At 62.1% G+C, this 53949-nt stretch carries 61 protein-coding genes and 1 pseudogene (1 of these 62 only partly in view); 26 read left to right on the top strand and 36 right to left on the bottom strand.

Annotated features, from left to right (window positions below; genetic code table 11):
- The 6 genes from ACOZKU_RS24690 to ACOZKU_RS24665 form a co-directional block, all read right to left on the bottom strand.
- Positions 1 to 300, bottom strand: partial view of a phage terminase large subunit family protein gene (locus tag ACOZKU_RS24690; protein WP_421581121.1) — the 5' end (the start) only. It extends 1734 nt beyond the left edge of the window; only the first 300 of its 2034 coding nucleotides appear in the window; the start codon lies at positions 298 to 300; the stop codon falls past the left edge of the window.
- Complete coding sequence (locus ACOZKU_RS24685; protein ID WP_421581120.1) at positions 297 to 917, bottom strand: hypothetical protein; 621 nt, start codon at positions 915 to 917, stop codon at positions 297 to 299. Before ACOZKU_RS24685 ends, ACOZKU_RS24690 begins: the two co-directional genes overlap by 4 nt.
- Before the next feature lie 141 nt (positions 918 to 1058).
- Complete coding sequence (locus tag ACOZKU_RS24680) at positions 1059 to 1811, bottom strand: hypothetical protein (RefSeq protein ID WP_421581191.1); 753 nt, start codon at positions 1809 to 1811, stop codon at positions 1059 to 1061.
- 127 nt (positions 1812 to 1938) lie between these two features.
- Positions 1939 to 2727 (bottom strand): hypothetical protein, encoded by a 789-nt coding sequence (locus tag ACOZKU_RS24675; protein WP_421581119.1) that lies wholly within the window; start codon positions 2725 to 2727, stop codon positions 1939 to 1941.
- A 397-nt stretch (positions 2728 to 3124) separates the two neighbouring features.
- Positions 3125 to 4810, bottom strand: coding sequence for a DNA primase family protein (locus tag ACOZKU_RS24670; protein ID WP_421581118.1), 1686 nt, complete (start codon positions 4808 to 4810; stop codon positions 3125 to 3127).
- A gap of 99 nt (positions 4811 to 4909) precedes the next feature.
- The gene (locus tag ACOZKU_RS24665; RefSeq protein ID WP_421581190.1) at positions 4910 to 5989 is read right to left on the bottom strand and encodes a DUF7146 domain-containing protein; all 1080 of its coding nucleotides are present in this window, start codon (positions 5987 to 5989) and stop codon (positions 4910 to 4912) included.
- Between ACOZKU_RS24665 and ACOZKU_RS24660 the strand changes: the two genes are divergently transcribed.
- Positions 5891 to 6169, top strand: coding sequence for a hypothetical protein (locus ACOZKU_RS24660; RefSeq protein WP_421581196.1), 279 nt, complete (start codon positions 5891 to 5893; stop codon positions 6167 to 6169). The genes ACOZKU_RS24665 and ACOZKU_RS24660 overlap by 99 nt on opposite strands.
- On the opposite strand, the gene ACOZKU_RS24655 is transcribed toward ACOZKU_RS24660, so the two are convergent.
- From ACOZKU_RS24655 to ACOZKU_RS24620, 8 genes are all read right to left on the bottom strand, one after another.
- The gene (locus ACOZKU_RS24655; protein WP_421581117.1) at positions 6124 to 6450 is read right to left on the bottom strand and encodes a hypothetical protein; all 327 of its coding nucleotides are present in this window, start codon (positions 6448 to 6450) and stop codon (positions 6124 to 6126) included. The genes ACOZKU_RS24660 and ACOZKU_RS24655 overlap by 46 nt on opposite strands.
- Positions 6447 to 6926 (bottom strand): hypothetical protein, encoded by a 480-nt coding sequence (locus tag ACOZKU_RS24650; RefSeq protein ID WP_421581116.1) that lies wholly within the window; start codon positions 6924 to 6926, stop codon positions 6447 to 6449. Before ACOZKU_RS24650 ends, ACOZKU_RS24655 begins: the two co-directional genes overlap by 4 nt.
- A gap of 3 nt (positions 6927 to 6929) precedes the next feature.
- Positions 6930 to 7295 carry a hypothetical protein gene (locus tag ACOZKU_RS24645; RefSeq protein ID WP_421581115.1) on the bottom strand — a complete coding sequence of 122 codons (366 nt, stop codon included), beginning with the start codon at positions 7293 to 7295 and terminating at the stop codon, positions 6930 to 6932.
- Positions 7288 to 8310, bottom strand: coding sequence for a DNA-methyltransferase (locus ACOZKU_RS24640; protein ID WP_421581114.1), 1023 nt, complete (start codon positions 8308 to 8310; stop codon positions 7288 to 7290). The genes ACOZKU_RS24645 and ACOZKU_RS24640 overlap by 8 nt, the downstream gene beginning before the upstream one ends.
- Positions 8307 to 9701, bottom strand: coding sequence for a helicase (locus ACOZKU_RS24635; RefSeq protein ID WP_421581113.1), 1395 nt, complete (start codon positions 9699 to 9701; stop codon positions 8307 to 8309). The genes ACOZKU_RS24640 and ACOZKU_RS24635 overlap by 4 nt, the downstream gene beginning before the upstream one ends.
- Positions 9698 to 10051 carry a winged helix-turn-helix domain-containing protein gene (locus ACOZKU_RS24630; protein ID WP_421581112.1) on the bottom strand — a complete coding sequence of 118 codons (354 nt, stop codon included), beginning with the start codon at positions 10049 to 10051 and terminating at the stop codon, positions 9698 to 9700. Before ACOZKU_RS24630 ends, ACOZKU_RS24635 begins: the two co-directional genes overlap by 4 nt.
- Complete coding sequence (locus ACOZKU_RS24625) at positions 10048 to 10515, bottom strand: phage regulatory CII family protein (protein WP_421581111.1); 468 nt, start codon at positions 10513 to 10515, stop codon at positions 10048 to 10050. The genes ACOZKU_RS24630 and ACOZKU_RS24625 overlap by 4 nt, the downstream gene beginning before the upstream one ends.
- 117 nt (positions 10516 to 10632) lie before the next feature.
- Positions 10633 to 10887, bottom strand: coding sequence for a hypothetical protein (locus ACOZKU_RS24620; RefSeq protein ID WP_421581110.1), 255 nt, complete (start codon positions 10885 to 10887; stop codon positions 10633 to 10635).
- Between the two features lie 9 nt (positions 10888 to 10896).
- On the opposite strand from ACOZKU_RS24620, the gene ACOZKU_RS24615 reads away from it, so the two are divergent.
- The 9 genes and pseudogenes from ACOZKU_RS24615 to ACOZKU_RS24575 all read left to right on the top strand — a co-directional run bounded on the left by ACOZKU_RS24615 (position 10897) and on the right by ACOZKU_RS24575 (position 15991).
- Entirely contained in the window at positions 10897 to 11646 is a 750-nt protein-coding gene (locus ACOZKU_RS24615; RefSeq protein ID WP_421581109.1) for an XRE family transcriptional regulator, read from the top strand.
- Between the two features lie 478 nt (positions 11647 to 12124).
- Positions 12125 to 12364 (top strand): hypothetical protein, encoded by a 240-nt coding sequence (locus tag ACOZKU_RS24610; protein ID WP_421581108.1) that lies wholly within the window; start codon positions 12125 to 12127, stop codon positions 12362 to 12364.
- A gap of 7 nt (positions 12365 to 12371) precedes the next feature.
- Positions 12372 to 12533: a hypothetical protein gene (locus ACOZKU_RS24605; RefSeq protein WP_421581107.1), complete on the top strand. Its 162-nt coding sequence runs from the start codon at positions 12372 to 12374 to the stop codon at positions 12531 to 12533.
- Positions 12533 to 13210, top strand: a complete 678-nt coding sequence (locus ACOZKU_RS24600; protein WP_421581106.1) for a hypothetical protein — start codon at positions 12533 to 12535, stop codon at positions 13208 to 13210. Before ACOZKU_RS24605 ends, ACOZKU_RS24600 begins: the two co-directional genes overlap by 1 nt.
- On the top strand, positions 13210 to 13698 hold the full coding sequence (locus ACOZKU_RS24595; protein WP_421581105.1) for a single-stranded DNA-binding protein: 489 nt from the start codon (positions 13210 to 13212) through the stop codon (positions 13696 to 13698). Before ACOZKU_RS24600 ends, ACOZKU_RS24595 begins: the two co-directional genes overlap by 1 nt.
- A 181-nt stretch (positions 13699 to 13879) precedes the next feature.
- A pseudogene (locus tag ACOZKU_RS24590) lies at positions 13880 to 14131 on the top strand (DUF2312 domain-containing protein); the annotation flags it as partial.
- Positions 14132 to 14134: 3 nt separating this feature from the next.
- Positions 14135 to 14500, top strand: a complete 366-nt coding sequence (locus ACOZKU_RS24585; RefSeq protein WP_421581104.1) for a hypothetical protein — start codon at positions 14135 to 14137, stop codon at positions 14498 to 14500.
- A complete protein-coding gene (gene dnaN, locus ACOZKU_RS24580) occupies positions 14487 to 15635 on the top strand; it encodes a DNA polymerase III subunit beta (protein WP_421581103.1) in 1149 nt (382 codons plus the stop codon). Before ACOZKU_RS24585 ends, dnaN begins: the two co-directional genes overlap by 14 nt.
- The gene (locus ACOZKU_RS24575) at positions 15632 to 15991 is read left to right on the top strand and encodes an HNH endonuclease signature motif containing protein (protein WP_421581102.1); all 360 of its coding nucleotides are present in this window, start codon (positions 15632 to 15634) and stop codon (positions 15989 to 15991) included. Before dnaN ends, ACOZKU_RS24575 begins: the two co-directional genes overlap by 4 nt.
- Before the next feature lie 2 nt (positions 15992 to 15993).
- Here ACOZKU_RS24575 and ACOZKU_RS24570 read toward each other — a convergent pair whose 3' ends face one another.
- Positions 15994 to 16368 carry a response regulator gene (locus ACOZKU_RS24570; RefSeq protein WP_421581101.1) on the bottom strand — a complete coding sequence of 125 codons (375 nt, stop codon included), beginning with the start codon at positions 16366 to 16368 and terminating at the stop codon, positions 15994 to 15996.
- A 184-nt stretch (positions 16369 to 16552) separates the two neighbouring features.
- Between ACOZKU_RS24570 and ACOZKU_RS24565 the strand changes: the two genes are divergently transcribed.
- Positions 16553 to 16978: a hypothetical protein gene (locus tag ACOZKU_RS24565; protein ID WP_421581100.1), complete on the top strand. Its 426-nt coding sequence runs from the start codon at positions 16553 to 16555 to the stop codon at positions 16976 to 16978.
- A 17-nt stretch (positions 16979 to 16995) separates the two neighbouring features.
- On the opposite strand, the gene ACOZKU_RS24560 is transcribed toward ACOZKU_RS24565, so the two are convergent.
- Positions 16996 to 17559 (bottom strand): hypothetical protein, encoded by a 564-nt coding sequence (locus ACOZKU_RS24560; protein ID WP_421581099.1) that lies wholly within the window; start codon positions 17557 to 17559, stop codon positions 16996 to 16998.
- Between the two features lie 505 nt (positions 17560 to 18064).
- Between ACOZKU_RS24560 and ACOZKU_RS24555 the strand changes: the two genes are divergently transcribed.
- On the top strand, positions 18065 to 19186 hold the full coding sequence (locus ACOZKU_RS24555) for a tyrosine-type recombinase/integrase (protein WP_421581098.1): 1122 nt from the start codon (positions 18065 to 18067) through the stop codon (positions 19184 to 19186).
- Between the two features lie 137 nt (positions 19187 to 19323).
- Here the strand turns inward: ACOZKU_RS24555 and ACOZKU_RS24550 are convergent, their stop codons facing one another.
- The 5 genes from ACOZKU_RS24550 to ACOZKU_RS24530 all read right to left on the bottom strand — a co-directional run bounded on the left by ACOZKU_RS24550 (position 19324) and on the right by ACOZKU_RS24530 (position 25115).
- On the bottom strand, positions 19324 to 20445 hold the full coding sequence (locus ACOZKU_RS24550; RefSeq protein ID WP_421581097.1) for a glycosyltransferase: 1122 nt from the start codon (positions 20443 to 20445) through the stop codon (positions 19324 to 19326).
- Between the two features lie 37 nt (positions 20446 to 20482).
- Entirely contained in the window at positions 20483 to 21718 is a 1236-nt protein-coding gene (locus ACOZKU_RS24545; RefSeq protein ID WP_421581096.1) for an O-antigen ligase family protein, read from the bottom strand.
- Positions 21715 to 23289, bottom strand: coding sequence for an undecaprenyl-phosphate glucose phosphotransferase (locus tag ACOZKU_RS24540; protein ID WP_421581095.1), 1575 nt, complete (start codon positions 23287 to 23289; stop codon positions 21715 to 21717). The genes ACOZKU_RS24545 and ACOZKU_RS24540 overlap by 4 nt, the downstream gene beginning before the upstream one ends.
- A 79-nt stretch (positions 23290 to 23368) precedes the next feature.
- The gene (locus ACOZKU_RS24535; protein WP_421581094.1) at positions 23369 to 24535 is read right to left on the bottom strand and encodes a glycosyltransferase family 4 protein; all 1167 of its coding nucleotides are present in this window, start codon (positions 24533 to 24535) and stop codon (positions 23369 to 23371) included.
- A 4-nt stretch (positions 24536 to 24539) separates the two neighbouring features.
- Positions 24540 to 25115: a polysaccharide biosynthesis/export family protein gene (locus ACOZKU_RS24530; protein ID WP_314088134.1), complete on the bottom strand. Its 576-nt coding sequence runs from the start codon at positions 25113 to 25115 to the stop codon at positions 24540 to 24542.
- A gap of 212 nt (positions 25116 to 25327) precedes the next feature.
- Between ACOZKU_RS24530 and ACOZKU_RS24525 the strand changes: the two genes are divergently transcribed.
- Positions 25328 to 27580: an exopolysaccharide transport family protein gene (locus ACOZKU_RS24525; RefSeq protein WP_421581093.1), complete on the top strand. Its 2253-nt coding sequence runs from the start codon at positions 25328 to 25330 to the stop codon at positions 27578 to 27580.
- On the opposite strand, the gene ACOZKU_RS24520 is transcribed toward ACOZKU_RS24525, so the two are convergent.
- From ACOZKU_RS24520 to ACOZKU_RS24510, 3 genes are all read right to left on the bottom strand, one after another.
- Positions 27577 to 28839, bottom strand: coding sequence for a GNAT family N-acetyltransferase (locus tag ACOZKU_RS24520; protein ID WP_421581092.1), 1263 nt, complete (start codon positions 28837 to 28839; stop codon positions 27577 to 27579). The genes ACOZKU_RS24525 and ACOZKU_RS24520 overlap by 4 nt on opposite strands.
- A 189-nt stretch (positions 28840 to 29028) precedes the next feature.
- The gene (locus ACOZKU_RS24515) at positions 29029 to 29772 is read right to left on the bottom strand and encodes a metallophosphoesterase family protein (RefSeq protein WP_421581091.1); all 744 of its coding nucleotides are present in this window, start codon (positions 29770 to 29772) and stop codon (positions 29029 to 29031) included.
- Between the two features lie 5 nt (positions 29773 to 29777).
- Positions 29778 to 29996 (bottom strand): DUF2842 domain-containing protein, encoded by a 219-nt coding sequence (locus ACOZKU_RS24510; RefSeq protein WP_117369591.1) that lies wholly within the window; start codon positions 29994 to 29996, stop codon positions 29778 to 29780.
- Positions 29997 to 30211: 215 nt separating this feature from the next.
- Between ACOZKU_RS24510 and ACOZKU_RS24505 the strand changes: the two genes are divergently transcribed.
- A complete protein-coding gene (locus ACOZKU_RS24505; RefSeq protein ID WP_421581090.1) occupies positions 30212 to 31291 on the top strand; it encodes a COX15/CtaA family protein in 1080 nt (359 codons plus the stop codon).
- Between the two features lie 3 nt (positions 31292 to 31294).
- Here ACOZKU_RS24505 and ACOZKU_RS24500 read toward each other — a convergent pair whose 3' ends face one another.
- From ACOZKU_RS24500 to ACOZKU_RS24475, 6 genes are all read right to left on the bottom strand, one after another.
- Positions 31295 to 32137: an aminoglycoside phosphotransferase family protein gene (locus ACOZKU_RS24500; RefSeq protein ID WP_421581089.1), complete on the bottom strand. Its 843-nt coding sequence runs from the start codon at positions 32135 to 32137 to the stop codon at positions 31295 to 31297.
- Positions 32134 to 33066, bottom strand: a complete 933-nt coding sequence (gene argC, locus ACOZKU_RS24495) for an N-acetyl-gamma-glutamyl-phosphate reductase (protein WP_421581088.1) — start codon at positions 33064 to 33066, stop codon at positions 32134 to 32136. Before argC ends, ACOZKU_RS24500 begins: the two co-directional genes overlap by 4 nt.
- 71 nt (positions 33067 to 33137) lie before the next feature.
- Entirely contained in the window at positions 33138 to 34091 is a 954-nt protein-coding gene (gene speB / locus ACOZKU_RS24490) for an agmatinase (RefSeq protein WP_421581087.1), read from the bottom strand.
- Between the two features lie 155 nt (positions 34092 to 34246).
- Positions 34247 to 34723 carry a 30S ribosomal protein S9 gene (gene rpsI / locus ACOZKU_RS24485; RefSeq protein WP_314088160.1) on the bottom strand — a complete coding sequence of 159 codons (477 nt, stop codon included), beginning with the start codon at positions 34721 to 34723 and terminating at the stop codon, positions 34247 to 34249.
- A 1-nt stretch (position 34724) separates the two neighbouring features.
- Positions 34725 to 35189, bottom strand: coding sequence for a 50S ribosomal protein L13 (rplM, locus tag ACOZKU_RS24480; protein WP_117369603.1), 465 nt, complete (start codon positions 35187 to 35189; stop codon positions 34725 to 34727).
- A gap of 228 nt (positions 35190 to 35417) precedes the next feature.
- On the bottom strand, positions 35418 to 35849 hold the full coding sequence (locus ACOZKU_RS24475; protein ID WP_421581086.1) for a PaaI family thioesterase: 432 nt from the start codon (positions 35847 to 35849) through the stop codon (positions 35418 to 35420).
- A gap of 146 nt (positions 35850 to 35995) precedes the next feature.
- Here ACOZKU_RS24475 and ACOZKU_RS24470 point away from each other — a divergent pair, with 146 nt between their 5' ends.
- Entirely contained in the window at positions 35996 to 36814 is an 819-nt protein-coding gene (locus tag ACOZKU_RS24470) for an enoyl-CoA hydratase (protein ID WP_421581085.1), read from the top strand.
- Here ACOZKU_RS24470 and ACOZKU_RS24465 read toward each other — a convergent pair whose 3' ends face one another.
- From ACOZKU_RS24465 to ACOZKU_RS24455, 3 genes are read right to left on the bottom strand one after another with little or no spacing between them, the layout of a single operon-like run.
- Positions 36815 to 37084, bottom strand: coding sequence for a Txe/YoeB family addiction module toxin (locus ACOZKU_RS24465; protein ID WP_421581084.1), 270 nt, complete (start codon positions 37082 to 37084; stop codon positions 36815 to 36817).
- Complete coding sequence (locus tag ACOZKU_RS24460) at positions 37081 to 37347, bottom strand: type II toxin-antitoxin system Phd/YefM family antitoxin (protein ID WP_421581083.1); 267 nt, start codon at positions 37345 to 37347, stop codon at positions 37081 to 37083. Before ACOZKU_RS24460 ends, ACOZKU_RS24465 begins: the two co-directional genes overlap by 4 nt.
- A gap of 57 nt (positions 37348 to 37404) precedes the next feature.
- Entirely contained in the window at positions 37405 to 38241 is an 837-nt protein-coding gene (locus ACOZKU_RS24455; protein ID WP_421581082.1) for an EamA family transporter, read from the bottom strand.
- 252 nt (positions 38242 to 38493) lie between these two features.
- Between ACOZKU_RS24455 and ACOZKU_RS24450 the strand changes: the two genes are divergently transcribed.
- From ACOZKU_RS24450 to ACOZKU_RS24435, 4 genes are all read left to right on the top strand, one after another.
- Positions 38494 to 38931, top strand: a complete 438-nt coding sequence (locus tag ACOZKU_RS24450) for a CoA-binding protein (RefSeq protein ID WP_421581081.1) — start codon at positions 38494 to 38496, stop codon at positions 38929 to 38931.
- A 66-nt stretch (positions 38932 to 38997) separates the two neighbouring features.
- Positions 38998 to 39426, top strand: a complete 429-nt coding sequence (locus ACOZKU_RS24445; protein ID WP_421581080.1) for a CoA-binding protein — start codon at positions 38998 to 39000, stop codon at positions 39424 to 39426.
- 116 nt (positions 39427 to 39542) lie between these two features.
- A complete protein-coding gene (locus ACOZKU_RS24440; RefSeq protein ID WP_421581079.1) occupies positions 39543 to 40826 on the top strand; it encodes an O-acetylhomoserine aminocarboxypropyltransferase in 1284 nt (427 codons plus the stop codon).
- Positions 40827 to 40891: 65 nt separating this feature from the next.
- Positions 40892 to 41236: a cupin domain-containing protein gene (locus ACOZKU_RS24435; RefSeq protein ID WP_421581078.1), complete on the top strand. Its 345-nt coding sequence runs from the start codon at positions 40892 to 40894 to the stop codon at positions 41234 to 41236.
- On the opposite strand, the gene ACOZKU_RS24430 is transcribed toward ACOZKU_RS24435, so the two are convergent.
- Positions 41233 to 41697, bottom strand: coding sequence for a MarR family winged helix-turn-helix transcriptional regulator (locus ACOZKU_RS24430; protein ID WP_421581077.1), 465 nt, complete (start codon positions 41695 to 41697; stop codon positions 41233 to 41235). The genes ACOZKU_RS24435 and ACOZKU_RS24430 overlap by 4 nt on opposite strands.
- A gap of 106 nt (positions 41698 to 41803) precedes the next feature.
- Here ACOZKU_RS24430 and ACOZKU_RS24425 point away from each other — a divergent pair, with 106 nt between their 5' ends.
- The gene (locus ACOZKU_RS24425; protein ID WP_421581075.1) at positions 41804 to 42601 is read left to right on the top strand and encodes an SDR family NAD(P)-dependent oxidoreductase; all 798 of its coding nucleotides are present in this window, start codon (positions 41804 to 41806) and stop codon (positions 42599 to 42601) included.
- A gap of 3 nt (positions 42602 to 42604) precedes the next feature.
- On the opposite strand, the gene ACOZKU_RS24420 is transcribed toward ACOZKU_RS24425, so the two are convergent.
- Together ACOZKU_RS24420 and ggt are read right to left on the bottom strand one after the other, a co-directional pair.
- On the bottom strand, positions 42605 to 43855 hold the full coding sequence (locus ACOZKU_RS24420; RefSeq protein WP_421581073.1) for a cytochrome P450: 1251 nt from the start codon (positions 43853 to 43855) through the stop codon (positions 42605 to 42607).
- Between the two features lie 67 nt (positions 43856 to 43922).
- A complete protein-coding gene (ggt, locus tag ACOZKU_RS24415; RefSeq protein ID WP_421581071.1) occupies positions 43923 to 45674 on the bottom strand; it encodes a gamma-glutamyltransferase in 1752 nt (583 codons plus the stop codon).
- 275 nt (positions 45675 to 45949) lie between these two features.
- Here ggt and ACOZKU_RS24410 point away from each other — a divergent pair, with 275 nt between their 5' ends.
- The 6 genes from ACOZKU_RS24410 to ACOZKU_RS24385 all read left to right on the top strand — a co-directional run.
- Positions 45950 to 46582 (top strand): ATP-dependent Clp protease proteolytic subunit, encoded by a 633-nt coding sequence (locus ACOZKU_RS24410; protein WP_313522456.1) that lies wholly within the window; start codon positions 45950 to 45952, stop codon positions 46580 to 46582.
- Between the two features lie 25 nt (positions 46583 to 46607).
- Positions 46608 to 46973, top strand: coding sequence for an MmcQ/YjbR family DNA-binding protein (locus ACOZKU_RS24405; RefSeq protein WP_421581069.1), 366 nt, complete (start codon positions 46608 to 46610; stop codon positions 46971 to 46973).
- A gap of 266 nt (positions 46974 to 47239) precedes the next feature.
- Positions 47240 to 48517, top strand: coding sequence for an ATP-dependent Clp protease ATP-binding subunit ClpX (gene clpX, locus ACOZKU_RS24400; protein WP_117369633.1), 1278 nt, complete (start codon positions 47240 to 47242; stop codon positions 48515 to 48517).
- A 420-nt stretch (positions 48518 to 48937) separates the two neighbouring features.
- On the top strand, positions 48938 to 51364 hold the full coding sequence (gene lon / locus ACOZKU_RS24395; protein ID WP_314088198.1) for an endopeptidase La: 2427 nt from the start codon (positions 48938 to 48940) through the stop codon (positions 51362 to 51364).
- Between the two features lie 206 nt (positions 51365 to 51570).
- Entirely contained in the window at positions 51571 to 51846 is a 276-nt protein-coding gene (hupB, locus tag ACOZKU_RS24390) for a DNA-binding protein HupB (protein ID WP_023516583.1), read from the top strand.
- Positions 51847 to 52132: 286 nt separating this feature from the next.
- Positions 52133 to 53949: esterase-like activity of phytase family protein (locus ACOZKU_RS24385; protein ID WP_421581067.1), on the top strand; the 1817-nt coding region annotated here is incomplete at its 3' end.

Genomic DNA, 53949 nt, shown 5'->3' with positions numbered 1-53949 from the left:
GTCGCCAGGCGCCATGTCGAGCGAGCCGAGCGTGAAGATGTTGGCGCAGATAGTGCCGCCGATCTGCGCCGATTTGGCGAGGCTCACCACGCCGCATGGATCATCCGGCGAGAGCGCCCGCAGGATCTCCGAAAAGAATGGCACCAGGGCTTCATTGTATGGCCCTGGATGGTCGGTGATGCGCTCCGAAAACTCGATGTTGTCGACCGCCCACCGGAGATAGTCGACCGGCGGGGGCGGCTGCGTGATCATCGCCAGGACCTCGAACGCCATGCGTTCAGGGTTGAAGAGTGCGGTCACCCGTTGTCCTCATCGATATGGGCCGGAAGTGCCGCCGCCATGTCCGCGAACTGACGGGCCTGCTTTTCCCGGGTGTCGCGGAACGCCTTCTGCAGGGTCAACACCGCGTCACGGTGCGTGACGCCATGGTTGGCAGCGATCGCTTTCGCCATTTCCTGGATCGCAACCTCCATCACCTTGAAGGCTTCCACGACAGCCTTGGTCTGCGATGCGCGGGCATCCTCGGTCAGCACGTACCGCCCGACCGCCAGCGCTTCCTCGCGCTCCATGCGCGCCGTCGTGAGACGCTGCTGTTTCAGGCGCTCCGCGGCGACCGCGTCGACGACAGGATCGACGAAGGGCGTCGTCTCGCTCCGTCCTTCCGTCGCCGTCCCCTCGCTCGGTGCAAGGGTGCGTTTCCCGGCGGCGCCGTTCGCGCCGAAACGCTGGGACGGATCCAGCGTCTTGCCGAGCTGCGATCGTGCGCGCTCGACATTGATCCGCGCCGAGCGGCCTTCACCGACCAGCGCGTCGCCGAAGATCTTGCCGTCGGCGATGTATTGCGAGATGCGGCCGGGGCTGACGCCGATGATGGCCGCAAAGTCACCCTTGCTGGCGGTCTCGATCGCATTCTGCATTTTAGGTCCGACTTTAGGTCGGGGCCTGAGTTTAGGCTCCGAATTTAGGCTTCAAAAAATGCCACAGACTGCCGACCCCAAGCGGTGCCAAATACCCGCGGGGCGGGTTTTCGCGGGAAGGACCCGCCAAAAGGGGAGGGCCTACCGCGCGGTGGCCACCGCCCTCTGGAAGGCGAGGGCGAAGTTCTCTTCGAAGGTCGCACTGACGTGCCGCTCGACCACGTCCTTGAGCCGGAGGCGGATGCGATAGGGCTTCGCAGTGACGAAGAGGATCACCGGGAAGATGTCATGGGTGCCAGGGTGGCGTTGATAGACCCCCGGGAACAGATGACCGCCGCGCTTCGGGACGAAGAAGCGGGCGTTCTTATATTTGCTGTTGCGCTTCAGGCTCGCATCCGTACGAACACGTGTGGCCCCGGCCCCTCGATAGTCGATCAGAAGATCGGCCATGACTTGGTTGAGAAACCCCTGCGTCATGTTGCCATAGCGGTCGAGCTTCGTGCGCTGCGCAGGGACAGCCACCTCCCGGCGCTGCATGTGGCCACGCTGGATCAGCTGTTGCTCGAAAGCCTTGTGCCTGCGGATGCCGCCCTCGATCTGCGGACCGAGGAATGCGGTAGCCGGCAGGGCACCTTTCGTGCGATCCCCCGTGACCACGACGGCGGCCTGCATCTTTTGCCGGGTTGCCCGATCAAAGACCACGCCGCGCTTCGCATAGGGCGTCGGCCGATCAAAGACCTTTTCCATCTCCTTCTGTACCGCAAGGCGTCCGCTTTTAGCGGTCTCGTTCAGCGCGAGCATCAGTGCATAGGGCATCTGGCGCCGCTCGATCGCGGTCATATCCCGCGTGAACGAACGAAGGTCGACGGTGACCGAAGCTGCGAGCATGGCCATTCCCGACATGCGAAACCCGCCTAGCGTTTCCGCTGGCGGGTTCGAAACCTGATTTAACGTGCTGACTATGTGTCAACTTCCAGACGCACACAAGGAATATTTTCGAGACACCATTATGAGAAAACAATCAGATACTTAGTGTGTTTTTTCCCGCCATTTCCTGCCTGCGCCATGGGTGTCTGTCCGGGTGGAATTCCTGGAGCGTGTGGGATGTAAGCCTATCCTGCAGCGATTCATGCAGGATCTGGAGCGCGGATTGCCACAGTTGCCAGTCCAGCCTTGAAAGGATCGCGCCGCGCACCGGGCTTTCAAGCTTGTACTTCCGGTATGCTCCCTTCTTTGGCCGATGTCGCTTTGCATCATAGCCATTGTCCTCGACTATGTATCGAGCGCCCGTGCGATCGCGTACGGTGCGCATAACGAACCAAATGTCCTTGCCGTTCGATGACCGCATGACCTGCGACCGCGGCTCATCGGCTTGCCAGCAAGGCCCACGGCCGAGTTTGGCCGCGCTCATCACGAGGTTGACGACATGGCTTCCAGACAGCCTGTCGCTGCGATTGCGCTGCTCGGCAATTACTTTATCCACCTCAAGGCCAACAAGTCCGTGCGGATCTGCCCAGTCCGGAAAAGGGAACCATCCCTCTGCGATCTCATATCCGCCACGTGTCGCCAACGCTCTGACCGCTTCTCCCACGATGACAGCGTCGTGAGCGGGCTCACCCTCGTAAATGTAACCTGGGATCGCCCCGTAGCGATTGGGGTTCCTGTCGATGATCGTGCCAAGTGCTGCAATATCGGCGATGACGTTCCAGCTCGATGCGGAGACGGCCGAGCCGCCGTCCCCCGCACCCACTTTGGGGAGCTCCTGCGTGAACGCCCATGCCAGCAGAGCTTCAATCGTCGTTTTCTTCATGATCACCCTCTCGATCGGCCCCGGTTTTCTGTTTTGGACAGCAAGGACAGCAATCTTTTGCAATTTGGACAGGTAAAAACCTGTATGGACAGGTATTTCTCAATAAAAACAATGGATGGACAGCGAGGACAGCGTTTACAGACCTATCGTGATGAGCTTCATTTGTTCCGTATTTCCCGCAGTGCCCCTCCGAATATATCGCGCGTAGCGACACACGGAATTTTGCTGTCCTTGCTGTCCATCCCTTGTTTTCATTGGTGTTTTGCTGCCCATTGGTATTTTCCACATGTCCGCGAAGACCCGATTGCTGTCCTTGCTGTCCGCCCACACCCCTTGATTTGGGCAGAAACGTCGTCGCGGAACGCTGTCCGCGCTGTCCGTTCAAGGGGGCCGGGTGTCACTGCTCCTGCCACGGGTCGTCATCCTGCCGGTGAGGCATGTCGCTTCCTCGATGTGTGTATTCATCCCGTACGCGGATACCGCTGTAGAATGTCCCATTCGACCGGACGCGTGAGAACTGGCGCTTGGTCCCGTCCGGTGCTGTCCAGTCCTTCTTGGCTTGATCGGGAAGACGGCGGGTGATGGTGGCAGGCTGGAAATCCGGCAGACCGTTCTTCTTCGCATAGATACGGAAGCCGTCGACGAACTCTCCGGGCGTCACGCGGTCTGTCGTTTCGCCCGTGATCTCGCATCCATTGCGGATGAAGTCCCCGATGGGGTCGCTGTCCTGCCGATATTCCTCGGTTGCGTCGATCACGGCCTTGGGCGGGCGCAGGCCGCCCGTTAGATAGTCTATGGCGCCACGCACCATCCATGCCAGGACGCCCGCTTTCTCTGCGCGTAGCTTCTGTGGCAGGTCGCGGTCGATCTTTTCCTTCGGGATCTGCACGTCGAACGGGATCATATGCACACGCGCCCACATGCCGTCGGAATCATCGACGATGATGGGTTTGTGGTTGCCGGAGATGACGATCTTGAAGTGCGGGGTCATCTCGAAGAATTCCTGATTGAGCTTGCGCACGTCCATTTTCGTGCCGCCCGTCATCTTCTTGATGAGCGCGCCTTTCAGCTTCACGCCTTGTTCCGGCTCCTCGGCCGTCACCAGGCGCACGCCGGGCAGTCTTGCGAGGTCCGGTGTCGCGTCCGATCCCTTTCGTTGGTGATCGCCTGAAAAGCTGTCGATCGACATCGACGCGGCATAGTCGCCGACGAGATCGAGCATCAGCTCCGCCAGGGTCGATTTTCCATTGCGGCCGGAGCCATAGAAAAAGAGCAGGCAATGTTCCGATGTGAGGCCAAGGAGGCAGTAACCGAAGAACCGTTGCAGGAAACCGCGCATCTCCGCGTCGGGCATGACGGTGCGAAGGAAAATATCGAACGCCGCCGATGTGGCATCGGGATCAAAAGGCACAGGCGCCAGCTTCGTGATGAAATCCCGCTGGCGGTGCGGATCGAGCCGGATGCCCCATTTGTGGTTTTCATCAAGGACGAAGCGAACCGTGCCGCTTTCCGTGTTGAAGGCATAAAGATCGGTGTTGAGATCCTTGACCATCTTCGCGCAATGCGGCGCGGCTTCGGTCAGCATATTGTTGATCTTCGATGTGCCGGCCGAGCTTTTAGCATGGCCATGCCTGGACGACATGCGGCCCTTTCGCTCCTTGTTGGCCTCCTTCATCCGATTGATGCGCGCCTGCAGGTCGTCGTGCTTGTCGATCTGGTCCGACGACCATTCCTTCTGGGGCTTGCCGAGAGCCTTCATCTCCTCGATCGCGATGCGACCGTCTTCGATGGCGACCTGTTCCTCTTGCGATGCTTCGAGGAGGATCGCTTCATCATCGATAAACTCGGCCGTCTTCTGCGCCAGGGGGCGCACGCCTGACCCATCCTCATCCTCTCGGAAGCGACGACCATCCCAGACATGCCAGCCAACACGCGCAACGTTGACGACGTCATCGCCATAGCGCCAAATGAAGCGCCGGCCATTGCCGATGTCGGTCTCCGGTTCCGCCGAGCACTGTTCCAGCATCTCGCTCGGCGACAATTCAACATCGTCCTCGACCGGATCCGGCTGAAGAACATGCATAGGGTCCGGGTTTTTGCCGGCCCTTTGCGCGGCGGCCTCTGCCATCTTCCGAGCGACAGCCTCCGGAAGGCCGCTGGTTTTCTTCGCGTCTGGCACCTGCTACCCCGTCATCAAATCTGCGAAATCGCCGCCGGCCGGCGGCCACCATGTCTCGATCCCGCGGCCCTCGTGCGCGTGAAGCTTTTCCGCGCGCGCCATCGCGGCGGCCGTGAAAACCGGCTCGCTATCACCGTCCGCGAGTATCACGAGCTCCGTCACATGGTCGGGGATGTGCACGGCGTCGGCGATACCGACGCCAGGCTTCGGCTCCGGCCCTTGGACGCGTACGCTGCGCAGGACACCATTCCGGTCGGCCTTCTTGAGGCTGGGATGGGTGAATGCGCTATCGGGATCTGCCGGGCCGCAGAGATTTCCGATATCTCCTGCTGCGAAATAGAACGTGTCGCCGCGAAACGCCTCGGCCCCTGCGATCGTCGCGACATTTTCGATGCCTTCGCCGCCGACCCAGCGACGCGCGGAAAGGGCGCCGAAAATCGGGATCATCGATCCTTGCTTCACGCCTTGCATCTTCTTCGTCGGCCGGGGTACGCCGGCGGCATCGAGCAATGCCGGCCGGAATTTCGGACCGTTTGAAAGGTCGATCCACGTCTCGTGGCAGCCAGTCACCTGTCCAATCGGATCGATGAAGGGCGCAATCATCGCCGGACCGACATGAACCTCCCGGCTGTTTCCCCGATCGTCCGCGTCGGCCCAATACCCGTGGCGGGCGGCAAGGCGAAGGTTGCCGAAGACTGCGGCGTGCATGACAAAACCCGTGCGCGCGGCGAGATAGCGCCCGACGATCGACGTCTCCGGACTTGCCTCTATTTCGGAGCGGAAGAAGAAATTTCGACCTTTCTGGATCGCGTTTTCGCGGAAGACATTGTGACCGGGCTGGTGAGCCCGGGCCCTGATATCGGCATCCCGCTCGGCAACGCGCGCCACGCGGGCCGTCCGGTGTTCTTCCGTCTCTCGCTCCGCACCCGCCGGAGGATCGCGCCCGAGCGCCTCTCCGCAGGCGGCCAGGAAACCGGATCGCGAATGCATGTCATGATCGTGGACGAAGCCGATGAGGCCCACGCCGTCTCGGCCGCCGCGACCGCACTGGCGGCAATTCCATGCTTCTTTCGCCGGGGAGATCGAGAAGCGATCCCTTCCGCCGCAGACGGGGCAGGGGCCGGCATAATTCATCCGCGTCAGCTTGAACCCGAGGATGCGCGCCGCATCGGTGACCGCGACGGCCCGAGCATCGTCGATGAACTGGTCGAGATCACTCATCGCCTCGCCTCGCGAAACGGGATGTCGTCGAACATTCTGTAATTGGAGAGTTCCGATTCCTGGGCAATGCGCAGACGGCCCTGCGCCTGCATGGCGCGCAGGGCAACCGCCAGCTCGTCGGCGTGTGGGCCGGCGCTCCAGATCGTCGACGTACGCGCGATGAACGGGGTGCCGGGGGTGGTTCCACGCAGCTGGAATGCGCTGGTGACATTGCGGAAATGCTGCATCTGGCCTTCCGTCAAACCGAAGTCGCGGGCTGTCAGGACGCATTCCATCAGCGTCGGTGCGATGACATACAAGGTGCGAGGCAGATCCCGGATCACATGGCCTCCCCGGCGCTGACGGCGCCTATCTCGGTCAACAGGTATGCGGCTGCCGTGGTGGGCGTGCTCGGCCTCGCCATGATGATCCAGCGATCGGCCAGCATTTGCCGCAGAGCGCGCGAGGCGCTCACATGCGCAATATCCAGCGTGGACATAGCCGTCGTCGCTGACAGGTGAACGGGCTTCTCCAGTGCCCCCAACGAGAAGAGAAGAGCGGCGATCCGGTGGCGGTTCGATGGTTTTGCGACATAAACCTCCCGCTCGGCGGCGGCGGCATCCGGCAGGCGATAGGCGTGTTTCGCCCGCATGATGCCCCGGACGTCATTCGTCTTCATGCAGACGGCTGCCGCAAGGATCGAAGCGTCCATGCCGAATTCGGCGGCGAGGAGCAGCGCCTCTGTCTGTTCGTGAGGCGCCAGAGTGGGGAAAACCGTCGGCGTGAAAATCGATCGATTGATGAAGGATCCGGAGGCCATTGGTTACGTCCATTGCTGAATGTGTGGGGAGGGGACGGTCACAGGCGAAGCATGCATCGGCGGAGGGGATGCGCCGCTGGCGCGGCGGGCGCGCCAGGCATCAATCTTCGCCATCTCGTCATCGGACAGGAACACCAGGCCACCGCGCAGGCGACGTTCCCGCCATGCGATTTCCACACCGGATTGCAGATGCGCGCTCGTCCAGACCGCCATGTGAACCTTGGTGCCGTTGGGCAGTGCGAGGACCTCGATTGGATCATCGATGACACGCGCCCAGCGCGGAGCGTTGCTGCGTGATGCGGCAAACACATCGGCGAGCGCAAAATCGATGTCATCGGTAACGAGAACGAAACGCGGCCGTTCAGACATCGTCCGACACCTCCAAGGCGGCCGCAGATTCGTCCTCGAACAGACGCTGGGCCTCCGGCTTGTCGAGTTCGGCGAGATTGCGCTTCGCCTGCCGGAAATAGGTGTCCTTAAGTTCGAAGCCGATGCCCTTTCGGCCGCGATCGGCCGCGACGTAGACCTCGGACCCTATACCCAGGAACGGGGTCAGAACGGTTTCGCCGGGCGCCGACCACAGATCGATGCATCGTTCGATGACGTCGAGCTGCAGGGGCGAAATATGCTGCTCGTCTTGATGATCGCGCGCGGCGCGATACTGCAGAGTGCGCGTCTGCCGGATATCCATCCACACCGGCGACGCATAACGCTGCCAGATGAGAACCGAGCGCCACATCTCGAACGGCCACGGCTTGAAGTCGGACCGGGCCGCGCGGCCTTGACGGCAATAGGCATCGTACCCGTCCTGCGTGACGTCGAGCCCCTCGCCGACAAACCGGTCCAGCATGCCGCTGACCGGAGCATCGTTGTCGCCCGCCTTGCGAAAGACCAGCATGTAGTCCGCCAGCCCCTGTCCCGAGATCGCGGAATCCTTCACCAGCTGCTTGTGCAGGAGGCGGATCGACTTCGTGCGCTGCTGGGCAACGACGGGATCCTTCCAGATGCAGATTTCCGAATGAAAAATCCATCCGGCCGCCTGGTAGGCGCGCACAATCTCGCCACGGAAATCGCGCATGCCGATAAATCCGTCCCGGGTCTTCGATGTCGGCAGCTGCATGCAGTGGACTGCGTGCAGGCGGCCGGCCTTCGTGACACGGAGAAGCTCGCCGATCAGAAACCCGTAGTGATCCCAGAAGGCTGCGCCCTCATTGTTGGAAATATCCCGCTCGGAGTTGGAGAAGCGGTAGAGACCCTCGAAGGGTGGCGAGTGGATGCCGAACCCGATGCTCGCATCCGGCACGGCACGGATCAGTTCGCAGCAATCGCCCTGGTAGATGGCATAGCGTTCGGTGATGGCCTGGTCGATTGCATGCACGGTCATGCCGCGTTCTCCTTTATCCAGTCGGGAAGCATGATCGGTTGCGCCGGCTGATAATCCGGCTGATCGCGCACGGCGCCGCGCACGGTTTCCGCGGACAAGTCCGCCATGTGGCGCACCATCTCACATGCCATGCGTTCGGCGTCGCTCTCTTTGCGCCTGAGGTTTGCGACCACCGCGCCCTCGCGTTCATCGGCGATGAAGTGCGCGTTGACAGGTTTTGACTGACCGAAGCGCCAGAAGCGGCGCACAGCCTGATAGACCTGTTCGAAGCTGTCGTTCAGCCCAACAAACCCGGTGTCCGCACAGTGCTGCCAGTTCATGCCGAACCCCGCGATGGAGGGTTTCGTGACAAGGGTCCTGATCTTGCCGTCGGTGAAGGCGGTCATCTTGTCGACCTTCACGGCATCGCTGTCGGCGCCAGTCAGATTGACCGCGCCGGGTAGTCGCGCGCAAAGCATCTCCGCCTCGCTGTTCAGGTTACACCACCAGACGAAAGGGCGGTCGGCAGGGGTGAGGTTGACCGCCTGCGACACACGGCCTTCGACGCTGTCGCGGCGCGCTGCCAGTCGCTCCTTCATCGTCCGGGCTTCCATGGGAAAGAGTGTTCCCGTTTCGAAGCTGGGCTTGAAGGCTGCGGTCACGCGATGGTGGTGGTATTGCAACGGCGGCAGTTCATAGCCTTCGTCGGAATAGCCGAGATCCGACGGACGACGCAGCATGACGGCCCAGGAAGCCATCCACTTCCAGAACGCCGCTTCGGCATGGCCCTTGAGGCGCCAGCTTTTCGTATCGCCGCCATCGTGAACGAAGAAGGTCGCCAGCATGTCGGTGTAGGACATGATGCCGAGGAATTCCGCATGGTTGCCCAGTTCCATGAAGTCGTTTGGCGCCGGGGTCGCGGTCGCGGCGAGCCGAAAGGGGATCCGCGCACATTCCCGGATCAGACGGGTGCGGTAATGCCCATCGTGATGCTTCAGAATGGAGCTTTCGTCGAGAGCGACGCCACCGAAAGCATCGAGTTCGAACCGGTCTAGCTTCTGATAGTTGGTGACATCGATCGTACCGTCGCCGCGCGACGTGACCACATGCGCCGCCACGCCGAACCGCCCCGCTTCCTTCTCATGCTGATGCGATACGGCAAGCGGCGCGAGCAGAAGCACGGGGCGGCGCGTATAGGCCGAAACCCTGTCGGCCCAGATCAGCTCCATCAACGTCTTGCCGAGCCCTGTGCCGGCAAAGATGGCAGCGCGGCCCCTGCGCAAAGCCCAACGGGTGATATCGGCCTGATGCGGGAAGAGAAATTCTGGAAGCTCGATGACGCCATCGATGCCGGTCACCGGATCGGAAATGCGCTTGCCGGCGAGAAATTGATGGTAGGAATGAAGGGTCATTTGAACCTCGCCGCCAGGGCTTCACGGTTGTCGATCCGCCAACCGCGGCCCCGGACATTGGTGATGACGACGCCCTGCGGGCCGATCTTTCGGCGCAGGCGCATGATGTGGATGTCGATATTGTTTTCGCCCGGCTCCTCGCCACGATCGGAATAGAGGATCGTCATCGATGACCGGCGGGTAGCGACGTCCCGCGTAAGAAGATGACGGAACAACGTCTCTTCCGTCGGCGTCAGGCCGAGTTCACGCGGGAAGAGAAACTGCGTCGAGGCGAGTTGCTCGGTCAACTGGCGCAGGCGCTCGCGCAGTTCGTCGTTTTCTTCGCGCAAGGCAATCGCCGCATCGATCATGCGCCACCGCCAACGCGCCGCTGAACGCATTGCAGGGCCTTGATCAGATCGTCGATCTCGCGGTTGATGTCCTTCCGCTCGCTCGCATCGATCACATCGTCCTGCGTTGCCTCGTCGATAGCACGGACGACCTCGGACGCTTCGCGCGCGATCTTCAGCGCGTCGCGGGCGCTGACGGGCTGCCGGTGATCGTCGCTGCCGTCCAGCGGCACGAGCTTGAAGCCCAGCATGGCGGCCATCGCCGAGGCGATGATCGGCGAGTTCGCTTCGATGTCGCATTCGACCGCGACATCTACGGGAATGAACTTGTCCGCCTTCTCGTCATTGGCCGAAGCGTAGCTCGAGAGCGCGTTGGCCTTCACGCGCGTGACATGCTGGAACGCGTCGCCGCCGCCAGCCTGGTCGAGCGAGCGCCGTGTTGCCGCCTTCAGTGTCAGGCCCTGTTTGTCGGAAATCGTGCGCACGCCATCCTCCCTGAAATCAAGGATAGTTTTTGAAGAAAGCTATTCGTGAAGCCCGCGCGGACGCGGCCTAAGGTGGGTCCATCAAATCAAGGGGGCCACATGAGCACTGAGAAAAAATCATTCCGCAGCCTCCAACGCCATGACAGGCTGAGGACGAGGGATGTCGGCAGGCCAATCGGCGCCCGCCGGCCAGTTGTCCGAAAACCACTGCATGGCTCGCTCAAATGTGCCGGTGTTGAGGTCTCCGCCGGCGACAATGCCATCGAGTTTGCTGCCACGGTTCAGGACAATCGTCGAGACGCGCTTGCGCCCCACCCCGGTGAGGCGGCCGTAAACGTCGGATATCGCAATGATCTGATCGCGCATGGTCATGAAGCATGAATGCGGTCTTTTGTCCGCATTGTCAAGGACAACTGTCCGCTTTCTTTTTTTATGTATGCGGACGATAATCCGCAAATGGAGAATGTCTTGAAAAATCGTGTGCTTGCGCGAAGTGAAGAGCTCGGGATGACGCTGGAAGGCGTTTCCGAGAAAGCCGGCCTAGATAGATCCTATCTTCGGAAGCTATTTGAGCGACCCGGCGCATCTCCGAGCGCGAAGACGCTCCACAAGCTCTCGGCTGCGCTTGATGTATCCCCGGCGTGGTTCCTCACTGACACACCGGCGGGATCCGCCCCCGATGTGACGCCAGCAAACATCAGCGCGCCACTTAGGGGCGATCTACCAAATGATGTGCCTGTGCTTGGAACCGCTGCAGGTTCACATTCTAAGGGTGCGTTTCAGTTATCTACCGATCCTGTCGATTGGGTGAGGAGGCCACCAGGCTTGTTGGGTGCAAAAGACGTGTATTCTGTCTTCGTCGAGGGTAGTTCGATGGAACCTCAGTATTCGCCGGGTGACTTAATCTTTGTCCACCCTCACCGCCCTGCACGGTTTGGCGATGCGGTCATAATCCAGTGCCAAGACGGGGAGGAAGGTGTTTTCGAGGCAACCCTAGGCATCTTGCATAAGCGCACTGCGGAAACGCTTGTTATCCGCAAGCATAACCCGGCGGCCGAAATCACGGTTAGCCGTGACCGGATTATTTCGACTCATAAAGTTCTTACAAATAATGAGCTCTTCGGTATGTAGCTTATAGCTGCGCTCAGGTTGTCGGCCGTCTAGCCCGGAGCTCTTCAAGGGCCACGGCCTGAGCTGTCGTAGCCTTCGAAATTGCAGCAAGATGCACAATTATACGGCCCATTCCTGCGAGAAGTAGCCCCCCTATGAAAGAGGGGGCAGCTATCGGCGCCATCCCTAACAAGGCGGGGGTGCCGCCGATCGCGAGAGCGATTCCGGTAACGACGATAGCCGCCATGATGGCTAGCCCGCCTAACACCTCAAGAACCGCTCCCATAGTGTATCCCCGTATCGTGAATATGAGGGGAGAATAGAGGCAGCGGCCCCGCTCTCGCAAGACCCGAATCCAAATCGAAGCGTACGACGTTTCGCAGACAGAGGGCTGGTTTTCCGCAATGCGGACAAATGTCCTCTACGCCCGTTGACAGCGGACATTTGTCCGCATACGTTGTCCTCACCATAAAGCGGCCAGCCGCGCAAGGAGGACTTTATGATCCGCTACGTCACCCGCCCCGACCCCATCGCCAAAATCATCGCGAAGCCGCGCCGATGCGCTCGGTCTGTCGAAGACAGGCTCGCCGATATCATCCAGGAACTCGGCCACGCCGGCGAACCGATCTCGATCGAGGCCCTGCGCCAGCGCGGTTTCTCCGGAGCTGTCGTGCATCGCATCGGCCCCGCCGCCTTGGCGCAGGCCCGCCGCCGCTCCATCCGCCAGACGGCAGCGTGAGGCGCACATGACGGTTCAGCCGATCTTCCCCCTTGAAAACCAGGACGTCGATATCGCCGCGGACGATCCGCAGGACGGCGACGTCCGCGTCGAGACCTTCATCATCGGCTTGTTCCTCGGCGTCGTCATCGCCGTGTGCTGCATTTGCCTTGGCAAGTGGGTGCTCTGATGATGGCCGCGTATCGCTTGGCTCCAGATGCAGTCCCGACGGTATGGCGCGACGCGCGCGTCATCGATCTCGCCGCGCCTGATTATGAGGTCGTCTGCTTCATCGAGATGGCCAACACGCTCTCCAAAATCGCCCGCTTCAACGGGCGCAATTTCGGGATCGGCCTGTCTGTCGCGCAGCACTGCGTGATGGGCGCGCAGGCGATGCTGAACGAGGGCGCGTCGACGTTCGAGGCGGCGCTCTTCCTGCTCCATGACGGCCATGAATGGGCGCTCGGGGATGTCATCCGCCCGACGGTGGACCTCTATGCAGCCGTGCTGACCGATCTCTACGGCGAAACGCGCCTGCACGACGCCATTGCCACCTGCAAGGCGGCTTGGGACGAGGTGATCTATTTTGCCGCCGGCCTGCCGGGGCCTGAAGCGTGGACCAACAAGCAGAAGAAGCTTGTTCACGATATGGACGCGCGCCTCCAGCGCGCCGAAGCGATCGCGCTGTTCGGTCCGGGTGCCGGCGCGAAGTTTCCGCTCTCGGCCACGCCGAAACTCACCGGCGCCATCAAGCCGTGGCCCGCAGGCCGGGCGGAGGAGCAATTCCTCATGATGGCGCGCAAACTCATCACGGAAGAGCGTGTCCTCGACCAGGCCAATCTTGCCGCAATCCGGAGGGCGCTCTGATGGCTGGTTCCGTCAACAAGGTCATTCTCATCGGCAATGTCGGCGCGGATCCGGAGATCCGCCGCACGCAGGCCGGCCACCCCGTCGCCTCCATTCGTCTCGCGACATCGGAGACATGGCGCGACAGGAACACCGGCGAGCGCAAGGAAAAGACCGACTGGCACCAGATCGTCGTGTTCAGCGAACCGCTCTGCAAGGTCATCGAGCAGTATGTGAAGAAGGGCGCAAAGCTCTACATCGAAGGCCAGTTGCAGACCCGCAAGTGGCAGGACCAGGCCGGAAACGACCGATACTCCACCGAGATCGTGCTGCAGGGCTACAACGCCACGCTCACCATGCTGGACAGCAACCGTTCCGGCTACCAGCCGGGCGGGGAGGGCGCCTCCGACTACGGAATGGACGCCGAGCGCGCCGCCGGCGCATCCACCCGCAACTCCTCCTCCGCTCCGTCCCTGTCGCGCGACATGGACGATGACATCCCGTTCTGAGGAAGGTCAGGCCATGGACACGCAGTCATTCGAACCCGTGACCGTTCGCAATCCGCCGCCGGAAGCGGTCAAGGCGGCTGCGCGCGAAATTTCCAAGCAGGCGCGCGGCAACAAGAAACCGGCCGGCGAGGTTAAGCGGGTTGAAGCCTTCACGCCGAAAGAGACCGGAAGCGCCGCCGTTCATGGTGTCGCGCGCGACCAGCTTCGCGCCTTCATCGAGCGTATTGAGCGTCTCGAGGAAGAGAAGAAGACAATCGCCGACGACATCAAGGATGTGTACGGCGAGGCCAAGGGTGTGGGTTTCGACGTGCCATGCCTGCGCAAGGTCATCCAGATTCGCAAGCAGGACAAGGATGAGCGCATGGAGCAGGACGCCATCCTCGACAGCTACCTGAATGCGCTCGGCATGATCTATCTTCCGAAGGAGGTGTAAGTCATGCCGGTCGCGACACTTACCGCGGAATTCAGCTTCGACGTCGCCGCGCTCGACGACGATACCATCAAGGCCGAATTCAACCGCCGCAAGCCCGTGAAGGAATGGGCGCACGAGCATTGGAAGAAGAGCCTGCCGGCCGAAAAGACGCTGTCCGATTTCTCCGACGCGGATCTTCTGGCCGAGGTCGACGAGCGCGATATCGACACGACGGACGGCGACGTGATCGATCGCCTCTACAGCTACCTGGCCGAACGCGACATCGAAGCGGCCATGGACCTGATGCATCGCGAATACGGGCTTGCCCCCCCCTCCCATGCCCGCGCGGTCGCGGATCTCATTTCCGGAGCCCCCCATGCTGAAAATTGAAAAGCCGGCGCTCGCCGCCGCTATCGCCGCCGCCATTCCCGTCGTCTCCAAGACCGCGAAGGTGCCGATCATGCAGCACCTCTGCATCGAGCGCGACGGCGATGACCTGACACTGCGCGGTTCGAGCGGCGATATCGAGATCGCCGCGCGCAGCCAGGCCATGTTCGATGCGGACTTCGAGGCATTTACGGTTCCCGCCCATCTGCTCGAAGATGCGGTTCGCCGCATGCCTGACGGCTCGGAGCTGCGCATCGAACGTGTCGATTTCGACGGCAGGCTCTCACATATCAACATCCGGACGGGCCGTTCCCGCGTGAAGCTGCCGGTCCTGCCCGCGTCTGATTTTCCCAAGCTCGACGCGGGCAACCTTCCTCACCAGATCAGCCTGAATGCCACGGCGCTGGCCAAGCGCATTAAGGCTGTCCTGCCGTCGGTCTGCACAGATCTTTCTCGCTATATCCTGGCGGGCGTGGTGCTCGACCCGGCGGACGACGGCCTGCGCCTCGCGGCCACCGACGGCCATCGTCTTTCCGTGCGCTTCATCCCGGCAATCGAGATCGATCAATCGGACGATCTGGCAAAGGTGCCGCGCACCATCATCCCGACGCGGGTAATGGAGCGGGCCTTGAAGGTTATGGATGGGCACGATGACGTCGCCCTGGAAATCTCCGATCAGAAGATCCGAGTGACCTCGGGCCGCACCGTAATGATCGGCAAGATCATCGAAGGGGTTTACCCCGAGTACCGTCGCATTAAGCCGGACGCCGGCGCCGGGCGGCTCGCGTTCTCTTCGGCCGCCCTGCATGCCGCGATCAGCCGCGTCTTAGTCGTCACGCCCGATGCAGGACTCGGCGTTGCCTTTCATGCGGTCGGCGAACAGATGAGCCTTGCCGCACGCGACATGGCGGTCGGCGAGGCCGATGACGAGATCGCATGCGAGGTCGAAACCGAGTTCCGGGGAGGCTTCAACGGCCAGCAGATGCGCGATGCACTCGAGAACACCGACGGAGACAAGGTGGAATACCTGGTCGGCCCGGCGCTGGACGGCACGACGCTTCTGCGTATCCCCGGCGACGACGAGAACTACACGATCATCATGCCCTTGCAGCCGAAATACGCGAGGCCGCAGGCATGAGCGCGCGGCGAGATCATATCCGCGAGAAAGTGCTCGCGCGCGTCGAGGTCGACCCCGTAACAGGGTGCTGGAACTGGACAGGCCCGACGTCGGGCGAGAGCGGCCGCGGCAAGGGTTATCCCCGGATGTCCCTCTCGGGCCAGACGGTTGCTGTGCACCTAGTCATGTGGACCAACGAGCACGGCTTTATCCCCGGCAAGAAGCAGCTTGACCACAAGTGCCGCAACCGCCGTTGCGTCAACCCTCATCCCGACCACACCGAACTCGTCACACACCGCGAAAACATGCGCCGGCGCGACCGGTTCGCGTGCCGTGAGGTTTCCACCACCGTCACTTCTGGAGCCGACAAGTCATGAACTCACTGTCTCATCCAGTCATCGAGATGAACGAATACAAGCTGCATATCGAGCGGCTTGGAAAAGAGCGGGATGCGCTCAAATCGCGTCGGGAGATCGCCCCGAACTACACTGCTGGCAAAGATAAAAGAGCGCGCATCGTCCAGAAGACGCTCAGCGGCTGGATATATCGGGCCATCGAGAAGGTTTACGTCGAGGACCGCAAGGTCAAATGGCTCCAGCCTCTCCAAAACAGAAAGCACATCCGCACAGGTAGCGTAAGGCCCCAAGACCTCAGCGCCATGGGTTGTAAGGTCATCTACCAGCAGGAGTGCAAGCAGGATGTCGTCTTCCGCGACAAGGATGCGTTTACCCGAGAGCTTCTTATCGTAGGACAATCTTGTCTCCTCCATTTCAGCGGGAGACGACGCCTCTCAGGGAGCCTAGCCAGTGATCTGCGGCTCCATAACTTGAATCGTACCACCATTGTCGAAGATGCCCTAGCTGTTTTGTCCGAAACCGTCCCAAGAGAGGAAGCGGCGCGCCTGTCGGCACCCGCCCCAGTCGCGTCTGGAGGCGATCATGGCGCTTGACCACCACACTGTCATGGATCGCCTCGTCAGCGCTCAAGGGCCGCAACGAGAGCTAGATGCTGACGTTTATGAAGCGCTCGGATACCCGGTCAAACGCTTTCCGGTCAGAAACGGCCACCGGCGCTCACGGTCGTGGAGCTACCTCGATGGCAACCGCTGGCTTGCGATGGCGAGCCTGACCGCGTCGCTCGATGATGCGCTGGCCCTTGTCGATATGATCTTGCCCGGATGCGGGGTGAGCGTGGATCGTAATTCCTCGACGACCGCCACGATCTGGCGCCGGGACGAGGACGGCAATTTCGTCGCTGGCGAGATTGAATACCAAGTCGAGGCGGCAACCATGCCGCTTGCCGTCACTCTGGCCGCCCTGCGCTCGCACTTTTTTGCCGTCACCACGAAGGGAGCTAAGGTGTGATCAAGCGCGACATTGATTCAGCTTGCCTCCCAGCCCTCAGAGACAGGGAAGGTCGCGGAAATAAACGGCCAAAGATGCCGCAACCGGCGCTGCAGCCAGGTAACTTTCAGTCGGGGTTGCCGGGCGCCGCGAAGCGCAGCAGTCGCCTGGTTGTCCATGATCGCGTCGAGGGCGCGCAACGTTGGAGGCGCATCGGCACCAGCCAGCGTGATTTGCGATCGCCATTTCGCACAATTTTGGCTTGTCGGGACAAGCGTGGCATCCATGTCTGCCATGAGATCATAAAACCGCCGCTGAAGAAATTCGTGGGTGCGCGATCGACCTCCGAAATCGTAGACGAGTTGCAATGCGCCAACAAACGCAATAGCAAGCCCGAGACCGAGATCTGCGTTAGAGCCCGAAACTATAAATTTCGCGGCGCTCGTTGTGCCGCCAAGAATGATAACGAGGTTGTAGAACCGGTTCCAGCCATCCAACCATCCACTTCGCGCCCGATGGTAGAGTGCGTTTCGCAGCGCCATGTGCCTGAGTCCAAATACTTCGGCATAGCAGTCGTCATCAGCATTGGCAGCGTCGGCCATTATTTCTTCCTTGTCGGCGGTGGCGGAGGTGGTTGGTTCCCATGGCTCCGCGTTTCTGTGCTCGATTTTCCACTGTTGAATGTGCCGGTAGATGGCTTTCCGGTATTGCTACCGGAACTACTTCCACCTGTTCCGCCCTTCTTCGTAGTCATCTCGTATCGTCTCCTGGTGGTTCTGCACTTGGGGATGAAGACCCGTGATCGCCGCCTACGCGATCACGGGTCACAAATAAATGAGCGAATTCGAGATTTTTCGCAACCTAAGGCACTCAAACGGGCCAATAAGTTGCTGTCTATCCACAATCGACCTGCGGACGGGGGATCCCGATGGCCCTTATGAAACCAGCGGAGGCGGCGAAGGAGCTTGGCATATCGACCAAGCAGTTGCACGCTTTGAGCGCAGATGGCAGCCTGCCGTATATTAACATCGGCATGGGCGACCGCCCATGCCGGCGGTATGACCCGGTCGATATTGAAACCTTTAAGGCGCAACGGCGGATTACAACATGCCTGTCTACAAGAGAGATGATTCCGAAACGTACAGTTTTGACTTCCGCTACAAAGGTGCTCGATATTCAGGAAATACTGGCTGCAAGACAAAGCGCGAAGCTGAAAAGTACGAGCAGCAGCAACGGCAAATCGCCAAGAAACTAGCCGAGCAGGCTGCCGGCCCCATGACGGTTGCGCTAGCTGTGGTGAAATACTGGGACGAGGTGGGCCAGCATCACGTCAATGATGAGACCACGCTAAAGAACTTAGCGTGGCTGGAAAGCACCCTTGGCAAGAACACGTTCATCGCGAGCATCCGCAGTGCGGATGTCGCGCGCATCATAGCACAGCGACGCCTGCCGGGCGCCGAGGGCCGAAGCCCATCGGCAGCTACCGTTAATCGAAGTGTGACGCAGCCCTTGCGCGCGATCCTACGCCGAGCGGCCGATGTATGGGGGCAGAAGGTCCAGCGGATCAAGTGGGGCGATCACCTGCTTGAAGAAAACCACGAGCGCGTTCGCGAAGCGACGATCGGTGAGGAAGCTGCCATAATGGGCGAGCTCGATCGAGGCTACGATGACGCCGTGCGCTTCGCCTTCCTCACAGGCTGCCGTCGGATGGAGATCCTGGGGCTCGAGTGGCCACATGTCGACTTCTTTTCGAAGCGCTTCACAGTGACGGGCAAGGGGAAGAAGCTCCGCACAATCCCGATGTCGCAAACCGTCTTCGATTTGCTTTGGGCGCTGCGTAACAATCATGAAACGAAGGTCTTCACCTACGAGGCGAAGCGGACGTTGAAAAAGCTGAAGCTTGTCCGCGGTAACCGATACCCCCTAACGGAGGCCGGGCTGAAGACCGCCATGCGGCGCGCTGTTCCAAAGGCAGGCGTATCGAACTTCCGATTCCACGACACTCGCCATACTGCCGCGACCCGCGTTCTGCGCGCATCGAACTTGCGCGTCGTGCAAAATTTGCTCGGACACAAAGACATCGCGACAACGACGAAGTATGCGCACGCTGTCGATGATGACATCCGCAATGCGCTCGATGCCGTCGAAGCAGAAAATGCCACGAAAAACGCCACGGCAAACGCGAAGACAGCAGCTAACCAATTGGTAAAAGGCCGGAAATCGGAATAAGGGACAATTTCCCCCAGTCAAGTGCGCTACCGGGCTGCGCTACATTCCGGACCGACGAAACCCCTATAGTCTCGGTCCTTTGGATGCAAGCCCAAAAAATCGGCTCGGCGGCAAATGTGGATAATTGTCTTCGGCCTTTAGGCGATCAGCCCTCGGTAAAGCGCCTCCGTTTCGCTGATCATGCGGTCCAGGCCATAGTCATGGCTGCGGGCGAGGGCGGCCTCGGTATGGTGTGCGAGGCGGTCGGGATCGGCAAGGCACAGCATCGCGGCAGCGAAGCGTTCCGGATCGTCCTGGTTTTCCACGAGCACGCCGTTTTCGCCGTCCTTTAGCACCATGGAGGCGCCGCCGACATCGGTGAGGACCATCGGTTTGCCGGCGGCGGCGGCTTCCAGCATCACGTAGGACATCGCCTCGTAGCGGCTCGGCATGGTCAGCACGTCGATGGCGGCCATAGCCTGCGGCCCGGTGAAGCGCGCGGTAAGGCAGATGCGCTCGGCATAGCCGCTCGCTGCGATCTGGCGGCGAACGATATCTTCCATTTCACCCGTCCCGACCATCAGGAGATGCGCATTCGGCACGCGGGCGGCGAGGTGCTGGAAGGCGGCGATCAGGCGTTCAGGGGCCTTCTGGTGGCAGAGGCGGCCGACGAAGCCGAAGAGCAGGGCCTCCGCAGGAATGGCAAGGGCGGCGCGCACGGCGTCCCGCAGGTCTGCCGGCGGCGTCTTCACGCCGTTGACGACGATCGACAGTTTTTCGCGCGGCATGCCGAGCGCGCGGGCATGGGCGTATTCATCGGCGGAGACGCAGATGAGGCGGTCGGTGAAAGCGCGGGCCAGCAGCTTCTCGATCGAGCCGTAGACCTTGCGGCCGAGATTGCCGAGGCCGGGATCCATGGTGCGGAAGGCGTGTGGCGTATAGACCCGCGCGACGTGCCGGCCCGGCAGGCGCAGGCGCGACAGCGCGCCGGCCTTCGAGGAATGGCCATGGATGATGTCGAACGGCCCGGCGCGGCGCATGACGGCGCGCAGCGCGCGCCAGGCGGCGAGATCGGACGGGCCGGGCGAGCGTGTCATGGCGACGGAATGCACGCCGGAAAGATCGAGCGCCAGCAATTCCTCGACGAAGCGTTCCTCGGCACGCAGAGGCGAATAGACGGCGTGCACGACATGGCCGCGCGCCTGCATGCCGCGGCACAGGTCGATGAAGTGCCGGCCGGAGCCGCCACCGCTCGGCTCCAGCACCTGCATGAGACGCATGGGCCGCGGGGTCCTGTCTTCAGAGGTCGTCATGCGATCAGCCCGATCCGGTCTTTCTGTTGTGACGTTTTTCGAGCGCGATGCATCCCCAGAGCACGCCGATCTGCAGATAGGCGTGGCGCCAGTGGTCCGTGTCGATGACGAAGCCGATTGCCGTGTGCCCAACCACGGTGATGAAGGCGATCATCAGATAGGGTTGCCAGGGCCGGTTGCGCAGAAGCAGTTTGAACCCGGCCCACAGGCTCCAGATGATCAGGGTGAAATAACAGGCGAAACCGAGCCAGCCGTAGGTGGTCAGGGACTTCAGCCAGATATTGTGCTCGTCTTCCGGAAAGATTTTGCTGAACGTCATGGGGCCGATGCCGAGCGGCTTTTCCATGGCCATCAGGAAGCCGATGCGGTGGCGGTCGAAGCGGCCAAGATGGCCGCCATCATATTCCTGCACGAGCTGGGTGCGGCTGGAGAACAGATCGGAGACCTTGTCGAATTGCAGCGCGACGATCAGCGCGAGGATCATCATTCCGGCGGCCGAAAGGCTGAGAACCAGGATTTTCAGGCGGAAGGCGCCGGTACGCTCCTTCAGGAGCATGATGAAGACGAGGGCGACCACCGAGAAGAGGTAGAGCCCCCAGGCTGCGCGGGAAAACGACAGGAACAGGCCGAGTGCGAGGATGAGCAGGCCGACGATCTTCAGCGGCGCGCCCAAAATGCGGCCGGCGAGCAGGCCATGCACGAGATAGAGGGAGGGGGCGACGAGGAACGGGCCGAAGACGTTCGGATCCTGGAACGCGCCCTTGGCGCGATCGTAGAGCGTAAACGCCTCGCTGCCGGGAAAGGCATGGAAATAGCCGAGAATGCCGAGCAGCGACGTGATGATGGCGCTCGCCACCCAGGCGCGGAAGATCAGCTCGAGCCGCTCGTGCTTGGCCTCGACGATGGAGGCGAAGAAGATGCTGGAAAGCGCCAAAAACAGCGAGACGGCGATATACATCGGGCCGATCGAGAGATCGTCCAGCACTGTCAGGGACAGCATGCCGCCGACATTGAACAGCAGGATGAGCACGACGAGCGGCGCGATATAGCGCGAGATGCGCAGGCCGACGATCGCCCACAGGCCGATGAGGCCGGCCATGAAGACTTCATAGGGCGCCGGCTCGCTGATTACGAAGCCCGAGAGAAACACGCCCACCGTGACCAGCATCGAGCCCACAATGCCAACGGCCGCAGTCTGCGGCCGAAAGGGCGGGGCATAGGGGAGGGCCGCGTCGCTCAATAGGCGTTTTCCGTGTTGAGCAGGCGGAAAGGCGTGAGAACCAGAATCTTCAGGTCCAGCCAGAGCGACCAGTTCTCGATATAGTAAAGATCGAATTCCGTGCGGAAGCGGATCTTGTCGTCATGGTCGATCTCGCCGCGCCAGCCGTTGATCTGCGCCCAGCCGGTGACGCCGGGCTTGACGCGGTGGCGGGCGAAATAGCCCTCGACGACATCGACATATTTGCGGTCGTGCGACTGCGCCTGGATGGCATGCGGGCGCGGGCCGACAAGGGAAAGCTCGCCCTTCAGCACGTTGAAGATCTGCGGCAATTCGTCGATCGAGGATTTGCGGATGAAGCGGCCGACCGGGGTTACGCGCGGGTCGCCCTTCGTCACCGCGGCGCGGGCCGTAGGGTCGGAGAGATGCGTGTACATCGAGCGGAACTTGTAGACCTCGATGATCTCGTTGTTGAAGCCGTGGCGCTTCTGCTTGAAGAAAATGGGGCCGGGCGACGAGAGTTTTACGGCCAGTGCCGCGCCCAGGAAGACCGGCCAGAGCAGCAGGAGCGCCACGACCGAGAAGAAGATGTCGAAGATGCGCTTGGCGACATTGTCCCAGTCGGCGATCGGCTTGTCGAAGATATCGAGCATCGGCAGGCTGCCGACCTGCGAATAGCTGCGCGGACGGAAGCGCAAGCCCTTGGCGTGGGCGGCGAGGCGGATGTCGACCGGCAGCACCCAGAGCTTCTTGAGAAGCTGCAGGATGCGCGCCTCGGCCGACAGCGGCAGCGAGATGATCAGCATGTCGATGCGCGCGAGGCGGGCGAATTCGACGAGTTCGGCGACGTTGCCGAGCTTGGGATAGCCGGCGATGATGGAGGGCGAGCGGCGTTCGTCGCGGTCGTCGAAGATACCGCAGATGCGGATGTCGTTTTCCGGCTGGTGTTCCAGCGTGCGGATGAGTTCCTTTGCGGGCTCGCCGCCGCCGACGATCACGGCGCGGCGTTCCATCGTGCCGTTTCTGGCCCAGCGGCGGATCGAATAGGCGATTATCTGGCGCTCGACGAGCAGATAGAACGCACCGGCAGCAAACCACGACGCGAACCAGACGCGGGAATATTCCTCGCCCGACTTGAAGAAGAAGACGACCAGCGCCATCGCGCCGAAGGCGGCGGCCCAGGCGGCGAGGATGCGCGGCGTCATGCGCCAGGGCGAGCGCAGCGCCGGCACCTGGTAGGCATCGGCCAGTTGCAGCAGGAACACGCCGACGGCCGAGCCGCCGAACATCACCGACAGGTAGAAGATCGTGACGCCATGGCTCCCGGCGCTGACATAAAGAAGATGGATTGCATAGCCGACCGCCAGAAGCGCGCAGAATTCGAGCAGGCGCAACAGGCCGATGATCATGCTTGGCGAATAGGTGTCGGCGCGGAACTGCAGCGCGATCTTCTGGGCAAGCGGGTTCAGCTCGACCGTCTTGCCGCCATCATAATCCGATGCGCCGCCACTGGCCGCGATTGTCCGGATTTCTGAAACTTTCCGCCTCAGTTCCTCGGGGTCGAAGGAGTCGGGTTTATCGACATGGTTCATGGCACGCACCTGTGGGAGCTCTGTACCGGAGATAGCACGAAGCCCCTAAGAAACGTTTACGTGGCGTCAGGCCGACCACTCAGGAAGCGTATCGTTTTCCACCAGTCTGGCCGGCGAGAATGTCGCGGTAGAGACCGAGAAGCGAGGCGGACATCACGGAGGCCGAGAAGGTCTTCTTGAAGGCCTCCGGCTCCGGCATGACCTTGCCGCGCCAGTCCGGGTCGCTGATCGCCTGCGCCATCACCATGGCGAGCGAATCCGCGTCGCCGGGCTCGCAGAGCGCGATGCTCTCTGAGCCGAGCACTTCCGGAATGCCACCGACACGGCTTGCGATGACAGGCTTCTGGGCGGCAAGTGCTTCGAGGACAATATAGGGCATGGCCTCGGCGCGCGAGGGAACCACGACGTTGCGGGTGAGCGCGAAGGCATCGCGGGCGCGCATGGCCGGCAGCATGGCGATGCGGCGGCCAAGACCCCAGCGCAGCATCATGGTCTGGTATTTTTCCTTGTCCGGCCCGTCGCCGATCATCAGGGCGGAAAGCGGGCGGCCGACAAGGCGTTCGGTGCGGGCAAAGGCATCGACGAAGACATCCGGCCCCTTCAGGTCGCGCAGCATGCCGATATAGAGGAAATCGACCGAATCCGCGCTCGGATAGACGATCTCGAAGTCTCGGTCGTGAATGCCGTTATAGATGCGCTCGGCGCGCACGCGCGGCCTGCCCACCTTGGTGGTATAAGCGGCACGCTCGAAATCGCAGACGAAGACCAGCGAATCGCCGAGCTTTTCCAGCAACCGTTCCGCCGTCAGAATCGAAAGGCCCGTGACGGTGCTTCGGTCATAGTGCAGGCTGCCGCCATGCGGCGAATAGAGGCGGGCTACGCAATACCTGTTGACCCGCAGGGCTGAGCCGATGAGCCGGGCAATGGCGCCGCCTTTGGCGCCGTGCCCATGCAACACATCCGGCCGCAAACTTTTGATTTCACGATAGCTGTGCCGGAACGCGCCGATGTCGCGCAGGCTGACGGCGCGGCTGATCGGCAGGCGGACGAGGCCCAGCGAAAGATAGGGACGAATCTCGTCGAACAGCGCGTCCTCGAACGAGCCGCCCGTGAGACTGTCGCAGACGATGCCGACGTCGTGGCCGGCCTTGGCGTGGAACTCCGCGAGATCGCGCACATGCCGGAAGATCCCGCCGATGGGCGACCGAAAGCAATGAATAATGCGCAGAGGCCCATCGTCCGCCATCGGCTCAGAACAGCCGTTCGCGCACGTAGATGGTGTCACCGGCCAGGATCGGGTCGGAGATGGAGACGCGGCCGGTGATGATCTTGCCGTTGATCTTGCGGGTTACGTCGACGTCGCCCTGGTTGGCGCGCGGTGAAAAACCGCCGGCAACCGCGATGGCGTTTTGGATCGTCATGCCGGCGACGTAGCTATACTGCCCGGCCTGGCCCACTTCGCCCATGATATAGATGGAGCGGTAGCGGTCGATCTCGATGGAAACGTCGGGATCGCGCAGATAGCCCTGGCGCAGCTTTCCGGCGATGATGCCTTCAAGCTCCTGGAGCGTCTTGCCGCGCGCCGGCACCGCACCGACGAGCGGGAAGGCGACATAGCCCGCCTGATCGATCGAATAGGTGTTGCTCAGACCGGCCTGCTCGAACACGGTGATGCGCAGCCGGTCGCCGCTGTCGAGACGATAGGGCTGGATGGTCGCCTCGTGGAAGGCCTTGGGGGCAGGGCGATAGCCGCTGCAGCCGGATACGGCCGGCACGATCAGCGCCAGCGCAAGCAGCATACCCTTGTTGATCGTTGCGAACGTCATTCGCTTTCCCAATCCGGAAATCAGAACTCTGGCGTCCGTTATCCTTCCGTTAGGGTTAATGGCTGGTAAAGGACCGGGCAGGAACATCGGCGGACAAGATGATTTTTCGCGAAAGAGGCGCGGGGAGGCTGCGCGACAACCGATGGTAATTAACTCTTGCGTTACCATGTTTGTTTACCGTGCGGGCAAATCGTCATGTTTGGAGTTGAGATATGTCGGGCGTTCACGAGAGCCAGCAGGATGTCGATATCGACCTTGGCGGTCTGTTCGGCGCGATCTGGCGCAACCGCATGCGCGTGCTGCTGGCGACGGTGGCCTGTGCCGGCGTAGCCTTTGTCGGCGCCAATCTTATCACCCCCAAATACAAGAGCGAATCCCGCCTCCTCATCGAAACGCGCGAACCGGCCTTCACGACGGGCTCGGACCGTGCGCAGGGCCGCGAACAGCCGGCCTTCGACGAATTGGGTATCGCCAGCCAGGTGCAGCTTCTCAAATCCGCCGATCTCATCAAGCAGGTCGCGCGCAATATGAAGCTGCATGAGCTGGAGGAATTCGACGCGGCCGCCAAGCCGTCGGCGATTTCCGATGTGCTCGTGCTGCTTGGCGTGAAGAAGAACCCGCTCGATCTGCCGCCGGAAGAGCGCGTGCTGAAGGAATTCAACGAGAAGCTCACCGTCTATCAGGTGGAGAAGTCGCGCGTCATCGCCATCGAATTCACCTCGAAGGACCCGGCGCTCGCCGCCGCCATTCCCAACGAGATGGCCAAGGTCTATCTCTCGCTGCAGAGTGGCGCCAAGCTCGACACCAATTCCGAGGCGACGCGCTGGCTGGAGCCCGAGATCGCCAACCTGCGCGAGAAGGTGCGCGAGGCCGAAAAAAAGGTCGCGGAATACCGCTCGCAGTCCGATCTCCTGCCGACCGGCGAGAACTCCACCTTCGCGGTGCGCCAGCTGAACGACATTTCGACGGAGCTGACGCGGGTGCGCGGTGAACGCGCGACGGCCGAGGCGCGTGCGGAAGGTGTGCGCGCCGTGCTGAAGAGCGGTGGTGCGCCTGATACGCTGAGTGAAGTGGTCGGCTCGCAGATGATCCAGCGGCTGAAGGAGAGCGAGGCGCAGATTCAGGGCCAGATTTCCGACCTTTCCACGTCGCTGCTCGAAGGCCATCCGCGCCTCAAGGGCCTGCGTTCGCAACTCGTCGGCATCCGCGCGCAGATCAAGTCTGAAACGCAGAAGATCCTGTCGAGCCTGGAAAACGAGGCGAAAACCGCGCGGCTGCGCGAGACGCAACTGGAGCAGCAGCTCAACACGGTGAAGGCCGATACGGCGCGCGCCGGTGAGGACGAGGTCGGTCTGAAAGCGCTGGAGCGTGAGGCGACGGCCCAGCGCCAGCTCCTCGAAACCTATCTCGCGCGCTACCGCGAGGCGACCTCGCGCACCGACAGCAATTCGACCCCGGCCGATGCCCGCGTCATCTCCGCAGCCGTCGAGCCGACCGAAGTCGATTTTCCGAAGGTCATTCCGATCACCATCGTCGGCGGTGTGGCCGGCTTCGCGCTGAGCGCCATCGTCATCCTGCTTTCCGAACTGTTCAGCGGCCGCGCCCTGAAGCCGGTCAGCGGCGTTGCCGTCCCGTCGGCGCGTCGGCGCGAGGAAGAGGATGGGATCGAGGCCGAACCTGCTGCTGCGGTTGTCGTGGTCGAGCCTGCCGTGCGCAAGGTGCCGGTCAGTCGCATCGATCTTGGCACGGTCAAGGACATCCACGCACCTGCGAAGTCTCTCCTGTCCGGTATCGAACCGGAAGAAGACGAGGAAGAGGAGGACGAAAGCCCGCGTTCCTCGCTGGTCGATGCCTTCGAAGAGGAAAGCGATTTCTCCGTGGCCGCCGTCGCGCGCCACATGATCGACAACAACATTTCCGTCGCGATCTCCGTCTCGCCCTCCGGCGACAGCGGCTCGACGGCGACCGTCATGCTGGCCCGCCGCATCGCCGAGGAGCACCGCAAGACGCTGATCATCGATCTGACCGGCTCGGCCTGCCCGACGCGCCTGATGGCGCAGTCGACCCACGTGCCCGGTATTACCGATCTTCTGGTCGGCGACGCGGCCTTCAGCGAGATCATTCACGGTGACCGCCTGTCGGACGCCCATATCATTCCGCGCGGCAATGCCAACATCAAACGCGCCATGCGCGGCATCGATCGTCTGTCGATGGTGATCGATTCGCTGTCGGATGCCTATGACACGGTCATCGTGGAATGCGGCCCCGCGGAAGTGGAAGGCGTGCAACGCCTGACGCGCGGTCAGGAGACGGATATCATCCTTTCAATTCCGGATGCGGACGAGGATGCAATCGTCGATCTGATCGGCGCCTTCGGCGAGGCCGGCTATACGGAAATCGTGCTGATGACCGGTGAGGACGGCGAACCGCCGCACTATCCCGGCCACAGGGCCGCCGCAGCTTAGTCCGCTTCCTCGGTGCGGATGAATTCCGTCTTGCCGGAGCGGATGCGCTGCAGGAACGCATAGAGCTGCGGGTTCTGCTTGATGATGCGCTTGGCACCCGCCTTGACGCGATGCACAGCGGCGATGGCGGTGCCGGCGACGGTCGTCGGCCAGAGCAGATCGTGCTGCGCGGTCTCGATCGTGCACCAGGAGCGCTTATAGGGCTGGTCGCCGATGCCAAAATCGAACAGGCGCACGCCTTCGCCGCAGAGTTTGCGGATCGCCAGATAGAACAGGAATTCACCGGGGCTGGCATCGGCAGCGATCGTGTCGTCGATCGAGCCGAACTGGCAGATCACATGGTCGCCCTTGCGCGACAGGCCGGCAATCGCGACGATCCGGCCGTCGTTCTCGCCTTTGAGACGCACGGCATGCAGCTGGAGCGGATAATTGCCATCAACGGCGGGCATCGCGACCAGCGCACGGAAGAAGTTGCGCGTCTCCTCGTTGCGGAAGACGTCCGGCAGGCCCATCGTGTCGAAGCGGGCGGCCTTCTGGCGGAAGAAGACTTCGAGCAGCGCGCGGCAATCCTCGACATTTTCCGCCACGACATGCTCATAACCACCGAGCAACTCCAGCCGGCGTTCGGAGGTGCGGAATTTCTTGCGGCGCCGCTTGGCGTTGACCTGCGCCAGCGTGCGCTCGAAATCCTCGAAGAGTTCGAGCTGGAAGGCGGCATTCTGGTTCAGTGTTGCGGGCAGGTCGGCGAAGGAATTGGTTTCGCCGCGCCAGTCGAGCGGCACCTTTTCCAGCATGAAGAGATCGAAATAGCGCGAAAACTGGCCGCGCGCCTGCTCCAGCGCCTGACGCAGGCGCGGCGGAGCCGCAAGGAAGCGGAATTCCTCGGTATAGAGGCCGGTATTGATGTTGCTGAACGCCGTGCCGAGGAAGCGCGCGGTGCGCACCGGGCCGTGGCGCTTGATTTCGAGCGGCAGGATCAGTTGCGTCTTGCCGCCGGCATAACCTTCGACGATCAGGAGCCTGCAGGCATGGGTCTCGGCCCATGCATGGCACCAGTCATAGCTCTGATGGAGCGACAGGTTGTTGTCGGCTTCCAGCGTGCGCCACTGGGCTTCCAGCGGCTCCATGCGGTCGTGCAGACGCAGCGAAAGGGGAACGACGGAGGGCGTGCGCCCCTCATCGGCAACGCTTCCCAAATGCCGGGTCGCAAGCTCGCGCTCGGACGGCATGATCTGGAAATTGAGTTGCATCGCTCCCATGGTGTCGCCTTTGTGCACCTGCGCAGCTGTATCGCCGCATCAAACACAATAGGTACTAGGCTTGCGCAAAAGGTTTAAATCCAGTGCTCCCGCGGCGCATGCCCGGGGAATTTGGCAAGCGCGGTTAGCAATTTCATAACGAAAATCCGAAAAGCCGAACGCTCGTGGTGGTCGGTCTACGCCGGACCGTCAGCGCAGCCAGCCGGTGGCAAGCGCACTCGCCCAGGCAAGCTCGCCGCGGCTTTCCGCCAGACGGGCCATGGCCATATGATCGTAGTCCACGAGATGAAACGTTGCATGCCAGCGGTCGCCGTGCCGCTCGATCACGGCATAACGCGCATGGGGCGTACCTGCTTCGACCTTGTGCGGCACCGGTTCGTCGTCATCGTAGGCGGGCGCACCGACGCTACCGGGATTGACGACCAGACGGCTGTCGCGCAAGCGCACGGCGCGCGCGATATGGGTATGGCCGCAGACAAGGACCGGGTGGTCGATGCCGCCGGCCAGCGCCTCGATCCGCTCGATCGCGGAAAGCTGCATCACGCCTTCGACAGAGGGTTCATCGAGCCAATAGGTGGTGTCGGTCTCTGGTGTGCCGTGGCAGAGAAAGACGGTGTCTGCGACGAGACGGGTCGGCGGCAGTTGGCCCAGCCAATTCAGGTGGCGCGGGGCGAGCTGCGCATGCGCCCTGCGGTCCCAACTTCCCATGGTGTCGGGCTGTTTTTCGACGAGCCAACGGTCGTGGTTGCCGGCGATGCAGGCGATATCGGCGCGCGACAGCAGGATGTCGGCGGTACGGCCGGCGTTGAGGGCGCCACTTAGGTGATCGCCTAGATTGACGATCTTGCGGATGTCCCGGCGATCGATATCCGCCAGCACGGCTTCCAGTGCGAGATCATTACCATGGATGTCCGCAATCACTGCAATGCGCATTGCTTTCAATCCTCGCGCGGCTTCACCGGCTTTTCCATCCACTTGATAATCAGCATGGCCGGCAGGATCCAGAGCAGGCCCGTCACCGTGAAATAGAGAAGGTGGATATACCAGGGCGACGCACCGAGCGTGGCGGAGGCGACGGTGGTGGCGACAAGTGCATAAAACAGCACGAGGATGATGATCAGCACCGTTCCGATCAGTTTTCGCAGGCGAGGGGGCATGGTCGGTCTTTCGATCTCAGGGATGGCATTGTCCGGCCCCGCAGGGGCGCGACGGCATGCCGCAAAGCTTCGGGCCTTGTTTTGCACGGCCCGGTCAGGCAAATCAACGCGGGGCAACACCTGTAAAAGCGCAAAACGCGGTTTTGCAGGCTGACTGCCGGGACCATAGGCCTGAAACAGACGTAAAACGCCGTTTCAGGGAAGGAGCAGAGACGATGAGCGCGACCACCGCGACCGCATACCGCAGCAACGATGACACGGACAGGATGGACCGCAACCGCTGCCAGGTGCGCCGCTGGCTGGGCTTCGTGCTGTTCACGCTCTTCGTGCTGGTGCTCGTCGGCGGCGCGACGCGGCTCACCGAATCCGGCCTGTCGATCACCGAATGGAAGCCGATCCACGGCGTCATCCCGCCGATCACCGCTCAGGATTGGCAGGAGGAATTCGACCTCTACAAGCGCATCCCGCAATATGAGCAGATCAACAAGGGCATGACGGTCGACGAATTCAAGACGATCTTCTGGTGGGAATGGGCGCATCGCCTGATCGCCCGCTCCATCGGCTTCGTCTTCGCCGTGCCACTCGCCTTCTTCTGGCTCAGCGGCCGCATCGAGAAGAAGCTGCGCTGGCCGCTCGTCGGCCTTCTGGCGCTCGGCGGTTTCCAAGGCTTCATCGGCTGGTGGATGGTGTCGTCGGGGCTCGCGGAGCGGGTCTCCGTCAGCCAGTACCGGCTTGCCACGCATCTCACCATCGCCTGCCTGATCTTCGCCTGGACCATGTGGCTGATGCGGGCGCTCTCGCCGCACAGCGACGATGCGGCCCCCACGCACAATTCCCGCCGCATGGCCGGCGTCATCGCCTGCATGGCGATCTTCCAGATTTATCTCGGTGCATTGGTCGCCGGCCTCGATGCCGGTCTGTCCTACAATACCTGGCCGCTGATGGACGGCAGCGTCGTGCCTGGCGGGCTCTTCCTGCGAGAGCCCTGGTGGATCAATCTCTTCGAGAACCCGAAGACCGTGCAGTTCGTGCACCGTCTCGGTGCCTATGTGCTGTTCACGCTCGTCGTGATCCACCTGATCTCGTCGCTGCGCGCAGCACCGGAAACGACGCACACCCGCCGCGCCCTCGTGCTCTTCGGCCTCGTCTGTCTCCAGGCGACGATCGGCATCCTGACGCTGGTCTGGCAGGTGCCGCTCGGCTGGGCGCTGGCGCATCAGGGTGGGGCGCTTGTCGTGCTCGGCTTCGCGGTGGCGCATTGGCGCGGCTTCTACGGCGAATATCCTCGGGACTGAAGATCAGGCCTGTTTGAGGACAGTCCGAATGGCGGCGGCAACGGCGAGTTCGTTGTCGCGCTCTTCCGCATTGTTGTCCTCGTCATGCCATGCTGCCGACAGGCAACCATAGGCGAAGCCGTAGCGCAGGATGGTGCGGACATCGCGCCCGAGCGTTTCGGCGAAAATATCCGCCATCGCGGCGATGCGCTCCTCGCTGCGGGTAAGGTCGAAGCGGTCGAGCGGATTTGAGAACATGTTGGCGACGTCAAGCGCCGCATCGCCGATCAATCCGGCGGGATCGATGATAAGCCAGCCGCGCGGGCCGTGGACGATGTTTTCGTGGTGCAGGTCGCCGTGCAGCGGCTTGATGTCGCTTTGGTTCGCAAGCAGCGTCTCGGCGAATTCAGCCGCTTCAGCGTATGGACCTGTGATGCCCGCTTTGCGGTCGCGTTCGGCTTTGCCAAAAAGGCTCGAGAAATAGCGCTCTAGCGGCTGCAGGCTTGCGGGGGGTGGCGTGTCGGACGGGCGGTGATACTCCCGGAGCACCTCGGCAGCGATGCGCGTGGCGGCTTCGTCGCCATGGGACATCAGATGGTCCCTGAGCGTCGTCTTGCCGGCATGCTCCATCAGAAGCATGTCGCCGGTTTGGGCAAGCAGCCGCACGCAGCCGACGCCATCACGCCACGTCAAAAAATCCGCACCGCGCAGGCTGTCTTCCAGCGCCTTCGGCTTGAGTTGCTTGACGATCGCATCAGCGCCGCCGGCAAGCGTCACGTCATAGACGTTGCCCGCAGGCGTATCGGCGATAAGGCGGGCGTCTTCGATTCGCCAGTCGGCTGGGAATTGCGGATGTCCGGTCGTCATGCCTTCAGCATCAGGTCCATGTTCTGCACGGCCGCACCCGAAGCACCCTTGCCGAGATTGTCGAGCAGCGCGACGAGGTTGATATGCGGGCTGCCTGCCGTACCGAAGACATAGAGCTTCATGCGGTCCGTATCGGCGAGCTCCACGGCGTTGACGCGAGCGAGGCTGGCGCTTTCCTTGAGGTCGACGACCTCGACGATATCCTGGCCGGCATAATGATCGGCCAGCGCCGCATGGATCGAGCCGAGCGAGGCGTGGTCGTTTAGGTCGGCGAGGTAGAGCGGCACCTGCACGATCATGCCCTGCGGGAACTTTCCGACGGAGGGCGAGAAGATCGGCGCGCGGTCGAGAAGGCCGTGCACCTGCATTTCCGGCACGTGCTTGTGCTTGAGCGTCAGGCCATAGAGGAAGTGCGGCGCATCGATATGCTCGGGATGATTTTCATCCTCCATCTGCCCGATCATCTGCTTGCCGCCGCCGGTATAGCCGGAGACCGCGTTGACCGTGACCGGATAGTCCTGCGGCAGCAGGCCGGCAAGCCGCAGCGGGCGGATCAGGCCGATGGCGCCCGTCGGGTAGCAGCCGGGATTGGCGACATAGCGCGCATCCGCAATCTTCTTCGGCTGCGCTTTGTCCATTTCGGCAAAGCCATAGGCCCAGTCCGGGTGGACGCGGTGCGCCGTCGAAGTGTCGATGATGCGCACGGAATTGTTGCCCGAGACCATGGCGACGGCTTCCTTGGCCGCATCGTCCGGCAGGCAGAGGATGGCGACGTCGGCGCTGTTGAGCAGGTCTTCGCGCAGCTGCGCGTTGCGGCGCTCGGCTTCAGGGATGGACAAGAGTTCGACATCGTCGCGGCTGGCCATGCGGGTGCGGATCTGCAGACCCGTCGTGCCGTGCTCGCCATCGATGAAGATCTTCGGTTTCATTTCTCGTCCAATCCTGTTTTTGCCTTCGCGGCGGATATAGTCCCTTGCCCTGTCGTATTCAACGCCGTGTTTCAGCGTCGCTCCGCCAATGCTTCGGCATGCAGGCCGAGCATGTACATGGCGATGTTGGACGCGGCGATGGCGGTGATATCAGCATGGTCATAGGCCGGCGCGACCTCGACGACATCCGAGCCGACGATGTTGAGCGCGCCGAGCTTGCGCAGCACCGAGAGGATGCGCGCGCTCGTCGGACCGCCGGAGACCGGCGTGCCGGTGCCGGGCGCAAAGGCCGGGTCGAGGCAGTCGATATCAAAGGTGAGATAGGTCGGCTTGTCGCCGACATGGTGGATGATCGCATCGGCGAGTTGGCCGGCACTCATCTCCTCCACGTCGTAGCCGTAGAGAATGCGGATGCCGCAATCCTCGGGCGCGTGGGTGCGGATGCCGATCTGGATCGACGTCTCGGGATCGATCAGGCCTTCGCGCACAGCCGTGCCGACGAAGGAGCCGTGGTCGATGCGGCCCTTTTCATCGGCCCAGGTGTCCTGGTGGGCATCGAACTGCACGAGGGAGAGGGGGCCGTATTTTTCGGCATGGGCGCGCAGCAGCGGCAGCGTGATGAAATGATCGCCGCCGAGCGTCAGCATGTAGGCGCCGGATTTCAGGATCTTCTTCCCCTCGCGTTCGATGGTCGCCGGCGTCCTGGAATGGTTGCCGTAGTCGAGCAGGCAGTCGCCGTAGTCGATGACGGCCATGTCCTCGAACAGGTCGCGCTCGAAAGGATATTGCGGATCGTTGTCCATGATCGCCGAGGCGCGGCGGATCGCCTGCGGCCCGAAGCGCGTGCCGGGGCGGTTGGAGGTGGCGGCATCGAAGGGAATGCCCCAGACGACCGCATCGACATCCTTCAGCACCTTCGTGTAGCGCCGGCGCATGAAGGACAGGATGCCCGCATGGGTCGGGTCTGACGCCGCGCTTTTCAGCGTCTTGCCGGTGATGGCGTGGTCGATCGTCTTGTTGGCCATGAAAGTCCCTCCAGAGCATTTCCAGCAAGAAATGCGCAAACAAATGTGGCGGGACGTTCGCCAATCGGCTTGCGCAAGGCAAGGGATTTTTGCGCGCTCAAAACAAAAAAGCCGGGGCGAACCCCGGCTTTTCCTGAACCAAATGTCCCGAGCGATTAACGCTTGGAGAACTGGAACGAACGGCGGGCCTTGGCCTTGCCGTACTTCTTGCGTTCGACGACGCGCGAGTCGCGGGTCAGGAAGCCGCCCTTCTTCAGGACCGAGCGCAGGCCCGGCTCGAAGTAGGTCAGTGCCTTGGAGATGCCGTGACGAACGGCACCAGCCTGGCCGGAAAGGCCACCGCCGGCAACGGTCGCGTCGATGTCGAACTGGCCGTCACGGGCAGCTGCGACGATCGGCTGCTGCAGGATCATCTGCAGGACCGGACGTGCGAAGTAGGCTTCGTACGACTTGCCGTTGACGGTGATCTTGCCGGAGCCCGGCTTGACCCACACGCGGGCGACAGCGTCCTTGCGCTTGCCGGTGGCGTAGGAACGGCCCTGGGCGTCAACCTTCTTGACGTGAACCGGGGCGGAAGCGGCCGGAGCTGCAGCGGCGACGCCGAGGTCCTTGAGCGAGGAGAGGTCGGCCATATCAGGCGCTCCTTGTGTTCTTGCTGTTCAGCTTGGCGACGTCGAGAGCGACGGGCTGCTGGGCTTCATGCGGATGGTTCGAGCCGGCGTAAACACGCAGGTTCTTCATCTGGCGACGGCCGAGCGGGCCGCGCGGAACCATGCGCTCGACTGCCTTCTCGAGAACGCGCTCCGGGAAGCGGCCTTCGATGATCTGGCGAGCCGTACGCTCCTTGATGCCGCCCGGATAACCGGTGTGCCAGTAGTACTTCTTGTCGGAGTACTTCTTGCCGGTGAACACGACCTTGTCGGCGTTGATCACGATGATGTTGTCACCGTCATCGACGTGGGGCGTGAAGGTGGCCTTGTGCTTGCCGCGCAGGCGGTTTGCAATGAGGGTAGCGAGACGACCGACAACGAGGCCTTCGGCGTCGATGAGGATCCACTGCTTCTCTACCTCGGCGGGCTTCTGTACGAAAGTACCCATGGGAGTAGCTCTTTCTTTAGGGTCCCGAAGCCTTGTGGGCCTGGGCGCTTCTTGTTGCTTGGTTTGGCCCTTGCGGATGCCAAAAATCGAACGCGGCCCCTGAGGACCGCGATCTGGGGCGGTGTATAAGCGAGACACGGCGGAGCGTCAAGGGATGTCATCCGAATGGCGTCAGGAATAATCAAGCAAAAACAACGGCTTGTATAAACGGTATTTTAATACCACAAATTATCGCGGTGGAATCGAATAGGTCGCGGTCGCATGCGCCACCAGATCGGTATCGTCCGCGCCGAAAATCGAGGCTTCCACGACGGCCAGCCGCTTGCCGAGCTTGAGGATCCGGCAGGTGCACGAGAGCGGTTCGGGCTCGGGCTTGCGCAGGAAGTTGATATTGAGATTGGTGGTGACGGCGAGCGCCACCGGGCCGATATGGGCCAGCACCGCGCACCATGCGCCGACATCGGCCAGCGCAAAGAGGGTAGGGCCGGAAATCGTGCCGCCGGGGCGCAGGTGCCGCTCGTTCGGCATGAGCCGCATGGTGATCGTGCCAGGGCCGACCGTCATCACCTCGAACACCTTGCCATCCGTATGAAGCTGCGGAAAGTCGGCTTCGAGGAAGCGGTTCAGCGCTTCCGGTGTCATGATCGGCGTCAGGTCCATCGCATGTCTCTCCATTGCGCCGTTTACAGACCGATTTTCCCGCCGCCGCAAGCCCTCTGAAAGTCTATGCCGCTCTGCGTGCTGTGTGCTTGAAACCATACCGCGCGCGGCGTAGGACCGCAGGCGACGCAAAGATGGAGGCGGATATGGCTGACGTGGTGGAATTCCGGAAAGACGGGTCGGGCGCTCTGGTGCGGGTGGAGAGAGCCGAACCGATCCTGCGGATCACGCTCAACAATCCGCCGGCCAACGCGCTGTCCATCGCCACCATGGAGGCGCTCGGCGAGGCGCTGGATGCCGCCGCAAAGGATGATGCGATCCGCATCGTCGTGCTGGCCTCCACCGGCAAGGTCTTTTGCGCCGGCCATGACCTCAAGGAGATGACCGCGCACCGAGAGGACGCCGATGGTGGCCGCGCCTTCTTCGAAAAGACCATGCGCATGGCGGCGGATATCATGCTGAAGATCGCCGCCCTGCCGCAGCCCGTCGTCGCCGAAATCGACGGCCTTGCCACCGCCGCCGGCTGCCAGCTCGTCGCCAGCTGCGATCTGGCGATCTGCACCGATACCTCGACCTTCTGCACGCCGGGCGTCAATATCGGCCTGTTCTGCTCCACGCCGATGGTGGCGGTCACCCGCGCGGCCCATCCCAAGCAGGCGATGGAGATGCTCCTGACCGGCGAAACCATCGACGCCTCCACCGCCAAGGATTTCGGCCTCATCAACCGCATCGTGCCGCAGCAATATCTGCGCCAGGTCGTCGACAAATACGCCGCCGTCATCGCCGCCAAATCCCCGCAGGCGCTGCGCATCGGCAAGGCCGCCATCCGCGCCCAGGCGGGCCTGCCGGTGGCGGAGGCCTATGACGTGGCGGTCGCGACGATGGTGGAGAACATGCTGGCGGATGATGCCAAGGAAGGCATTGGGGCATTTTTGAACAAGCGCATGCCGGAGTGGCGCCGATAATCAACCATAGTGATAACGGCAGGCGGCGATTTCCAGCATCTGGGCCGCGCCGCTGCCGGTAACGCGATAGACGAGACGATGCTCCTGCGTGATGCGGCGGGACCAAAAGCCTTTCAACTCGCCGCGCAAGGGTTCCGGTTTTCCCAAGCCTGAAAATGGGTCGCGGCGGCATTCCTTGATCAGCACGACGATCTTTTCCACTGTCCTGCGGTCCGTTTCCGTCCAGTAGGTGAAATCGGCCCAGGCTTCAGGGGAGAAGCAGATTTTCATTCGCCAGCGTTCAGTTCATCGATCGTTTTGGTCATAGCCTGGCCAGCATCCAGCGACTGGATCGAGCGCAGGAGACGGTCACGGTTTGCTGGGTTGGCTGTGAGATACATCGTCTCCTTCCAGCTTTCGAAATCGGCAAGGGACATGACGACCATCGGCTCGCGGTTCTGGCGCGTGACGATCAGCTCGTCCCGGTCGGCTTCCACGCTATCGAAATGTTTGGCGATATTCGACCGCAACTCGGAAAGGCTGACGACCTTCATGATGTGCTCCTCTGTACGTATATTTGTACATACGCTGAAAGGTCAGGAATTTCAAGCTTACGCCAGCTTCAGCACCAGCACGCCGCAGGCAATCACGGCTCCGGCCACATAGCGCCAGATGCTTGCCGTCTCCTTGAGGATGAACACCGAGATCAGCAGCGCGAAGAGGATGGCGGTTTCGCGGAGTGCTGCGACAGTGGCGACGGGGGCCTTGGTCATCGCCCACAGCGCGAGACCGTAGGAGGCGATGGAGCCGGCGCCGCCGAAGAGGCCGCGCGCCCAGTTGCGGCGTACGTGGGTCCAGACGGTGGTGGTGCCGCGCCGGTAGATCGCCCATGAGAACAGCAGCACGGGCGGCAACAGCGCCATCCAGAGCGTGTAGGAAACGGCATTGCCGGAGGCGCGCGCACCCGCACCGTCCACGAAGGTATAGGTGGCGATGACGATGGCGTTTGCCAGCGCCAGCAGGATGGCACGGCGGCCGCCATGGCGCGATTCGAAGGCGAGCGTCAGCACGCCGGCCGAGATGACGAGCACGCCGATCATCGCAGTCGTGGTCAGGTGTTCGCCGAGCACCACGCCGCTTGTCATGGCGACGAGGAGGGGCGCGGTGCCGCGCATCAGCGGATAGACGAGCCCGATATCACCGGCCCGGTAGGCGCCGGCCACCAGCTGGAAATAGGCGAATTGCAGGAAGGCCGAGACGAAGATGAACGGCCAGGCCTCCGGCTTGGGCAGCGGCACGAAGGGCAGGAAGACCAGGCCGACGGCGCCGGCGCCGAGCGCGACCATCGCCGCATCCAGCGACTTGTCCGTCCCGGCCTTGACGATGGCATTCCAGGTCGCATGCAAAGCCGCGCCGAAAAGCACGAGAAAGAGAACGTCTAACGGCAATCTGGAACCTCGGAGGGGCAGGCGGCGGGACGGGGAGTAATGCCTTCATCTGCCCAAAAACGTTGATTTGCAATCGCCATTTTTTGCGAAAACCGCGCGGACAGGCGGCGAAAGCGCCGGGAATGATCCGATTTGGCACAAGCGGCGGTCGGAAGCCGGCAAAAGGGCGATCGTCTTGTTTAAGGTTCTGGGTTAGAATGAGGTCGCAAAAGAGAAGTGAGAGACGGTCTCAAACGCCCGGAGGAGGCTGAGATGAACCACGATCGCTATCCCGACAGCTACATCCGCACTATCCTGTCATCCGTTCACACCATTGCCGTGCTTGGCGCTTCGCCGAATGACGGCAGGCCGAGCCATGGCGTGATGGGTTTCCTGCTCGGCAAGGGGTATCGCGTTATCCCGGTCAATCCCGGCCATGCCGGCAAGTCCATTCTCGGCCAGACGGTCTACGCGCATCTTGCCGATATTCCCGAAGTCGTCGACATGGTCGATGTTTTCCGCGCGGCAAGCCAGTTCGATTCCGTCGTCGACGAGGTCCTTGCGATGAAGCCGATGCCGAAAGTGTTGTGGGGCCAGTTCTCCGTGCGCGACGATGCGGCGGCGGCCCGGGCGGAGGCGGCGGGCATTCAGGTCGTCATGGATCGCTGCCCGGTGACGGAATATCCGGTGCTGATGCTCAAAGCGTCCTGAGGAACGCCAAATATTGACTTCACGCTGCGTTACCCCAATTCTCCCACGGAGAAACGGGACAGCGCCATGAATCACGATTCCTATCCGGACTATTATATCGCCGACATCCTGCGCTCGACGAAGGTCATCGCGCTTGTCGGCGCCTCGCCGAACCCGGAGCGCCCGAGCCATCGGGTCATGGCTTTCCTTCTGCGCAAGGGTTACCGCGTCATTCCGGTCAACCCCGGCCAGGCGGGCAAGGAAATCCTCGGCCAGCCGGTCGTCGCGCGCCTTGCCGATATCGTCGAGCCGATCGACATGGTCGATGTGTTTCGCGCGGCGGATGCGCTGCCGGATCTCGTCGACGAGGTTCTGGCGCTTTCTCCGCTGCCGAAGACGATCTGGGGCCAGCTTTCCGTGCGCCATAACGCGGCGGCGGCAAAGGCGGAGGCCGCCGGCATCAAGGTCGTCATGGACCGCTGCCCGGCCATCGAATATCCACGCCTCGTGGCCTGAAGACCTCGGCTGCGAAAAGCGCTTTGTCGCACCGGCGCTTTTCCGGAAAATCTTTCTTTGACCGGCCCTTAGCTCTCTGAAATAGTGCCCCGACTTTAGCCAGGGAGGGCATTTTCATGACGAAGAACAAGCCAGGATTTTCCACGCTCGCCGTTCACGCCGGCGCCCAGCCGGACCCGACGACGGGTGCGCGCGCAACGCCGATCTACCAGACGACCAGCTTCGTCTTCAACGACACCGATCACGCCGCCTCGCTCTTCGGCCTGCAGGCTTTCGGCAACATCTACACCCGCATCATGAACCCGACGCAGGCCGTGCTTGAAGAGCGCGTCGCTGCCCTCGAAGGCGGTACGGCCGCACTCGCCGTCGCCTCGGGCCACGCCGCCCAGCTCCTCGTCTTCCACACGATCATGCGGCCGGGCGACAATTTCATCGCGGCGCGCCAGCTCTACGGCGGTTCCGTCAACCAGTTCGGCAATGCCTTCAAGAGCTTCGACTGGCACGTGCGCTGGGCCGATGCCGCCGATCTTGCAAGCTTCGAAAGCCAGATCGACGACAAGACCAAGGCGATCTTCATCGAGAGTCTCGCCAATCCCGGCGGCACCTTCGTCGATATTGCCGCCATTGCCGACGTAGCGCATCGCCACGGCCTGCCGCTCATCGTCGACAACACCATGGCCACGCCCTATCTCGTGCGCCCGCTGGAGCATGGCGCCGATATCGTCGTGCATTCGCTGACCAAGTTCATGGGCGGTCACGGCAATTCCATGGGCGGCGTCATCGTCGACGGCGGCACCTTCGACTGGACGGCGTCCGGCAAGTATCCGGCCCTCTCCGAGCCGCGCCCGGAATATGCCGGCATGGTGCTCCACGCCACCTTCGGCAATTTCGCCTTCGCGATCGCCTGCCGCGTGCTCGGCCTGCGCGACTTCGGTCCGGCCATCTCGCCGTTCAATGCCTTCCAGATCCTCAACGGTATCGAGACGCTGCCGCTTCGGATGCAGCGCCACTCCGATAACGCGCTTGCGGTGGCCAAGTGGCTGAAGTCCAACGACAAGATCGCCTGGGTCAACTATTCCGGCCTTGAGGACCATGCCAACCACGCGCTGCAGCAGCGCTATTCGCCGAAGGGCGCGGGCGCCGTCTTCACCTTCGGCCTGAAGGGCGGCTACGAGGCCGGCAAGCGCTTCGTCGAAGGGCTGGAAATGCTGTCGCACCTCGCCAATATCGGCGACACGCGCTCGCTGGTCATCCACCCCGCCTCCACCACGCACCGCCAGCTCTCTGAAGAGCAGCAGGTCGCCGCCGGCGCCGGTCCTGACGTCGTGCGCCTGTCGATTGGCATCGAGGACGCCGCCGATATCATCGCCGATATCGAACAGGCCTTGGCAAAGGCCTGATTTCCGAAATTTCCCTACGGGCGGTCCTCGGGCCGCCCGTTTCATGTCAGCAAACGGATAGAAGCATGAGCGCGGTAAAAACCTTCGACACGACAGGCGTCACCCCCGAAGAGGGCCGCCCGGCCGCCGACCGGCTGATCGCGGGCGACCCGGTCTTCACCACCTGGAACATCGAGGAAGCCGAGGGCGGCATCTATGCCGGCATCTGGCAGTCGACGCCGGGCAAGTGGCGCATCCAGTACGACGAGTGGGAATATTTCCACATTCTCGAGGGACACTCGATCGTCGTCTCTGAAAACGGCGAGACCACTCACCTGAAAGCCGGCGACCGCCTGATCCTGAGACCCGGCTTCAAGGGAACCTGGGAAGTCGTTGAAACGACTCGCAAGGACTACGTCATCCGCGTCTAGGATTTCGAGCGGAAGGCTTTTGCGAAATCGGGTGACGAGACGACGTCGAGCAGGTCGCGGATCTCGGACGAACGCTCTGCGCCGAACACAGCATCAAAGCGCGCTTGCGCGTCCCGCCATAGCGCAAGCGCTTCCGCCTGTTTCGCGAGACCTGGCGGAGTCAGCCGGACGCGCTTGACGCGCCGGTCATTCTCGTCGGAAAAAAGCTCCAAAAGCCCGTCGCGTTCCAGCGGCTTCAGCGTATGACCGAGCGCCGAAAGATCCATCACCAGACCTTCCGCCAAGGGTTTCAAGGGCGTGCCGGCTTTGCCGGCCAGCGCGATCTGCGACAGCAGGGAGAATTGCGTGCCCTTGAGGCCGCTGGGCGCAATCACATCGTCGTAAAGCTGGCCGAGCTGGCGCGCTGCCCTGCGGATCGCGCTGTTGGTGCAGTGTCGCCAGACGCCGTCGATATCGCTCATTTTTCACCTCGCTATTCTCGATAAAAATCGCAACGGACACTTGCAAGTCAAATTGGCCTCCCCAATTTAATGGTATATACCACTAAATTCAACCTGGAGACCTGCCATGACCCTATCGACCACCCCTGGAACGGCGCTTGTGACCGGCGCTTCTGCCGGTATCGGCGCCACCTATGCCGATCGTCTCGCGCGCCGCGGCTATGATCTCGTGCTCGTCGCCCGCGATGGTACGCGGCTTTCGGCGCTCGCTGAGACACTGAAGGCGAAATACGGCATGGCGGTCGACGTGCTGCGTGCCGATCTTTCGGCGCCCGACGATCTGCGTGCCGTCGAACGGCGTATTCGGGAGGATCAGGCGATAACGTTCGTCGTCAACAATGCCGGCATAGGCCCGAAGGGCGCGCTACTTGCCGATGACATCGATTATCTCGACACGATGATCGCGCTCAACGTGACCGCCGTAAACCGTCTCGCGGTCGCTGCCGCGCAGGCTTTTACTGCGCGCGGCACGGGCACGATCGTCAATATCGCCTCGGCCGTCGCCATTATTCCGGAACTCTTCAACGGCGTTTATAGCGGGACCAAGGCCTTCGTGCTCGCCTTCACACAGTCGCTGGCCCAGGAGCTGAACGGCACGGGCGTTCGCCTGCAGGCGGTGCTGCCGGGGCTGACACGCACCGAGATTTTCGACCGGGCAGGCGGCTCCGTCGAGGCGCTCGATCCCAACCGCGTCATGGACGTGACAGATCTCGTCGATGCGGCGCTCGCCGGCCTCGACCAGGGTGAACTCGTCACCATTCCCTCGCTTCCCGAACGACAGGATTGGGAAAAGCTGGAAGCCGCGCGTCTTTCGCTTGGCCCGAACATTTCCCACAACAAACCAGCCGCACGCTACGCGGTCTGACCCTCACCATTCCAGCTCGAGCGCCTCCAGCCCGTGGAAGTGATAGACATCCTTCACCACGGGCTGTTTCGCGATCCTCAGGCCCGGCAGGCGTTGGAAGAGGATCGGCAGGGCGATGTTCAGCTCCAGCCGCGCCAGTGGCGCGCCGATGCAGAAATGGATGCCGGCGCCGAAGGACAGGTTGGCGCCTTCGTTGCGGTCCGGCTTGAAGGTCTGCGGATCGGAGAATTTCTTCGGATCGAGATTGGCGGCGGCGAGGATCATCGCGACCTTGTCGCCCCGGCGGAACTGGATGCCGTCGAGCTCGACGTCTTCGAGCGCGAAACGGTCGAAGATATGGACGGGGGCGGAGATGCGCAGGCACTCTTCCACGGTGCGTTCCGTCGCCTTCTCGTCGGCGAAGAGCACGGCCGGATCGGCATTGTTATCCAGGATGGTGCGCACGGCGTTGCCGATCTGGTGCACCGTCGCCTCATGGCCGGCATTGAGCAGCACGATGGTCGTGGAGATCAGCTCGTCCTCGGTCAGAAGCTGGCCGCGATGTTCGGTGTGCACCATGTGCGAGAGCAGGTCGTCGCGCGGTTCTGCACGGCGTTCGGCAATCACGCTGCGCACATAATCGGAAAATTCCTGCGCCGCCTTGTCGGCGTTCAGCTCGTCCTGCTCGGTGCGGCCGAACATGTACATGCGCACATAGGCATGCGACCATTTCAAGAGCTGCGGCCCCATCTCGTCGGGGATGCCGATCATGCGGGCAATCATCGTCACCGGCAGGATATCGGCGAAGGCGGCGAGAAGCTCGACCTTGCCGTCCTTCTCGAAACGGTCGATCGCCTCATGGCAAAGGGCCGCGATCTCAGGCGTCAGCTTCTCGATTGTGCGCGAGACGAAGGCGCGGTTAACGAGGGTGCGCAGGCGCGTGTGCTCCGGCGGCTCCAGTTCGAGCAGCGACCAGGCCTCGGCGGCGTCGAAATGCGCAAGGTGCGCCTGCGGCTCGGGCAAACCGAGCTCCTCGCGCGTCGCCACATGCAGGATCTGCCGGCCGAAACGGCGGTCGCGCAGCAAGCCGTTTACATGGTCATAGCCCGTGAAATACCACATCTTCTGCTCTTCCCACCAGAAGGTGGGACAGTGCGCATGCAGCGCCGCATAGACCGGATTCGGATCGCGATAGAAATCGGGATTGCGGCCGTCGAGCGAGACGCGGCGGCTGGCGGGATCGATGGAGAGGAAGGGGAGATGTGTCGTCGTCATGATGTCCAAGACCTAGCGGATTTCGCCGCGGCGTGAAAGCGCGGCGATCCCGTGGTCAACAGCCGTGTCATTGGCCGAGCGCTATACCCTCCCGGCGGGGGTCGGCGGCACCCCTGAGGCCATCGGCGGTGAGTTCGATGGCATGCAGGCCGGAATTCATATCGCCCGCCTTGACCTCGTAGCCGAGCGCCTTCAGCGGTTCGGAAAACTCTTCCGCATCGGTGCCTGCTTCGAGATCGTAGGGGCCGAAGCGGTTGATGAGGTGTGGCATGGCGACAATCTCGCCGACATCCATGCCCCAGTCGATATAGGCGATGAGCGCCTGCGCGACATAGCCGATGATCTGGCTGCCACCGGGCGAACCGATGGCAAGCAGCGGCTTGCCATCCTTCATGACGATGGTCGGCGACATGGAGGAGCGGGGACGCTTGCCGGGCTCGACGCGGTTGGCGACGGGCATGCCCTCGTCATGGGTCTTGAAGGAGAAATCCGTCAGCTCGTTGTTGAGCAGGAAACCGTTGGTCATCAGCCGCGAGCCGAAACCGTTCTCGATGGTCGTCGTCATCGAGACGACGTTGCCGGCCTTGTCGACGATGGCGAAATGGCTGGTGGAGGGGAGTTCGATGGCCGCGTCACGCCCGAAATTGAAGGCATGGTCCCATTCCGGCTTGCCCGCCGCGACGGCGTCCTTGCCGAGCGCCTTGTCGCCGTCGAGCAGTTTGGCGCGTTCGCCGAGATAGGTTTTGTCGAGAAGGCCTTTGATCGGCGAGGGCACGAAATCCGTATCGGCGAGATAGCGTTCGCGGTCGGCGAAGGCGAGGCGCTGGGCGTCGCCGATCAGCCGCCAGCTCTCCGGATTGTCCTTGCCAAGCGCCTTCAGGTCGAAGTTTTCCAGGAGGCCGAGCATCTGGCCGATGGCGACGGCGCCGGAGGAGGGGGGACCCATGCCGCAGATATCAAGCGCGCGGTAGCTGACGCAGACGGGGCGCCGTTCCTTGACGTGATAGTTTGCAAGGTCGGCAAGCGACAGCACGCCGGAATTCTTTCCGGCCATGCGCACCGTATCGACGATCGCTTCGGCGATCGGGCCGCTGTAGAAGGCCGAGGCGCCATCCCTTGCAATGGTGGAAAGCGTCTCGGCATAGGCGGGGTTTTTCAGGATCGTGCCGGCGGCGAGCGGCGCGCCGTCGGCGCCGAAGAAATAGGAAGCCGTCGCCTCGAAGGTCTTGAGCTTGTCGCCCTCCGTTGCAATCAGCTTGGCAAGGCGCGGGGAAACGGCGAACCCGTCCCGCGCCAGTTTTTCAGCCGGCGAGAAGAGCTCTTTCCAGCCCTTGCGGCCCCAGCGCTTGTGCGCTTCCTGCAGCAGCATGACGGTGCCGGGCGTGCCGACGGAGCGGCCTCCGACGACGGCGTCGAAGAACTGCATCGGCTCGCCCTTGTCGTCGAGGAAGAGTTTTGGCGTGGCGTCCATCGGCGCCGTCTCGCGGCCGTCGAGCGTGAAGAGGCGCTTCGCCTCCGCATCGTAATAAACGAGGAAGGCACCGCCGCCGAGGCCGGAGGATTGCGGCTCGACGAGACCGAGCACGGTCTGCACTGTTATCATCGCATCGATGGCGCTGCCGCCGTCGGCTAGAACCTTCTCGCCAGCTTCGGCCGCCAGCGGATGAGCGGCGGCCACCATATGCTCCCTGGCGGTCGTAATCTTCGCCGCCGCAAGGCCGGTCGCGCGCTCCGGCGCCACGGTGTCGGAGGCCTGCTGGGCAGGGGCCGCCGTCGATGTCAGAACGAGAAGCCCGAGGGCGACGAGGGATCGTTTCATGGTGAATGCCTCCGCTGGGAAGCATATAGTGCGGGCAAGGGCAAAGGGGAGGCAAGACGGTGCGGGGAATTCACGCTTTCTTCACCCTGACGGCGCTTGCCTTGTGGAAATCGTCGCCCGACGTTGCGTGAGTTAACCGCATTCTCGCATAGAGCGCCGCAAAACATGGCGCCGTCTTGAAGTCCGATACCCTGACACTCTATGTAGGGAAGACGAAACTTGCTGATTCCCAACGCTTGGCGAGGGTTTCAGGGCACTTGAGATGAAGGATCGATATGAGAAATCCCGTAGATACCGCCATGGCTCTGGTGCCGATGGTCGTCGAGCAGACCAACCGCGGCGAGCGTTCCTACGACATCTATTCGCGTCTCCTCAAGGAACGCATCATCTTCCTCACCGGTCCGGTGGAAGATCACATCGCAACGCTCGTCTGCGCGCAGCTTCTCTTCCTCGAGGCCGAAAACCCGAAGAAGGAAATCGCGCTCTACATCAATTCGCCGGGTGGCGTCGTCACCTCGGGCATGGCGATCTATGACACGATGCAGTTCATCAAGCCTGCCGTGTCGACGCTCTGCATCGGCCAGGCCGCCTCGATGGGCTCGCTGCTCTTGGCCGCTGGCCACAAGGACATGCGCTTCGCCACGCCGAACGCCCGCATCATGGTTCACCAGCCCTCTGGCGGTTTCCAGGGCCAGGCGTCCGACATCGAGCGTCATGCCAAGGACATCATCAAGATGAAGCGCAAGCTGAACGAGGTCTATGTCAAGCATTGCGGCCGCACCTATGAGGAAGTCGAGCAGACGCTGGACCGCGACCACTTCATGAATGCCGACGAGGCGAAGGACTGGGGTCTGATCGATCGCGTCATCACCAGCCGCGAAGCACTCGAAGGACCGGACGCGGCGTAATCCGCGTTCGACGCTGCGGGGCCGGATGACGCTCGACGACTACAACGCCTTCTGCGCTTCGCTCCCGGCCACGACCCATGTCGTGCAATGGGGCGGGGCGCATGTCTGGAAGGTCGGCGACAAGGTTTTCGCCATCGCAGGCTGGAGCGAGGCGGCGGGTCTCGGAGTGACGTTCAAGGTGACGGAACTCGCCTATGACATTCTGCGCGAGCAGCCGGGATGCCGTCCGGCGCCCTATCTCGCCTCGCGTGGCATGAAGTGGATCCAGCGTCAGACAGGCGAATCAGTTGATGATGCGGCCCTGCGTGACTATCTAAGGGAAAGCCACGGTCTGGTGGCGGCGAAGTTGACGCGCAAGGCCCGTGCCGATCTTGGCCTAATGGGCGGATGAAGGCAGCCTGAGCGATTTGTAATGATCGCGGGGCTTTATCCTCGCCATAAAGCCGGTAATATTGGCCGTTAATGCTATGTTGATTTGTGACGGCTTAGCATTCGGTGTTTAAACGGGGAATGCGTTGCAACCGGTTCAAGGGCGTCGCCCGGGCCGGTCAGTACCCCAGAAGCCTTTGAAGGGTGCCGAGTGCGTCCGACAAGGGTGGTTTGAGTGGTCCGGCCATCTTCTCCGAGAGATGAACGGCGTGCTGGAAGGAAAGTGATATGAGCAAGGTCAGCGGCAGCAACGGCGGCGACTCCAAGAATACCCTTTACTGCTCCTTCTGCGGCAAGAGCCAGCACGAGGTCCGCAAGCTGATTGCCGGACCGACCGTGTTCATCTGCGATGAATGCGTCGAATTGTGCATGGACATTATCCGCGAGGAGAACAAGACCTCGATGGTGAAATCCCGTGACGGCGTTCCCACGCCGCAGGATATCATCAAGGTCCTCGACGAATATGTCATCGGCCAGCAGCAGGCCAAGCGCATCCTGTCGGTCGCGGTGCACAACCATTACAAGCGCCTGGCGCATGCCGCCAAGGGCTCGGACGTGGAACTGGCCAAGTCGAACATCATGCTGGTCGGCCCGACGGGCTGCGGCAAGACCTATCTTGCCCAGACGCTCGCCCGCATCATCGACGTGCCCTTCACGATGGCCGACGCCACGACGCTGACCGAAGCCGGTTACGTCGGTGAAGACGTCGAAAACATCATCCTGAAGCTTCTTCAGGCCGCCGACTACAATGTCGAGCGCGCGCAGCGCGGCATCGTCTATATCGACGAAGTCGACAAGATCTCGCGCAAGTCCGACAACCCGTCCATCACCCGCGACGTGTCGGGTGAGGGCGTGCAGCAGGCGCTCTTGAAGATCATGGAAGGCACGGTTGCCTCGGTGCCCCCGCAGGGCGGCCGCAAGCATCCGCAGCAGGAATTCCTGCAGGTCGACACGACGAACATCCTGTTCATCTGCGGCGGCGCCTTTGCCGGCCTCGACAAGATCATCTCCGCCCGCGGCGAGAAGACCTCGATCGGCTTCGGCGCGATGGTCCGCTCGCCGGAAGATCGCCGCGTCGGCGAAGTCCTGCGCGAACTGGAGCCAGAAGACCTGGTCAAGTTCGGTCTCATCCCGGAATTCATCGGTCGTCTGCCGGTTCTGGCGACGCTCGAAGACCTTGATGAGGATGCGCTGATCCAGATCCTGTCCGAGCCCAAGAACGCGCTGATCAAGCAGTACCAGCGCCTGTTCGAGATGGAGGACGTGGAGCTGACGTTCCACGAGGACGCGCTTCGCGAAATCGCCAAGCGTGCGATCATCCGCAAGACCGGCGCCCGCGGCCTGCGCTCGATCATGGAAAAGATCCTGCTCGACACGATGTTCGAACTGCCGACGCTGGAAGGCGTTCGCGAAGTGGTCATCTCCGACGAGGTCGTTCGCGGTTCAGCCCGCCCGCTCTACATCTATTCGGAGCGCTCCGAGGAGAAGGCCAACGTCTCGGCCTGATCGCTCCCAAACCGTTCAGGAAGGACCCGCCGCCGGCGGGTCTTTTCGTTTGAGGACACCTAGCGACATTTCGTGACTGGTCGCCCTGGCCCGAAAAGGTCATGATGATGAACCTTCTACTGCTTCGAAGTGACGTTGCGAAACGTTATCAGTCGAGCGAAGATGGAAGACTTCGATTCTGTGTCTCGCGTAGGCTCCGGCAGCTTTGCCGGAGGAAGGCCGCAAGTTCCGCGACAGCGCGGAAGACTAGACTTCCTGTCGTTGGTTCGTCTTGTCCTAGAGTGGAGTGGGGCACTTCGCGACCGGGCTTGAAAATGCGTCAACCGCACGCCACTTGTGGATGGAAAAGATCGCCGGCCCGGTGTCCCCAAACACCGATTGGACCGGTTCCCGGAAACGGGACGTTTGAAAGGAAATGACATGACGAAGAAGACGTCTGCGCCGCACGATTCCACGGCCTTCCCGGTCCTGCCCCTGCGCGATATCGTGGTGTTCCCGCACATGATCGTGCCGCTGTTCGTCGGTCGCGAAAAGTCGATCCGCGCGCTGGAAGAAGTGATGGGCACCGACAAGCAGATCATGCTTGCCACCCAGATCAACGCTTCCGACGACGATCCGGAAACCGACGCCATCTACCGCATCGGCACCGTCGCCAACGTTCTCCAGCTCCTGAAGCTGCCCGACGGCACCGTCAAGGTTCTGGTCGAGGGCCGCGCCCGCGCCGAGATCGACGGTTACACCGACCGTGAAGAATTCTACGAGGCGATGGCCCATGTGCTGGCCGAGCCTGAGGAAGACCCGGTCGAGATCGAGGCGCTGTCGCGCTCGGTCGTCTCGGAGTTCGAGAACTACGTCAAGCTCAACAAGAAGATTTCGCCCGAAGTCGTCGGTGCCGCGAGCCAGATCGAGGATTACTCGAAGCTCGCCGACACGGTCGCCTCGCACCTCTCCATCAAGATCGTCGAGAAGCAGGAAATGCTCGAGACGACGAGCGTCAAGCTGCGTCTGGAAAAGGCGCTCGGCTTCATGGAAGGCGAGATTTCCGTCCTGCAGGTCGAGAAGCGCATCCGCTCGCGTGTCAAACGCCAGATGGAGAAGACCCAGCGCGAATACTACCTCAATGAGCAGATGAAGGCGATCCAGAAGGAGCTCGGCGACGGCGAAGACGGCCGCGACGAGATGGCCGAACTGGAAGAGAAGATCGCCAAGGTCAAGCTTTCCAAGGAAGCCCGTGAAAAGGCCGACGCGGAACTGAAGAAGCTGCGCCAGATGAGCCCGATGTCGGCGGAAGCCACCGTCGTGCGCAACTATCTCGACTGGCTGACGGGCATTCCGTGGGGCAAGAAGTCGAAGATCAAGACCGACCTCAACGCTGCGGAAAAGGTTCTCGACGAGGATCATTTCGGCCTCGATAAGGTCAAGGAGCGCATCGTCGAATATCTCGCCGTGCAGGCCCGCTCGACCAAGATCAAGGGCCCGATCCTGTGCCTCGTCGGCCCTCCGGGCGTCGGCAAGACCTCGCTCGCCAAGTCGATCGCCAAGGCGACCGGCCGCGAATATATCCGCATGGCGCTCGGCGGCGTGCGTGACGAAGCCGAAATCCGCGGTCACCGCCGCACCTATATCGGCTCGATGCCCGGCAAGGTCATCCAGTCGATGAAGAAGGCGAAGAAGTCCAACCCGCTGTTCCTGCTCGACGAGATCGACAAGATGGGCATGGATTTCCGCGGCGATCCGTCTTCGGCCCTGCTCGAGGTGCTGGATCCGGAACAGAACTCGACCTTCATGGATCACTATCTGGAAGTCGAATACGACCTGTCCAACGTCATGTTCGTGACGACGGCGAATACGCTGAACATTCCGGCGCCCCTGATGGACCGCATGGAAGTGATCCGCATCGCCGGCTACACGGAAGAAGAAAAGCTGGAAATCGCCAAGCGGCACCTGCTGCCGAAGGCGATCCGCGACCACGCGCTGCAGCCGAAGGAATTCTCGGTCACCGACGGCGCGCTGATGGCGGTCATCCAGCAGTACACCCGCGAGGCGGGCGTACGTAACTTCGAGCGTGAATTGATGAAGCTCGGCCGCAAGGCGGTCACCGAGATCATCAAGGGCAAGTCGAAGAGCGTTGAGGTCACGGCTGACAACATCCACGACTTCCTCGGCGTTCCGCGCTTCCGCCACGGCGAAGCCGAGCGCGAGGATCAGGTTGGTGTCGTTACGGGTCTTGCCTGGACGGAAGTCGGCGGCGAACTACTCACCATCGAAGGCGTCAGCCTGCCGGGTGGCAAGGGCCGCATGACGGTCACTGGCAACCTGAAGGACGTGATGAAGGAATCGATCTCGGCGGCGGCGTCCTACGTCCGCTCGCGCGCCGTCGATTTCGGCATCGAGCCGCCGCGCTTCGACAAGACCGACATCCACGTGCACGTGCCGGAAGGTGCGACGCCGAAGGACGGCCCGTCGGCCGGTATCGCCATGGCGACCGCCATCGTGTCCATCATGACCGGCATCCCGGTCTCGAAGGATATCGCGATGACGGGCGAAGTGACGCTGCGTGGCCGGGTGCTGCCGATCGGCGGCCTGAAGGAAAAGCTGCTCGCCGCACTTCGCGGCGGCATCAAGAAGGTGTTGATCCCGGAAGAGAACGCCAAGGACTTGGCGGATATTCCCGACAACGTGAAGAACAGCATGGAAATCGTGCCGGTCTCGCGCATGGGTGAGGTCATCGAGCATGCGCTGCTGCGCAAGCCCGAGCCTATCGAATGGGACAGTGCCGCAGCCGATGCAGCCCGCGTTCCGGCGGTCGAATCGACCGAAGACGGCACCGGCGCCATCGCGCATTGAGCCCGTAATGCCGGGTGTAACGCCCGGCATTTTCGAGGGAAACAGCGAAAGACCGGCCCCGCGGCCGGTCTTTTTCGTTGAAAAACGTGTGTAAACCCCGGATTCTCAGGGGATTGCGGCGAAATATTCTTGCGAGACGGGGGGCGATGCGTATTCTGCCCCCGACTTGTATGAGTCGTTTCAAACCGTATGAAAGGGGTGGAAACATGAACAAGAATGAACTCGTATCCGCGGTCGCCGAGAAGTCTGGCCTCTCCAAGACGGACGCAGCATCGGCTGTCGACGCCGTTTTCGAGACGATCCAGGGCGAACTCAAGAACGGTGGCGACGTTCGTCTCGTCGGTTTCGGCAATTTCTCCGTTTCGCGTCGTGAAGCTTCGAAGGGCCGCAACCTTTCGACCGGCGCCGAAATCGAGATCCCGGCTCGCAACGTGCCGAAGTTCTCGGCCGGCAAGGGCCTGAAGGACGCCGTCAACGGCTGATCCCAAGCCAATGCATCCCTGGGCTTTTGAGCCCAAGGTTCGCATTGTGTCGCAGATCTGAAGTTCCGCAGCGTCCCGGACGCGTTTTCGCGACGCGTGGCGCAGCAGGGCAGAGCGGTCATCCACTCCGCCGCAAATCCTGAATTTCAGGCTCGGGGTCCGGTTCATCCGGGCCCCCTTTTGTTTGGCGTCGAGGGTAGCGGAACCGTCGCCAAACTGTCATGCGCCTGTAACACGAAAGCCTCAGAACCGCCCGGTTCCAAGAAACCGGATTCCGGAGGATTTCATGAAAACCCGTTCCCTCACCGCGGCACTGGCAGCGGTTCTCGCCGCATCGGTGGCCTCTGCCGCCAGCGCCGAGCCTGTATTCAATCGCATTGCCTCCTTCGCCGTTGCCGACAACCTGCCCGAGGGCAAGGACAAGGCGACGCCGACCTCTGCGGAAATCATCGCCGCTTCCGAAGACGGCAACACGCTGGTCTATTCCGACAGCCCGAACAAGGCGATCGGCATCATCGACATCACTGACGCCAAGGCGCCGAAGGCCGGCGGTTCGGTCTCCCTCGAAGGCGAGCCGACGTCGGTTGCCGTGGCCGCCGGCAAGGCGCTCGTCGCCGTCAACACGCGCGAAAGCTTCGTCAAGCCGTCGGGCGTGCTGGCCCAGGTCGATCTCGCCTCGAAGAAGATCGACGCGACCTGCGATCTCGGCGGCCAGCCGGACTCCATCGCACTGAACAAGGATAAGACGCTCGTGGCCATCGCCATCGAGAACGAGCGTGATGAAGAGCTCAACGACGGCGATCTGCCGCAGATGCCGGCCGGTGATCTCGTCCTCTTGTCGCTGAAGGATGGCGTCGTCGATTGCGGTTCGATCATGCATGTCACGCTGACCGGCCTTGCCGATGTTGCCGGTGAAGACCCGGAACCGGAATTCGTCTCCTTCAACAGTCAGGACGAAGTCGCGCTCACGCTGCAGGAAAACAACTACATTATCATCCTCGACGGCAAGACCGGCACGGTGAAGAGCCATTTCTCCGCTGGCAAGGTCAGCCTGGAAGGCGTCGATACCAAGAAGGACGGTGCGCTGAAGTTCACCGGCGAGGTCAAGGATGTCGCGCGCGAGCCCGACGCCGTGAAGTGGCTGGACGACAACCGCATCGTCGTTGCCAATGAAGGCGACTGGAAGGGCGGCGCGCGGGGCTTCACGATCTTCAGCAAGGACGGCAAGGTTCTCTATGAGAACGGTGCGGCCTTCGAGCGCGAGATCGCCAAGCTCGGCCACTACCCTGACAAGCGCAACAAGAAGGGCATCGAGCCGGAAGGCCTCGAGGTCGCCAAGTTCGGTGACGACGACCTTTTCTTCGTGCTGGCTGAGCGTGCTTCGGTCGTCGGCGTCTACAAGGACACCGGTGCCGAGCCCAAGCTGCTGCAGATTCTGCCGTCGGGCATCAGCCCGGAAGGCGCTGTCGCGATCCCCGGCCGCAACCTGCTGGCGACAGCCAACGAGGCGGACCTCGTCGAAGACGGCGGCGCCCGTTCGCATGTCATGCTCTACGAGCGTGCGGAAGGCGAAGCGGCCTATCCGCAGATCGTCTCCACCGAGAAGGACGGCGAATTGATCGGCTTCGGCGCGCTCTCGGGCCTCGCACCGGTCAAGGGCAAGCCGGGCATGCTCGTTGCCGTCAACGACAGCTTCTATGCTTCGCAGCCGACGATCTTCACGATCGACGCCACCGCGAAGCCCGCGAAGATCGTCGACGCGCTGCGCATCACCCGCAACGGTGCTGCCGCCCAGAAGCTCGACAGCGAAGGTGTGACGCCGGATGGCGAGGGCGGCTACTGGCTTGCCAATGAAGGTGATGCCGACAAGCTCGTCGGCCATGCCATCATTCATGTGAACGAGAAGGGCGAGATCGACAAGGAAATCGCCATTCCCGCGGAACTGCGCGCGCATGAAAAGCGCTTCGGTTTCGAGGGCATCACCAGCGTCGGCGAAGGCGACGACCTGATGCTCTGGATGGCCGTGCAGCGCGAATGGGCCGATGACGAGAAGGGTTTTGTGAAGCTCGTCTCCTACAAGCCGTCGTCCAAGGAATGGGGCGC

Origin of the sequence: Shinella sp. M31 (genome assembly GCF_049199205.1) — a bacterium.
Lineage (GTDB): Bacteria > Pseudomonadota > Alphaproteobacteria > Rhizobiales > Rhizobiaceae > Shinella.
Note: the sequence above shows the minus strand (reverse complement) of the source record. Positions and strands in the feature narration are given on the sequence as shown.

What these genes read in the sequence shown, in the direction of transcription:
- ACOZKU_RS24685 (WP_421581120.1), bottom strand. Translation starts at nt 917, where the DNA reads ATGCAGAATGCGATCGAGACCGCCAGCAAGGGTGACTTTGCGGCCATC.
- ACOZKU_RS24680 (WP_421581191.1), bottom strand. Translation starts at nt 1,811, where the DNA reads ATGGCCATGCTCGCAGCTTCGGTCACCGTCGACCTTCGTTCGTTCACG.
- ACOZKU_RS24675 (WP_421581119.1), bottom strand. Translation starts at nt 2,727, where the DNA reads ATGAAGAAAACGACGATTGAAGCTCTGCTGGCATGGGCGTTCACGCAG.
- ACOZKU_RS24670 (WP_421581118.1), bottom strand. Translation starts at nt 4,810, where the DNA reads ATGCATGTTCTTCAGCCGGATCCGGTCGAGGACGATGTTGAATTGTCG.
- ACOZKU_RS24660 (WP_421581196.1), top strand. Translation starts at nt 5,891, where the DNA reads ATGCATGTCATGATCGTGGACGAAGCCGATGAGGCCCACGCCGTCTCG.
- ACOZKU_RS24650 (WP_421581116.1), bottom strand. Translation starts at nt 6,926, where the DNA reads ATGGCCTCCGGATCCTTCATCAATCGATCGATTTTCACGCCGACGGTT.
- ACOZKU_RS24645 (WP_421581115.1), bottom strand. Translation starts at nt 7,295, where the DNA reads ATGTCTGAACGGCCGCGTTTCGTTCTCGTTACCGATGACATCGATTTT.
- ACOZKU_RS24640 (WP_421581114.1), bottom strand. Translation starts at nt 8,310, where the DNA reads ATGACCGTGCATGCAATCGACCAGGCCATCACCGAACGCTATGCCATC.
- ACOZKU_RS24635 (WP_421581113.1), bottom strand. Translation starts at nt 9,701, where the DNA reads ATGACCCTTCATTCCTACCATCAATTTCTCGCCGGCAAGCGCATTTCC.
- ACOZKU_RS24630 (WP_421581112.1), bottom strand. Translation starts at nt 10,051, where the DNA reads ATGATCGATGCGGCGATTGCCTTGCGCGAAGAAAACGACGAACTGCGC.
- ACOZKU_RS24620 (WP_421581110.1), bottom strand. Translation starts at nt 10,887, where the DNA reads ATGACCATGCGCGATCAGATCATTGCGATATCCGACGTTTACGGCCGC.
- ACOZKU_RS24615 (WP_421581109.1), top strand. Translation starts at nt 10,897, where the DNA reads ATGCGGTCTTTTGTCCGCATTGTCAAGGACAACTGTCCGCTTTCTTTT.
- ACOZKU_RS24610 (WP_421581108.1), top strand. Translation starts at nt 12,125, where the DNA reads ATGATCCGCTACGTCACCCGCCCCGACCCCATCGCCAAAATCATCGCG.
- ACOZKU_RS24605 (WP_421581107.1), top strand. Translation starts at nt 12,372, where the DNA reads ATGACGGTTCAGCCGATCTTCCCCCTTGAAAACCAGGACGTCGATATC.
- ACOZKU_RS24600 (WP_421581106.1), top strand. Translation starts at nt 12,533, where the DNA reads ATGATGGCCGCGTATCGCTTGGCTCCAGATGCAGTCCCGACGGTATGG.
- ACOZKU_RS24595 (WP_421581105.1), top strand. Translation starts at nt 13,210, where the DNA reads ATGGCTGGTTCCGTCAACAAGGTCATTCTCATCGGCAATGTCGGCGCG.
- ACOZKU_RS24585 (WP_421581104.1), top strand. Translation starts at nt 14,135, where the DNA reads ATGCCGGTCGCGACACTTACCGCGGAATTCAGCTTCGACGTCGCCGCG.
- dnaN (WP_421581103.1), top strand. Translation starts at nt 14,487, where the DNA reads ATGCTGAAAATTGAAAAGCCGGCGCTCGCCGCCGCTATCGCCGCCGCC.
- ACOZKU_RS24575 (WP_421581102.1), top strand. Translation starts at nt 15,632, where the DNA reads ATGAGCGCGCGGCGAGATCATATCCGCGAGAAAGTGCTCGCGCGCGTC.
- ACOZKU_RS24565 (WP_421581100.1), top strand. Translation starts at nt 16,553, where the DNA reads ATGGCGCTTGACCACCACACTGTCATGGATCGCCTCGTCAGCGCTCAA.
- ACOZKU_RS24560 (WP_421581099.1), bottom strand. Translation starts at nt 17,559, where the DNA reads ATGGCCGACGCTGCCAATGCTGATGACGACTGCTATGCCGAAGTATTT.
- ACOZKU_RS24555 (WP_421581098.1), top strand. Translation starts at nt 18,065, where the DNA reads ATGCCTGTCTACAAGAGAGATGATTCCGAAACGTACAGTTTTGACTTC.
- ACOZKU_RS24550 (WP_421581097.1), bottom strand. Translation starts at nt 20,445, where the DNA reads ATGCGTCTCATGCAGGTGCTGGAGCCGAGCGGTGGCGGCTCCGGCCGG.
- ACOZKU_RS24540 (WP_421581095.1), bottom strand. Translation starts at nt 23,289, where the DNA reads ATGAACCATGTCGATAAACCCGACTCCTTCGACCCCGAGGAACTGAGG.
- ACOZKU_RS24535 (WP_421581094.1), bottom strand. Translation starts at nt 24,535, where the DNA reads ATGGCGGACGATGGGCCTCTGCGCATTATTCATTGCTTTCGGTCGCCC.
- ACOZKU_RS24530 (WP_314088134.1), bottom strand. Translation starts at nt 25,115, where the DNA reads ATGACGTTCGCAACGATCAACAAGGGTATGCTGCTTGCGCTGGCGCTG.
- ACOZKU_RS24525 (WP_421581093.1), top strand. Translation starts at nt 25,328, where the DNA reads ATGTCGGGCGTTCACGAGAGCCAGCAGGATGTCGATATCGACCTTGGC.
- ACOZKU_RS24520 (WP_421581092.1), bottom strand. Translation starts at nt 28,839, where the DNA reads ATGGGAGCGATGCAACTCAATTTCCAGATCATGCCGTCCGAGCGCGAG.
- ACOZKU_RS24515 (WP_421581091.1), bottom strand. Translation starts at nt 29,772, where the DNA reads ATGCGCATTGCAGTGATTGCGGACATCCATGGTAATGATCTCGCACTG.
- ACOZKU_RS24510 (WP_117369591.1), bottom strand. Translation starts at nt 29,996, where the DNA reads ATGCCCCCTCGCCTGCGAAAACTGATCGGAACGGTGCTGATCATCATC.
- ACOZKU_RS24505 (WP_421581090.1), top strand. Translation starts at nt 30,212, where the DNA reads ATGAGCGCGACCACCGCGACCGCATACCGCAGCAACGATGACACGGAC.
- ACOZKU_RS24500 (WP_421581089.1), bottom strand. Translation starts at nt 32,137, where the DNA reads ATGACGACCGGACATCCGCAATTCCCAGCCGACTGGCGAATCGAAGAC.
- argC (WP_421581088.1), bottom strand. Translation starts at nt 33,066, where the DNA reads ATGAAACCGAAGATCTTCATCGATGGCGAGCACGGCACGACGGGTCTG.
- speB (WP_421581087.1), bottom strand. Translation starts at nt 34,091, where the DNA reads ATGGCCAACAAGACGATCGACCACGCCATCACCGGCAAGACGCTGAAA.
- rpsI (WP_314088160.1), bottom strand. Translation starts at nt 34,723, where the DNA reads ATGGCCGACCTCTCCTCGCTCAAGGACCTCGGCGTCGCCGCTGCAGCT.
- rplM (WP_117369603.1), bottom strand. Translation starts at nt 35,189, where the DNA reads ATGGGTACTTTCGTACAGAAGCCCGCCGAGGTAGAGAAGCAGTGGATC.
- ACOZKU_RS24475 (WP_421581086.1), bottom strand. Translation starts at nt 35,849, where the DNA reads ATGGACCTGACGCCGATCATGACACCGGAAGCGCTGAACCGCTTCCTC.
- ACOZKU_RS24470 (WP_421581085.1), top strand. Translation starts at nt 35,996, where the DNA reads ATGGCTGACGTGGTGGAATTCCGGAAAGACGGGTCGGGCGCTCTGGTG.
- ACOZKU_RS24465 (WP_421581084.1), bottom strand. Translation starts at nt 37,084, where the DNA reads ATGAAAATCTGCTTCTCCCCTGAAGCCTGGGCCGATTTCACCTACTGG.
- ACOZKU_RS24460 (WP_421581083.1), bottom strand. Translation starts at nt 37,347, where the DNA reads ATGAAGGTCGTCAGCCTTTCCGAGTTGCGGTCGAATATCGCCAAACAT.
- ACOZKU_RS24450 (WP_421581081.1), top strand. Translation starts at nt 38,494, where the DNA reads ATGAACCACGATCGCTATCCCGACAGCTACATCCGCACTATCCTGTCA.
- ACOZKU_RS24445 (WP_421581080.1), top strand. Translation starts at nt 38,998, where the DNA reads ATGAATCACGATTCCTATCCGGACTATTATATCGCCGACATCCTGCGC.
- ACOZKU_RS24440 (WP_421581079.1), top strand. Translation starts at nt 39,543, where the DNA reads ATGACGAAGAACAAGCCAGGATTTTCCACGCTCGCCGTTCACGCCGGC.
- ACOZKU_RS24435 (WP_421581078.1), top strand. Translation starts at nt 40,892, where the DNA reads ATGAGCGCGGTAAAAACCTTCGACACGACAGGCGTCACCCCCGAAGAG.
- ACOZKU_RS24430 (WP_421581077.1), bottom strand. Translation starts at nt 41,697, where the DNA reads ATGAGCGATATCGACGGCGTCTGGCGACACTGCACCAACAGCGCGATC.
- ACOZKU_RS24425 (WP_421581075.1), top strand. Translation starts at nt 41,804, where the DNA reads ATGACCCTATCGACCACCCCTGGAACGGCGCTTGTGACCGGCGCTTCT.
- ACOZKU_RS24420 (WP_421581073.1), bottom strand. Translation starts at nt 43,855, where the DNA reads ATGACGACGACACATCTCCCCTTCCTCTCCATCGATCCCGCCAGCCGC.
- ggt (WP_421581071.1), bottom strand. Translation starts at nt 45,674, where the DNA reads ATGAAACGATCCCTCGTCGCCCTCGGGCTTCTCGTTCTGACATCGACG.
- ACOZKU_RS24410 (WP_313522456.1), top strand. Translation starts at nt 45,950, where the DNA reads ATGAGAAATCCCGTAGATACCGCCATGGCTCTGGTGCCGATGGTCGTC.
- ACOZKU_RS24405 (WP_421581069.1), top strand. Translation starts at nt 46,608, where the DNA reads ATGACGCTCGACGACTACAACGCCTTCTGCGCTTCGCTCCCGGCCACG.
- clpX (WP_117369633.1), top strand. Translation starts at nt 47,240, where the DNA reads ATGAGCAAGGTCAGCGGCAGCAACGGCGGCGACTCCAAGAATACCCTT.
- lon (WP_314088198.1), top strand. Translation starts at nt 48,938, where the DNA reads ATGACGAAGAAGACGTCTGCGCCGCACGATTCCACGGCCTTCCCGGTC.
- hupB (WP_023516583.1), top strand. Translation starts at nt 51,571, where the DNA reads ATGAACAAGAATGAACTCGTATCCGCGGTCGCCGAGAAGTCTGGCCTC.